Annotated in this window: 54 protein-coding genes, 1 tRNA gene and 1 pseudogene (1 of these 56 cut by a window edge); 10 read left to right on the top strand and 46 right to left on the bottom strand. The window is 66.6% G+C overall.

What is annotated here, in order from left to right; genetic code table 11:
- The 19 genes from NZL82_RS05200 to NZL82_RS05110 form a co-directional block, all read right to left on the bottom strand.
- A protein-coding gene (locus NZL82_RS05200) for a PilZ domain-containing protein (protein WP_261268716.1) crosses the window boundary here: on the bottom strand, positions 1-63 show its 5' portion. The gene continues 477 nt to the left of window position 1, outside the view; 63 of the gene's 540 nt are visible here — the first part of the coding sequence; the start codon lies at positions 61-63; its stop codon lies off the left edge, out of view.
- A gap of 356 nt (positions 64-419) precedes the next feature.
- Entirely contained in the window at positions 420-1,550 is a 1,131-nt protein-coding gene (locus NZL82_RS05195) for an OmpA family protein (RefSeq protein WP_261268715.1), read from the bottom strand.
- Positions 1,551-1,666: 116 nt separating this feature from the next.
- Positions 1,667-2,170 carry a DUF2793 domain-containing protein gene (locus NZL82_RS05190; protein WP_261268714.1) on the bottom strand — a complete coding sequence of 168 codons (504 nt, stop codon included), beginning with the start codon at positions 2,168-2,170 and terminating at the stop codon, positions 1,667-1,669.
- Position 2,171: 1 nt separating this feature from the next.
- Complete coding sequence (locus NZL82_RS05185; protein ID WP_261268713.1) at positions 2,172-4,301, bottom strand: phage tail protein; 2,130 nt, start codon at positions 4,299-4,301, stop codon at positions 2,172-2,174.
- Positions 4,301-4,669, bottom strand: a complete 369-nt coding sequence (locus tag NZL82_RS05180) for a peptidoglycan endopeptidase (protein WP_261268712.1) — start codon at positions 4,667-4,669, stop codon at positions 4,301-4,303. Before NZL82_RS05180 ends, NZL82_RS05185 begins: the two co-directional genes overlap by 1 nt.
- Complete coding sequence (locus tag NZL82_RS05175) at positions 4,666-5,472, bottom strand: DUF2163 domain-containing protein (protein ID WP_261268711.1); 807 nt, start codon at positions 5,470-5,472, stop codon at positions 4,666-4,668. Before NZL82_RS05175 ends, NZL82_RS05180 begins: the two co-directional genes overlap by 4 nt.
- Before the next feature lie 2 nt (positions 5,473-5,474).
- Entirely contained in the window at positions 5,475-7,739 is a 2,265-nt protein-coding gene (locus tag NZL82_RS05170; protein ID WP_261268710.1) for a DUF2460 domain-containing protein, read from the bottom strand.
- Between the two features lie 85 nt (positions 7,740-7,824).
- A complete protein-coding gene (locus tag NZL82_RS05165) occupies positions 7,825-8,364 on the bottom strand; it encodes a tail tape measure protein (protein WP_261268709.1) in 540 nt (179 codons plus the stop codon).
- Complete coding sequence (locus NZL82_RS05160; protein ID WP_261268708.1) at positions 8,357-8,557, bottom strand: phage tail assembly chaperone; 201 nt, start codon at positions 8,555-8,557, stop codon at positions 8,357-8,359. The genes NZL82_RS05165 and NZL82_RS05160 overlap by 8 nt, the downstream gene beginning before the upstream one ends.
- On the bottom strand, positions 8,554-8,847 hold the full coding sequence (locus tag NZL82_RS05155; RefSeq protein WP_261268707.1) for a gene transfer agent family protein: 294 nt from the start codon (positions 8,845-8,847) through the stop codon (positions 8,554-8,556). Before NZL82_RS05155 ends, NZL82_RS05160 begins: the two co-directional genes overlap by 4 nt.
- Before the next feature lie 17 nt (positions 8,848-8,864).
- Entirely contained in the window at positions 8,865-9,272 is a 408-nt protein-coding gene (locus tag NZL82_RS05150) for a phage major tail protein, TP901-1 family (RefSeq protein WP_261268706.1), read from the bottom strand.
- 12 nt (positions 9,273-9,284) lie between these two features.
- Entirely contained in the window at positions 9,285-9,674 is a 390-nt protein-coding gene (locus tag NZL82_RS05145; protein WP_261268705.1) for a DUF3168 domain-containing protein, read from the bottom strand.
- Positions 9,671-10,174: a hypothetical protein gene (locus tag NZL82_RS05140; protein WP_261268704.1), complete on the bottom strand. Its 504-nt coding sequence runs from the start codon at positions 10,172-10,174 to the stop codon at positions 9,671-9,673. Before NZL82_RS05140 ends, NZL82_RS05145 begins: the two co-directional genes overlap by 4 nt.
- A 201-nt stretch (positions 10,175-10,375) precedes the next feature.
- Positions 10,376-11,371, bottom strand: a complete 996-nt coding sequence (locus NZL82_RS05135) for a phage major capsid protein (RefSeq protein ID WP_261268703.1) — start codon at positions 11,369-11,371, stop codon at positions 10,376-10,378.
- 1 nt (position 11,372) lies between these two features.
- Positions 11,373-11,753, bottom strand: a complete 381-nt coding sequence (locus NZL82_RS05130; protein WP_261268702.1) for an HK97 family phage prohead protease — start codon at positions 11,751-11,753, stop codon at positions 11,373-11,375.
- Positions 11,750-12,055, bottom strand: coding sequence for a DUF6127 family protein (locus tag NZL82_RS05125; RefSeq protein WP_261268701.1), 306 nt, complete (start codon positions 12,053-12,055; stop codon positions 11,750-11,752). The genes NZL82_RS05130 and NZL82_RS05125 overlap by 4 nt, the downstream gene beginning before the upstream one ends.
- Positions 12,052-13,170, bottom strand: coding sequence for a phage portal protein (locus tag NZL82_RS05120; protein ID WP_261268700.1), 1,119 nt, complete (start codon positions 13,168-13,170; stop codon positions 12,052-12,054). The genes NZL82_RS05125 and NZL82_RS05120 overlap by 4 nt, the downstream gene beginning before the upstream one ends.
- Before the next feature lie 150 nt (positions 13,171-13,320).
- Entirely contained in the window at positions 13,321-14,631 is a 1,311-nt protein-coding gene (locus NZL82_RS05115; protein ID WP_261268699.1) for a DNA-packaging protein, read from the bottom strand.
- Positions 14,631-15,122, bottom strand: a complete 492-nt coding sequence (locus tag NZL82_RS05110; RefSeq protein ID WP_261268698.1) for a hypothetical protein — start codon at positions 15,120-15,122, stop codon at positions 14,631-14,633. The genes NZL82_RS05115 and NZL82_RS05110 overlap by 1 nt, the downstream gene beginning before the upstream one ends.
- 186 nt (positions 15,123-15,308) lie before the next feature.
- Here NZL82_RS05110 and NZL82_RS05105 point away from each other — a divergent pair.
- Positions 15,309-15,384, top strand: a tRNA-Val gene (locus NZL82_RS05105).
- Between the two features lie 324 nt (positions 15,385-15,708).
- Here the strand turns inward: NZL82_RS05105 and NZL82_RS05100 are convergent.
- Both NZL82_RS05100 and NZL82_RS05095 read right to left on the bottom strand, forming a co-directional pair.
- On the bottom strand, positions 15,709-17,490 hold the full coding sequence (locus NZL82_RS05100) for a glycoside hydrolase family 127 protein (protein ID WP_261269044.1): 1,782 nt from the start codon (positions 17,488-17,490) through the stop codon (positions 15,709-15,711).
- Between the two features lie 362 nt (positions 17,491-17,852).
- A complete protein-coding gene (locus tag NZL82_RS05095) occupies positions 17,853-18,899 on the bottom strand; it encodes a substrate-binding domain-containing protein (protein WP_261268697.1) in 1,047 nt (348 codons plus the stop codon).
- Between the two features lie 118 nt (positions 18,900-19,017).
- Between NZL82_RS05095 and NZL82_RS05090 the strand changes: the two genes are divergently transcribed.
- The 3 genes from NZL82_RS05090 (at position 19,018) to NZL82_RS05080 (ending at position 25,181) form a co-directional block, all read left to right on the top strand.
- The gene (locus NZL82_RS05090; protein ID WP_261268696.1) at positions 19,018-21,075 is read left to right on the top strand and encodes a glycoside hydrolase family 31 protein; all 2,058 of its coding nucleotides are present in this window, start codon (positions 19,018-19,020) and stop codon (positions 21,073-21,075) included.
- 63 nt (positions 21,076-21,138) lie between these two features.
- Positions 21,139-22,533, top strand: a complete 1,395-nt coding sequence (locus tag NZL82_RS05085; protein ID WP_261268695.1) for an MFS transporter — start codon at positions 21,139-21,141, stop codon at positions 22,531-22,533.
- Positions 22,530-25,181, top strand: coding sequence for a cellulosome protein (locus tag NZL82_RS05080; RefSeq protein WP_261268694.1), 2,652 nt, complete (start codon positions 22,530-22,532; stop codon positions 25,179-25,181). Before NZL82_RS05085 ends, NZL82_RS05080 begins: the two co-directional genes overlap by 4 nt.
- A gap of 39 nt (positions 25,182-25,220) precedes the next feature.
- Here the strand turns inward: NZL82_RS05080 and NZL82_RS05075 are convergent, their stop codons facing one another.
- The 12 genes from NZL82_RS05075 to NZL82_RS05020 form a co-directional block, all read right to left on the bottom strand.
- Positions 25,221-26,957, bottom strand: coding sequence for a hypothetical protein (locus NZL82_RS05075; protein WP_261268693.1), 1,737 nt, complete (start codon positions 26,955-26,957; stop codon positions 25,221-25,223).
- Positions 26,958-26,977: 20 nt separating this feature from the next.
- The gene (locus tag NZL82_RS05070) at positions 26,978-28,054 is read right to left on the bottom strand and encodes a chemotaxis response regulator protein-glutamate methylesterase (RefSeq protein WP_261268692.1); all 1,077 of its coding nucleotides are present in this window, start codon (positions 28,052-28,054) and stop codon (positions 26,978-26,980) included.
- A gap of 5 nt (positions 28,055-28,059) precedes the next feature.
- The gene (locus NZL82_RS05065) at positions 28,060-28,911 is read right to left on the bottom strand and encodes a protein-glutamate O-methyltransferase CheR (RefSeq protein WP_261268691.1); all 852 of its coding nucleotides are present in this window, start codon (positions 28,909-28,911) and stop codon (positions 28,060-28,062) included.
- 61 nt (positions 28,912-28,972) lie between these two features.
- Positions 28,973-29,461 (bottom strand): chemotaxis protein CheW, encoded by a 489-nt coding sequence (locus NZL82_RS05060; protein WP_261268690.1) that lies wholly within the window; start codon positions 29,459-29,461, stop codon positions 28,973-28,975.
- Positions 29,458-31,155 (bottom strand): methyl-accepting chemotaxis protein, encoded by a 1,698-nt coding sequence (locus NZL82_RS05055; protein ID WP_261268689.1) that lies wholly within the window; start codon positions 31,153-31,155, stop codon positions 29,458-29,460. Before NZL82_RS05055 ends, NZL82_RS05060 begins: the two co-directional genes overlap by 4 nt.
- Before the next feature lie 162 nt (positions 31,156-31,317).
- Entirely contained in the window at positions 31,318-31,803 is a 486-nt protein-coding gene (locus NZL82_RS05050; RefSeq protein WP_261268688.1) for a chemotaxis protein CheW, read from the bottom strand.
- The gene (locus NZL82_RS05045; protein WP_261268687.1) at positions 31,800-33,605 is read right to left on the bottom strand and encodes a methyl-accepting chemotaxis protein; all 1,806 of its coding nucleotides are present in this window, start codon (positions 33,603-33,605) and stop codon (positions 31,800-31,802) included. Before NZL82_RS05045 ends, NZL82_RS05050 begins: the two co-directional genes overlap by 4 nt.
- Positions 33,606-33,633: 28 nt before the next feature.
- A complete protein-coding gene (locus NZL82_RS05040) occupies positions 33,634-34,137 on the bottom strand; it encodes a chemotaxis protein CheW (RefSeq protein ID WP_261268686.1) in 504 nt (167 codons plus the stop codon).
- Positions 34,138-34,141: 4 nt separating this feature from the next.
- Positions 34,142-36,118, bottom strand: coding sequence for a chemotaxis protein CheA (locus NZL82_RS05035; protein WP_261268685.1), 1,977 nt, complete (start codon positions 36,116-36,118; stop codon positions 34,142-34,144).
- Positions 36,115-36,483: a response regulator gene (locus NZL82_RS05030; RefSeq protein ID WP_261268684.1), complete on the bottom strand. Its 369-nt coding sequence runs from the start codon at positions 36,481-36,483 to the stop codon at positions 36,115-36,117. The genes NZL82_RS05035 and NZL82_RS05030 overlap by 4 nt, the downstream gene beginning before the upstream one ends.
- Entirely contained in the window at positions 36,480-36,794 is a 315-nt protein-coding gene (locus tag NZL82_RS05025; RefSeq protein ID WP_261268683.1) for an STAS domain-containing protein, read from the bottom strand. Before NZL82_RS05025 ends, NZL82_RS05030 begins: the two co-directional genes overlap by 4 nt.
- Positions 36,795-37,280: 486 nt before the next feature.
- Positions 37,281-38,099: an arylamine N-acetyltransferase gene (locus tag NZL82_RS05020; protein ID WP_261268682.1), complete on the bottom strand. Its 819-nt coding sequence runs from the start codon at positions 38,097-38,099 to the stop codon at positions 37,281-37,283.
- A 96-nt stretch (positions 38,100-38,195) separates the two neighbouring features.
- On the opposite strand from NZL82_RS05020, the gene NZL82_RS05015 reads away from it, so the two are divergent.
- On the top strand, positions 38,196-39,131 hold the full coding sequence (locus NZL82_RS05015; RefSeq protein WP_261268681.1) for an L-threonylcarbamoyladenylate synthase: 936 nt from the start codon (positions 38,196-38,198) through the stop codon (positions 39,129-39,131).
- 128 nt (positions 39,132-39,259) lie between these two features.
- On the opposite strand, the gene msrA is transcribed toward NZL82_RS05015, so the two are convergent.
- Positions 39,260-39,799, bottom strand: a complete 540-nt coding sequence (msrA, locus tag NZL82_RS05010; protein ID WP_261268680.1) for a peptide-methionine (S)-S-oxide reductase MsrA — start codon at positions 39,797-39,799, stop codon at positions 39,260-39,262.
- Positions 39,800-39,877: 78 nt separating this feature from the next.
- Between msrA and galE the strand changes: the two genes are divergently transcribed.
- Entirely contained in the window at positions 39,878-40,882 is a 1,005-nt protein-coding gene (gene galE, locus NZL82_RS05005; protein WP_261268679.1) for a UDP-glucose 4-epimerase GalE, read from the top strand.
- Positions 40,883-40,887: 5 nt separating this feature from the next.
- The gene (locus NZL82_RS05000) at positions 40,888-41,727 is read left to right on the top strand and encodes a CoA ester lyase (protein ID WP_261268678.1); all 840 of its coding nucleotides are present in this window, start codon (positions 40,888-40,890) and stop codon (positions 41,725-41,727) included.
- Between the two features lie 4 nt (positions 41,728-41,731).
- Here NZL82_RS05000 and NZL82_RS04995 read toward each other — a convergent pair whose 3' ends face one another.
- Positions 41,732-42,406, bottom strand: coding sequence for a phosphatase PAP2 family protein (locus NZL82_RS04995; protein ID WP_261268677.1), 675 nt, complete (start codon positions 42,404-42,406; stop codon positions 41,732-41,734).
- Between the two features lie 260 nt (positions 42,407-42,666).
- Here NZL82_RS04995 and NZL82_RS04990 point away from each other — a divergent pair, with 260 nt between their 5' ends.
- Complete coding sequence (locus tag NZL82_RS04990) at positions 42,667-42,792, top strand: hypothetical protein (protein ID WP_261268676.1); 126 nt, start codon at positions 42,667-42,669, stop codon at positions 42,790-42,792.
- Positions 42,793-42,878: 86 nt separating this feature from the next.
- Here the strand turns inward: NZL82_RS04990 and NZL82_RS04985 are convergent, their stop codons facing one another.
- On the bottom strand, positions 42,879-43,961 hold the full coding sequence (locus NZL82_RS04985; RefSeq protein WP_261268675.1) for a glycosyltransferase family A protein: 1,083 nt from the start codon (positions 43,959-43,961) through the stop codon (positions 42,879-42,881).
- Positions 43,958-46,450 carry a DegT/DnrJ/EryC1/StrS family aminotransferase gene (locus NZL82_RS04980; protein WP_261268674.1) on the bottom strand — a complete coding sequence of 831 codons (2,493 nt, stop codon included), beginning with the start codon at positions 46,448-46,450 and terminating at the stop codon, positions 43,958-43,960. The genes NZL82_RS04985 and NZL82_RS04980 overlap by 4 nt, the downstream gene beginning before the upstream one ends.
- Positions 46,451-46,958: 508 nt before the next feature.
- Here NZL82_RS04980 and NZL82_RS04975 point away from each other — a divergent pair.
- Entirely contained in the window at positions 46,959-48,803 is a 1,845-nt protein-coding gene (locus NZL82_RS04975) for a methyl-accepting chemotaxis protein (RefSeq protein WP_261268673.1), read from the top strand.
- A gap of 591 nt (positions 48,804-49,394) precedes the next feature.
- Here the strand turns inward: NZL82_RS04975 and NZL82_RS04970 are convergent.
- The 9 genes from NZL82_RS04970 to NZL82_RS04930 form a co-directional block, all read right to left on the bottom strand.
- Complete coding sequence (locus NZL82_RS04970) at positions 49,395-49,562, bottom strand: hypothetical protein (protein ID WP_261268672.1); 168 nt, start codon at positions 49,560-49,562, stop codon at positions 49,395-49,397.
- Between the two features lie 722 nt (positions 49,563-50,284).
- Positions 50,285-50,572: a hypothetical protein gene (locus NZL82_RS04965; RefSeq protein ID WP_261268671.1), complete on the bottom strand. Its 288-nt coding sequence runs from the start codon at positions 50,570-50,572 to the stop codon at positions 50,285-50,287.
- A gap of 163 nt (positions 50,573-50,735) precedes the next feature.
- Positions 50,736-51,824: an acyltransferase gene (locus tag NZL82_RS04960; RefSeq protein WP_261268670.1), complete on the bottom strand. Its 1,089-nt coding sequence runs from the start codon at positions 51,822-51,824 to the stop codon at positions 50,736-50,738.
- Positions 51,825-51,960: 136 nt separating this feature from the next.
- Positions 51,961-52,248 (bottom strand): hypothetical protein, encoded by a 288-nt coding sequence (locus NZL82_RS04955; protein ID WP_261268669.1) that lies wholly within the window; start codon positions 52,246-52,248, stop codon positions 51,961-51,963.
- Positions 52,248-54,074: a hypothetical protein gene (locus tag NZL82_RS04950; RefSeq protein WP_261268668.1), complete on the bottom strand. Its 1,827-nt coding sequence runs from the start codon at positions 54,072-54,074 to the stop codon at positions 52,248-52,250. The genes NZL82_RS04955 and NZL82_RS04950 overlap by 1 nt, the downstream gene beginning before the upstream one ends.
- Positions 54,075-54,229: 155 nt before the next feature.
- Positions 54,230-54,667, bottom strand: coding sequence for a hypothetical protein (locus tag NZL82_RS04945; RefSeq protein WP_261268667.1), 438 nt, complete (start codon positions 54,665-54,667; stop codon positions 54,230-54,232).
- Positions 54,664-55,251 (bottom strand): glycoside hydrolase family 19 protein, encoded by a 588-nt coding sequence (locus NZL82_RS04940; RefSeq protein WP_261268666.1) that lies wholly within the window; start codon positions 55,249-55,251, stop codon positions 54,664-54,666. Before NZL82_RS04940 ends, NZL82_RS04945 begins: the two co-directional genes overlap by 4 nt.
- Positions 55,252-55,476: 225 nt before the next feature.
- Positions 55,477-55,881, bottom strand: coding sequence for a hypothetical protein (locus tag NZL82_RS04935; protein WP_261268665.1), 405 nt, complete (start codon positions 55,879-55,881; stop codon positions 55,477-55,479).
- Positions 55,878-56,303 carry a hypothetical protein gene (locus NZL82_RS04930; RefSeq protein WP_261268664.1) on the bottom strand — a complete coding sequence of 142 codons (426 nt, stop codon included), beginning with the start codon at positions 56,301-56,303 and terminating at the stop codon, positions 55,878-55,880. Before NZL82_RS04930 ends, NZL82_RS04935 begins: the two co-directional genes overlap by 4 nt.
- A gap of 289 nt (positions 56,304-56,592) precedes the next feature.
- Between NZL82_RS04930 and NZL82_RS04925 the strand changes: the two are divergent.
- A pseudogene (locus NZL82_RS04925) lies at positions 56,593-56,722 on the top strand (IS5/IS1182 family transposase); the annotation flags it as partial.

Below are 56,722 nucleotides of genomic sequence, written 5' to 3'. Positions count from 1 at the left end.
ACAGGGAATCAAAACCTGTCGGCGCGCCTCGCGGCTTTTGTAACTGGGGAGTCCCCGCGGCATGACGATCCTTTCGCGTCCAACGACTGTCCATATTGGTCAGACACGAAGAAAGTGTGAATCTGTTGCTGTCATAGGCGCAAATAATGGTCCGCGACAGACGCAAGCGCCTATCGGATCAGAGAACCTTTGGATCGAAACAGGGGAAACGCCTGTCCGGTCGCCCCCGCTGATCGATGACAAGCGGATGCCGAGGCCATTAATTAGGGACGAGGTGGAGGTTTGCCCCTCCGCCGGAAAAGCGGACCGGCCGGCTCACGCATGGCGCTGTCGGAACGGGGAGCGACTCACCCCATAAAAAAGGAGGCCGGCTTTCGCCGACCTCCCTCTTTTCGCAATCAGCCTTGGCTGAGCGTGGCTTATTGGCCAGCGCCCGGACCGTAGGTGATTTCGACGCGACGGTTCTGGACCTCGCGGACACCGTCCGCGGTCTGAACGCGCAGCTTGTCGCGCTGCTCGCCGAACGCTTCGGTGGTGATCGTGCCGTCCGGGATCGAACGCGACGTCATGTACGCCTTCACCGCGTCGGCACGACGCTGCGACAGGCCCATGTTGTAACGCGGCGTACCCGAGGTGTCGGTGTAACCCGCAACCATCACGCGCGCATTGCCGCAGCTCTGGTACTGCGTGATCGCGTTGTCGAGGATCGACGCTGCTTCCGGAGTGACGTCCGACTTGTCCCATTCGAAGAACACGATGAACGGACCCGGCGAGCAAGGCACGGCCTCGGGAGCCGGCGGCGGGGGCGGCGGGGGAGGAGGAGGCGGGGGCGGCGGGGGCGGCGGCGGAGGCGGCGGAGCTGCCGGTTCGCCGAAGTTGTACGCCACGCCACCCAGGATCGAGTGCGAACGGAAACGACCGTCGTGCGTGTTGTTGGCAACGTCGACCAGCTTGACGTTCTCGGCGTTGAAGAAGCGATACTTCAGCGTCGCGTCGATGTGGTCGGTCAGCGGAGCACGGATGCCCGCCAGAGCCTGCCAAGCGAACACGGTGTCCGAGTCGTTCAGGAAGTCGGCACGGTTGTTGAGGGCGTAGTTCGCCTTGACGCGAGCAACGCCGACACCGCCGCCGACGAAGCCCTGGATGCCGTCGTCGGCACCGAAGTCGAGCAAGCCGTTCAGCATGAAGCTGAGCGCCGAAGTCGAGCCGCCGGCATAGCTGTAGCTGCCAGCCGGAACGGTGCCAGCACCGATGCCGGTGTTGGTCAGCGTCGTCGAGCTGTAGCCGTCAACCGTCGCGCGACGATAGCCGACTTCGGTTTCCAGACGGAAACCACCGAAGTCGTAACCCATCACGCCGTCGACGTCATAACCATAGTCATGGTCGACGCTGGCAACGCCAGTACGCGAAGCGCCGGTGACATCATAATCGATGTCTTCGACGATCATCCCGCCGCCTTCGATGCCGACGTACCACGACTTGTCGCGGGCGAGGGCAGGCGAAGCCAGAGCGGTGGAGGCAAGTGCCAGAACAATGGCAAGCTTCCGCATCATAGTCCCCTTTCTTGGTTGTCACTACGGACAGCGCAAACCCACTATCGGAGCGTTGGTTTCCACGCAAGCCAACAAAAGCCCGCCACTGTGGCATTAAAAGCACAGGATTTTCGTCAGCCAGAGGCGATCAAACCATGACTCCGCAAAGCGAAAATTACCGCATTCAGGGCAGAACGCGCTTCTAAATCAACAACTTGCCCTCCGTCCGGCATGGCGATGGACGATTGTTGCGTGCCCAAAACTTTTTTTCCAGCCACTATCACCTCGCGCGCCGGGACACGTCCGGTCCGCCATGCCGTGCCATCCCATTCGGACCGGCATTGTTCGGCCCTGTTCCACACCGACAGACCTAGACGCGGCGACAGGAATCGCCAGCCGCCCTCGGTCCATCCCGCCAGCATGGCGGGGCGATTTTGCCACGCCGCCACCGGCTGGTCGCCAACGACCCACGCCTGTCCCGTCTCGACCGTATCGGGCGGAACATTGAGGCCCACGCTTTCGACACAGGGCTGCACCACCATGTCGAGCAGGGTCAGCGCCTCGTTATGGGTGATTTCCTTTTGCGCCTGGCCCGCCGCCAATAGCGGCAGCGTCCAGCGCGGCGTTTCTCCGCTCATCTCATCCCTCTCCCACGAATCCGACCAGCGGCGGCGACGCGCCCCAGGTCCCCAATTGCCGTATCGTCACCCGCTCGCCCACGCTGGCCGTGCCGGTCCAGCCGGGGGCGGTGACGATCGCCTCGCGCTCGCCGACGACGACGCGGTAACGCTCGGCCTCCTCGCCCAGCGGCACATCGACCCGGTCGAGCCAGCGCCAGCCGATCCGGCTGCGTCGCGTCCAGCCCAGGGTGACGCGGCCCTCCGCATCCCGGCGGCTTCGCAAACCGACCGGCGCGGGGGGCAGGATCGAACGACCGGCAATATCCGCCACGGCCTGCACCCCCTCGCTTCCATCGGCCACGCCATGCGCCAGGAAGCGGACGCGGGAACCAAGCGCCGTCATCGGCAGGTCGAGCGTCCGCACCGCCTCCGGCGCGATCAGGGCGAAGGGTGTTCCGGGCACGGCCTGCCCGATCCGATCCTCCGTTCCGCGCAGCCCGCGGCGCAGCTCGCTCAGCCGCCAGCGCCGGTCGCCCAAGGGCTCGGCACGCGCGAACTGAAGCAGCTCACCGCCGACCCAGGCCAGGTTGCGTCCCGCCTCGATCGCCGCCGCATCGGCGTCGGCCAAGTCTTCGGCCACGGTCACCACCAAGGCCCCGCGCCGGTCGATCAGCGTCCCGCCCCCGCTACCCGACGTCACCGCCGTCACGCTCCCGATCACGCCGGGCAGTGCGGTGGTGCCGATCGCGGTCCAGCTGGCCCCGTCGTCCAGGCTATAGGCGAGGTACGCCCCCCGCCATCCCGGCCCGCCCGCCGCGACGATGGTCAAACGCGGAGCCGACAGCAGGTCATCGGTCAGCGGCGGCGTCTCGAAGGCGAGCAGCCGGGTCGCCCCGACGCTCAGATCCGCCGGACGCGCGATCCGCCCCGGTGACGCCGACAGGACCGGCCCGGCATGGCCGACCGGCACGCAGGTCAGGCGTACCGCCATCGCTTCCCACGCCGCCTCGACCACGCGCCACCGCCCCGCCTCGCCCGCGATGGCGACGATCCCGCCGGGGGTGACGGCCAGGCCCTCCGGACCCAACATGACGATACGTCGCACCCGCTCGGCCTGTCGGCGCGCCAGTCGATCTTCCGCCAGCGTTCTGGCGGTGCCGGCGTCGAGCGCGGCGGCCAGGTCCAGCCGCTCGTCCCGCACCCCGCCGGACCGGCGGGCGCGCTGCATCCCGATCTGATAATCGCGCGCCGGATCGTAATAGGCGACGGTCACGCTGGCGGGGATCACCGCCTCCGCCGCCACGTCGCGCTGGCCGCTCCGCCCCGGCCCCTGCACCCCCATTGCCTCGTCCCGGATGACGGTCGCGGTCGCGGCGGCGTCCGGGACGGCGAGCCTTACACCCGCCCCCTCCGCCACCCACTGGCCGCCGCTCATATCGGCGAGCATGTCCAGCACGGCGCGCACGCTGCCGCCGCTGGCCGCAAATCCCGCCACCATCGGCCCGGCGTCGCTCGCATACACCAGCGGCGAGAGACCCTGCGCGATCCTGCCGCAGGATATGGCCGCCGCATCCGCCTCCACCTCGAAGGTGAGTTGGGGAATCCGGTTGCCGAACTCGGCCAGCGCCAGCCCCTCGAACACCCCATAGGCAATCCCGCGAAAGGCCGAGCTGCGGGCACCTTCGATCGAGGCGATCAGCGGATCGACCGGCTGGGTCTCGGTACCCGTGTAGAGGCGAAAGCCGGTCGCGACCTTGAAATCGCCCGCTTCCCCGCGCAACAGGCGTCCATCGGCCCAGATGCGTCCGACGCGCCGGATCGTGCGCCCCGACAAAGCGACCGCGAAATTGGCGGAATAGCTGTAGCTTTCCGTACCAGACCGGCCCCTGCCCCCGCCGGAAACGCCGCGTGTCTCGACCAGATCGGTCGCCCAGATCACGGGTCCCGCCACGCGCATCGTGCCGAAGATCGCGGGCATCTGCGTACCATAGCTGGAAGTCTGCACCGACAATTCGGTCAGGCGCGGCCCCTGCCGCCGGGGCGATCCCAGCACGGCATGATCCACCCGGTTGCCGATCAGCGCGCCGATCGCCCCACCCACGGGCCCCAGCAGCGCTCGGCCCACCGTGCCCAAGACCAAGGTCGCCATTATCCCTCCCCCTTCCAATATCCCAGGACCGGCCAGGGCGGCACGCCCGGCCGCCAGGCGACACGGGCCAGACCCGCATCGGCATGGACGATCCCATCGCTCACCCGGATCGCCAGATGCAGCTGCCCCGGCCCCGCGCGCAGCAGCATCACCGCGCCCGGCGCATCGTCCCCGCGCGCGAATTGCGCATCGAGCAGCCCGACCACCCGAGCTTCATCCCCGCTCCGCCAGCCATAGCCGGTGGGCGCCACCCGCCCCGTCGCCACCGCGACCAGGCCGACACAGTCGAGGCCATGTGCAGGCTCGCGCCCGTGCAGCCGGAACCGCGTGCCGACCAGCGCGCGCGCCGCCGCTTCCACTCGGCTCATGTACCGGGATAGCGGGTGAGAAGGTCGATGCCCGGCAGGAACGGCTCGCCGCGAAAGTTCACGACATTGTCGAAACGCGACAGGCAAGTCTCCAGCCGCTTGTCGCAGCCCTCGACCAGTTCGATCAGCGGATGGCCCGCCACCGCGAAGGCGGGCGGGGCGGAAAGCCGGAGCGCAGCGCCATCCGACCGGACGATCGCACTTTCCAGCCCGCCATTCTCCCCACCGAACCAGATCAGCCGCCCCTGGCCATAGGCATTGGCGACCGGCTCGGTGCGATCCAGCGTCAGCATCACCGCGCCGTCCCACGCCGTCACCCGCGCGAAACGCCGCCGCCCCGCCATCGCCACGCGGCACCGCCGATCGCCCAGCGTCGCGCGGCAATCGGGCGAGGTCTCCTCCGCCACCGGCCGGTCGAACAGCGCACCCACCCCGCGCAGTTCGGCGGTGAAGCCGCCCTCACCCAATTGCACCGACCCGATCCTGCCCTGCCCGAGCGGCACGGCGGCCTCCTCGCCGGTCCAGTCGACCGCGATCGCCGCCACGCTCGCCCCGTCCCAGCGTCCCGCCAGCAGATCGCGCTCGTCGATCGCCACACTGGTCAGCGCGCCCGAAGCATCCATCAGATCCGGGTCCAACCCGTCGCCGCGCAGAATCGCACTCGGCGTCAGGCCGGGCGCGGCGCGGTAGCAAAGCCCTTCGATCCACAGATCGCGGTCATGGCCAGTCAGCCCGATCGTCACCCCGTCGCGCCGCTCGATCCGCCAGCACAGGACCCGCCCGGTCAGCGTATCGCCGCTCATGCCTAGCGCACCTCGACCAGCGGGACCGAAGGGGCCGCGCCCGCCCGGAACCCGGCCAGCGTCGCGCTCAGCCGATCCTCGGCGAAGCGGACGGGCACGTCGAAGGTGAAGTCGGCGGTGATCGCGTCCCCGACGGCGGGAGCGGTATCGAACAACAGCCAGCCTCCCGGTTCCATCACGAAGCCCGTCACGGCCCTGCCCGCCACCGTCACCGAGACGCTGCCGGCGACCGGCCGGGTGATGCGGCGCGACTGATCGCCATAATGACGGACCAGCGCGAAGCGGCGCGTCGTACCGTCGCCGGTCCCGATGCTCTCTTCCATCCCTAGGCTGTCGAAGGGATCGCGCAGGCGAAAGCCGCGTGCCGGGCCCATCCGCGCCCGGAAAAACGCCAGCAGCGCCGCGATGTCGTCCGCCGATCGGATGCCGGGGCCGACGTCATAGGTCGTCCGCGCCTCCGCCCAGCTCGCATTGCGTGCCTCGCGCCCGCCCGCGCTCGTCAGGATCGCGGTGGAAAAGCCAGGCGTCACCTCCGCCTCGCGCCCAAGCGCCAGGGGAAAAAGCACATCGTCGAAAGCCTGCATGTCATCCTCCCCCTCCCAACAGACGAAGCCGTCGCGCATCACCTGCGGCATCGCCCAGAGATATGTCGCGGCCACGCCCCGCTCTCGCGCCACATGCGCGGCGTCGGCGATCCATCCCCATTGCGCCCGCTGCTCGGCGCGCAGCACGAAGCCCGACAGATAATGTTGTCGCTCCGGCGGATAGCCGAGCCGCACCTCGGCCAGCGCGACGCCCTTGCGGGTGGAGGCGGTATCGCCCGCCGTCACCCAATCATAATCCTCCAGTTGCAGCACATCGAAGGCCGGGCTCGCCCAGCCGACCGGCATGTTGGCGCGTTTGGCCTCGGGGGCCTGCGGATCGAGCACGGTCGGCAGATAGGTAAGCAGATGCGTGACGCATCCGGGGGCCGCCGCCTTCGCCGCCGCACAGAGCGCCGCAGTCGACGCCGCCAGACACGCCCCCGCCCGGTCGAGCGTGTCACGCTGCGCCTGCGTCTCCGCACCGCCGATGCTCGCCATCGCCACCGGCGCGAATGCCGCCACCGCCGCCGCGTCATAAAGGCAAGGCGCGCCGTCCGAGGGACGGACCCACCACCAGGGCTCGCCGACCTGGAATCGCGGCGCCAAGCCCACTGTCTCGCCGATCGCTAGAAACGCCCCCGCGACCGCCTGCAGATAGGCCATCGCGCCGCCATGCGCCGGGCTGAGCAGGGTCGAGGGCGGCGACCAGCCGGTCAGGGCGGGCGCTCCGTCCGCCGAGCGCTGTTTCCAATCGCCCCAGCAATGCGCGTCGAACAATTCGTAGGACAGCGACCAGATCAGCTCGTAACCCAGCACCCGGGCCCCATCCGCGAAGCCACGATGCCATGCTGCGCACGCCGCATTGAGCGCTCCGCCGACAAGGCTGGCATAAAGTCCCTCGCTATGGCGCTCGAGCCGGAAATAATGGCTCATCCCGACATAATGGACGATGCTGCCGCGATAGCCGAGGTGCAGCATGTTGCGCAGCAAACGCTGCGGGGTCAGATGGTAGCTGTCGTCATAGCCGCTCGCGATCCGAAAGCCATGTTCGGGCAATACCGCCGCGCCGATGCCGATCACCGCACCGGGACCTTCGCACGCCATGTCGGTCAGTTCGACCCAGCCCTGTTGTGGCTGTTCCAGCAACCGTGCGCTCGCGTCATAGCCCGGCGCGACCAGCGAGACGAACATCCGGTCGACATCCCCCGCCCAGACGGGATCGCGATCCTCGGGAAATTGAAATCCGCCATCGAGGTCGGCAAAGTCGAGGATGATCTCGGCATCGTCCGCCGTGCCGGCCGCGTAATTCCACAGCCGGACATACCAGGCGCGAGCCTGCCCCTGCGCGTCGCGACCCTCGATGGTCAATGTGGGCCCGTGAACGGCATCGAGCGGCTTGATCCCGCCCGAACGCCAGCGGAACCGCAACCGGCATTCCCGGTAGTCGCGCACCGTATCATAGCGCAGCAGCGGGTGATCGTGCCGATCCGCCGACTCCCAGATCAGCCCCGCCAGATCGTCGGCGCGGTAGAAGACCGTATCGACACGAAGCGAGTCCGCCCCGCCCGCCACCACCGAGGCCATCATCGGGCGCGGGAAATCGACCGTCCAATATCGGGGATCGAAGCGGGAAAGCATATCGCTCCGCTGGTCCCGCCGCTCCTCATGCAGACACCATTGCATCGTCCGTCTCCCAAATCCGGCCTGCGCCACTATCGGGCTTCTCCCTCCGCCGGGCCGACGCCGGCGATGGAGGGAGGGGGCAGCCTCAGTCCTCGGCCAGCGCCGCCCGTACAGCCCGCGCAACCTGTCGGCCGGAGCGTTGCAGCGCTCCGCTCGCCTCGCCTGCGCCGGCATGGATCGTGATCGCCACCCGAACGTCGCGCGGTGCGCCACCGGCGCGCAGCGTCTCAATCCGCCCACTGCTGGTCGGTACGAAGACCTCCGGCCCCCGCTCGCCGATCAGATAGGGACGATCGGGCGACACCGGCCCGCCGGTCGCCCGGCCGGGCAGCCCCGAGACCAGCCCCCCCAGCAGGTCGAGCAGACCCGCGCCGCCGCCCATCGACGCTACGCCCTGCCGCAGGGCGGCCCGCGCGATCGCATCCAGCGCCGACAGGGCCGTCGCCTTCAATTCCTCGAAACCGAACTTGCCGGTCCGTGCCGCACGAAGCAGCGCGCCCTCGACGCTTCGCGCGCCCAACTCGGCGGCATCGCCCAGCCCGCGCGACAATTCGCCGCGCATCGCCGCCATGTCGGCAGCGAAGCCGCGCATGTCGATGCGCGGTGCGATGTCCTGCTCATCCATCCGGATACATCTCCTGCAAGCGGGCGAGCGTGGCGGGGGAAGGCGGCGCGTCCCCTGCCCGCCCCGCGCCCGTCATCGCCGCCGCAACGCCGTGAAGCTCGGCCGGAGTGGCACGCCAGAAGCGGTCGGGCGACCAGCCCAGCACCGCCCCGGCCATCCCCGCCAGCCGCCCCGCCTCCTCGGCGAACGTCACCGCCCCCCCAGTATCTGGCGCAGCAATTGCCGCAGCACGGGGGCCAGCGCCGCCAGCCCCAGATCGACCAGCGCCTCGCCCAGCGTCTCGCGATTCAGCCCCTCGGGCACCTCGCGCAGGCAGTGCCAGATCAGCGCCGCCGCCTCGCCCAGGGAAAGTTTACCCTCGCCCGCACGCTCGACCAGTTCGAACAGCGGGCCCAGTTCGCCCTCCGCCGCGACCAGCGCCTGAAAACTCGGTCGCACAACCAGTTCCGCACCACCGATACGCAACGGAGCTTCACCCCGCATGGGATTCGCGCGCCCGCTCATGCCGCCACCACCGGGCCGGAGCTTTCCAGCGCGAGCGTGTAAGTCCGCTCACCCCCGAAATCGCCGCTGTAATCGAGTCGCGACACCAGGAACCGTCCGGTCATCGAACCGCCGCTTTCGAAGCTCAGCCGATAGGTCTCGATCGTCCCCGCCAGCGCATGGCCGCGCATCCGCGATTCCGCCGCCGATCCGGTGAACACGCCCGCCCCCGCGACACTGACATGCCGGACGCCCGCGCCGGACAGCAATTCGCGCCAGCCGCCCGAATCCTTGCTGGTCACCACCACCGTCTCGCCATTGATCGACAGCTGCGTGGTGCGCAGCCCCGCCATCGTCGCAAAGGCGGGCGGCTCCGCCCCGTCGCCGATCTTGAGCAGAAAGGCGCTTCCCTTTTCGATTGCCATATCCGTTCCCCCTTATTGATCCACCCGCCACAACCGGGCGCGCCAGTCGACGTTCGCGGTCCAGCGCACGCCGTTCCTCGCCGTTCGTGTCGCCATCACGCTCAGCCCCGCGACCCGCCATCCGCCCGCCAGCGTCTCGGGCAATGCGATCGCCTCGACCGTCTGCATCGCAGCGCGCAGCCGCAGGGGACGCTCGCCCTCGTCGGTGAGGGTCAGGGTGACGCGCAGTTCGCGCCCCTCGATCCCGGCCGCGCCCCAATCGCCATCGCTCGGCTCACCCAGCACCGCCTGCGGCACGCTCGCCCGCACCGGCGCGGCGTCGAACAGGCTGACCGCCAGCGGCTGCAAGGCGGCGCGCAAGACGTCGATCAGCCCGGCCCGCAACGCCTCGCGCGCGGTCATGCCCGCCGCCTCGGGCTATCGAGCCGCATCCGCCGCCAGGGGCGCCACAGCGCCGCGACGGCGGCGGGCGGCACGGCGGCGGCATCGCGATTGTCGAACAGATGCGCGCTCATGATCGCCACGCCATGCGCGATCTCCGGGGGCAGGCTGGCCCAGCCATCGGCGAGCCCGGCGCGATACCGCACCGTCACCGGCCCGCTCGACCGGACCCAGCCGCGTCCGTCGTGGTCGATCTCGCCCACGCCGTCGCCGACCGACAGGATCGCCGCGATCGGAGTCGTGCCCAGCGCCTGCCAGTCCGCCGCACCCGCCAGTCGTTCCTCGCCCAGGCGCTGGATCAGCACCTGTCCGCAGAAGGATTCGGCCAGCCCCAGCGCGACGCCCGCGACCCGCTCGACCAGGGGGGCCTCATTCCCCTCTTCCAGTCGCAACAGGGCGCGCACCGCGCCCGCCGCCGCCGTGACGGTCGCGGCGGGCATGGGCTCCATCGTCCCGCTCATCATGAATTCTCCTTCACCGATACAAGTTGCGACATGTCCGACACATGGGCGTCACACTTGGGGAGCAGAGACTCGTCCAGCCGCTGCCCGCCTCCCCCTTGGGCACCGGCCATGCCGACCCGGCCCCTCCCCCGGCCGTGTCCGGCATCCTCCCTGAACTACGGGGCAGCCCCCTGCCGGCTGCCCCGATTTTTCGGAGGCTTAGTTGGCCGAGAACTTCATCAGCTTGATCGCCTCCGAGTCGCTGACGCAGCCGCCGACCCGCCGCGTGGCGTAGAAGGTGACGAACGGCTTGTTGCTGTACGGATCGCGCAGGATCGCGGTTTCAGGCCGCTCGGTGATGAGATAGCCCGCCTGGAAATTGCCGAACGCGATGGCGCAGGCGTCGGCCGCGACGTCGGGCATATCCTCCGCCTCGACCACCGGATAGCCGAGCAGCGTCGCGGGCTGCCCCGCCGCCAGCCCCGGTGCCCAGAGGAACTGGCCGTCGGTCGTCTTCAGCTTGCGGATGCGCGCCGAAGTGGCGGCGTTCATCACGAAACACGCCCCCTGGCGGTATGGCGCGCGCAAGCTCTGAACCAGCTCGATCAGCCGTTCGTCGGGGGCGGGCCCGAACGAGGCCGATGCGCCGGTCGCCAGATATTGCAACGTGCCGAAGGGGCGCGCGCCGTCCCTGGCGGCCGAGCTCAGGTTGGTCAGAAAGCCCTTGGGCCGGTTGACGCCCGATCCGGTGACGAACGCCTGCCCCTCGGCCCGCGCGAATTCGGTCGCGATCTCCCCCGCGAGCCAGCCCTCCACATCGAAGGCCGCATCGTCTAGCATCGCCTGGCTGGCCGAGGGGTTGGCGTAAAGCTCGCCCATCGGCGGCGCGAGTTCGACGAAGCTGGGCGTCGCCGTCTCGGGCCGCGCCGCCGTCTCGCTCGCCCAGCCCGAAGGCGTGCCGCCGGTCGTCACCAGCTTGCGATAGCCCGCCGACCCCACGCTCACGACGTTGGCGATGCCGCGGATCGGCGAGATGCTCTTCAACACCGAGGCGATCGCCGCATCGATCTCACGCGGGACGGCAAAGCCGCCGCTGTCCCCGGTCGTGCCGGTAAAGGCCTTCAGCTCGACGGTGGTACCGCTGCGCACGTAGCCGTCAAAGGCACCGCCGCTCTTGCGCGCACCATCCAGCACGGGTCGTTCGATCACGTCCATATCAATCCCCCTTGGTCAAAATGTGATTCACGCGGGCAAGCGGCTGCATCGGCACCGTCACCAGGCTGATTTCGAGCAACTCGGCCGACAGGATCGCGCGGGCGGCGCCCTGATGGACGACGCGCGGCCGGTATCCGACCGACAGCCCCGCCACCGCCCCCGAGCGGACCAGCGCCACCAGTGCCGGGTCGTCGACCACCCCGTCGACCGACAGGCCGATATCGTCCTCCGCCAGCGCGACGATGCGCCCCATCGGCTCCCCCCGATGCTGCCAGAGCAGCGGCACAGGCTCCGCGCCCGCAAAGGCGCCCCGCCGCATCACGTCGCCCGCTCGGTCCATCCGATCCCAGATCGCGGCATAGCCGGTGAAGGTCAGGCTCATTTCAGCCAGTCCTCCATCCCCAGCCGCATCGCGATCCCCGCCAGCAGCAGCGCGCCCAGCAGCCGGGTCAGCCAACCGACCGCGCTTTTCCACACCGACGACTTGGCCTCCCGCCACGCCGACAGCAGTTCGCGCAGCTCGGCGACATCCTCCGCCGCATCGGCATCGGCAAGGCCCAGCCGGGTCAGTGCCCGCGTCGCGCCGAGTTCGCCCGCTTCCTCCGCCACCGCGCGCAGGGTGACGAGGTCCGCCCCGCTATCCGCCGCCTGCGCCAGCAGCCGCGCCAGAACATCGCCGCTCATGACAGGCCGCCCCCGGACAGACCTACCATGGCGCGCTTTTCCGCCGGATCGAGGAAGTCCGCTCCCGCCGCCATCTGCCACAGCATCTGGCGCTCCTCGGCCAGCGCGGTGACGCGGTTCACATCGACCGAGAGGCTCGCCCCCTCGAACCAGCCCGCCAGCCCCTGCGACAGCCCGCTCAGGATCGCACCCGCCAGCGGCAGAATCGCCTGGCGCCACAACGCACGGTTCGCCTCGCGATAATTGGCATAGGTGTTGTCGCCGGGCAGCCCGAGCAGCATCGGCGGCACCCCGAAGGCCAGCGCGATCTCGCGCGCCGCCGACGACTTGGCGGCGATGAAATCCAGCTCCGCCGGGGTCAGGCTCATCGCCTGCCATTTCAGCCCGCCTTCGAGCAGCAGCGGCCGCCCCGCATTGCCGCTGCCCGCAAAGCCCTCCATCTCGGCGCGTAGCCGCTCGAACTGATCGGGCGTCAGCGTCGAGCCATCGCCCGGATCATAGACTAGTGCCCCCGACGACCGCGCCGCATTGTCGAGCAGCGCGCGATTCCACGCCGCCGCCGCATTGTGGATCGCGATCGCCCCCGCCGCCGCGCCCAGGCAGCCAAGCCCATAATGATCGTCGAGCGGGTGGCAGCTTTTCAGATGCACCACGGACGGACGGACCGGATCGACCGGCAGCGTCGTCACCCGCCCCCCGGCACGGTAGAGATAGGCGGCGGGCCAGCCGCTCGCGTCCAGCTCCATCGTCACCCGCTCGGGGCGCAGTGCGAACAGCTCGGCGACCTCCCCCTCAGCGTCGCGCAGCACTTGCACATAGGCATTGCCGTGCAGCAGCATATGCGTCGCCACCGTCTCCAGCAGCGCCTGCCCCTCGCTGCGCGCCGCGACCAAGCCGACCAGTTCGGGATGCGAGGCGGTCAGCGGCGCATCGGCCAGCCCGCCCGCAACCATCCGCACCGCGCGCTGCGCCACCGGATTACGCAGATAGCCCTCGCGCACCTGCGTTTCATAGGATGGCACCGCCCCCGTCAGCGGCACCCCCGACCGGGCCAAGCCCAGCCCGAGCAAAGGACGCGCGGCCCCCCGCCCGGTCTTGCGACCGAACATCCTCATCGTCGAATCTCCTTTGGCTCCTCCCCGGCACGGGGAGGTGGCAGCGCGCAGCGCTGACGGAGGGGGACTTCCCCACGGGACGCCCCCGAGTGGCGATCCCCCTCCACCAGCTTCGCTGGTCCCCCTCCCCGTACCGGGGAGGATCTAGAGCTATAAATTCCGTATCCCGGGCGCGCCCCGCCCCGACAGCATCAGCTCGGTCAGCGCCCAGACCAGCGCATCCGCGCGATCCGGCGAGCGGCCTGGCCCGTCATAGGCCCCCGCCACGCCCAGCCCGCACAACTCGTCCTCCAGCGCGGGGAAGCCTCGCGAATGCCAGACCCGCCCCTGCGCATAGAGGAACGACACCGGCTCCGCCCGCGCGGCCTTCCCGATCGAGGCATAGACCAGATGCACCGGCAGGGTCGGATCGGCGAGCCGCAGCACGCTCTCCACCATGTCGCCGCCCTGGTTGCGCTCGGCCACCACCCGGTCCGCGCGGTTCCGCCGGGCGCAGCCCGCGACCCGCGCCGCCCAGCCCTCCGGCGACAGCCCCGCCTCGCTCGCATCCTCCAGCACATAGCCATGCCCGTCGCGCCCCAGCCCGACCGCGACGATCCCGCAGGCATCGCCGCTGCTGGTCGCGGGCGGATCGACGCCGACCACGACCCGATCGAGCGCGGGCATCGTCTTCGCCCTCTGCCGGTCGAGCAGCGCGCGGGTCCACAGGGCCCCCTCGCGGTCGTCGACCATCTCGCCGTCCAGTTCCTGCCGCCCCAGCCGCGTGTCGCCATATTGCGCCAGCATCGCGTCCTGGAAGCTGTCGGGCAGATGCGCATTGTCGCTGGTCCGCCCGATCGTCTCCACGCAATCGGGCAGCGCCATGACCTTGCGCATCAGCGGCGTCGCGCGCGGCGTGGTCGTGACCAGCACGCGGGGGCGCTCCCCCAGCCGGAGCGTCATCATCAGATTGTCCCATCCGGCCTCCCCCTTCCATTTGCCCAGTTCGTCGCACCACGCCGCATGATGCTGCGGCCCGCGCAGAGCCTCGGGCGCCGCCGCCGAATAGGCGAAGCCGATCGCGCCGGATGCGAAATGCACCTGCCCCAGGCTGCCGATCCAGCGTGGCGTCTCGCCCTTGCGCGCCACCGCCAGCAGGCCGCTTTCGCCGCGCACCATCACCCGCTCGACATCGCGAAGGGTCGCCCCCATCAGTGCGATCCGCGCACCCGGATTGTCACGGGCGAGCGCACTCACCCACTCCGCCCCCGCCCGCGTCTTGCCGAAGCCGCGCCCCGCCCGGATCAGCCAGACCCGCCAGTCGCCCGGCGGCGCGATCTGTCCGTCATGCGCCCATAATTCCCATCGCTCGACCAGCTCGCGCTTCTGCGCCGGGGTCAGCGCCGCCAGCGCCTGCCCCCGCGCCTCCGGTTCCAGCATCGCCAGCGTGGCGAGCCGCGTCGTCGCATCCTCTCTCGCCATCACGCCATCCCCTTCAACCGCCGCCGCGCCAGCCCGTCGAGCGCGCGTTCCAGCGCCGCATCGGTTTCCGCCGCGCTTGCCCGTGCCGCCTCGCTTGCCCCGTCACCGGCATCGGCCAGCGCATCACGGCGCGCGAGCAGCTTCAGATAAAGTTGCACCTCGGTCGCCAGGAGCGGCGGCGTGATGGAGAGGCCGGCGATCCCCACACCGGCCTCTCCACCCCCCTCGCCATCCCCATCCTCGGCCCCGACCGCCAACAGGGCGAGCATCCGGCGCAGCAGTCCTTCCTCGACCAGCGCATGTGCCGCACCGATCGCCGCGTCCCAAGCCTCGCCAAAGGCCCGGTCACGCCGCCGGAGCGAACGTGCCGCCGCGAGCGTCTCTCCCACCGCCCGCGCCGCCACGCCCGCATCAGCACTGACCGCCAACGCCTCCAGGAATTGCCGTCGCCGCGCCTGCGTCCACCGCGCGCCCTCCCCCGTTCCGGCCATCCCCGCTCCCCCGTAACACCAAGCGCGAACCCGACCGCTCCCTCGGTCGTATCCGCCCTCGATGTTCCCGTTATGTACCGTTTGCAGCGGGGTTTGTATCCAACAAACGAACCAGATGGGTTGGAGGCATAAAAGCGACTTGCCAGACGCGGAACGCATCGGCATTAGGCGTGGCTTCCCGAGAGGGGGCGATTAGCTCAGTTGGTAGAGCGTCTCGTTTACACCGAGAATGTCGGCGGTTCGAGCCCGTCATCGCCCACCATTCCAAACATCATCGAATAGCCTCACCCCCGCGAAGGCCGGGGTCTAGATGCTATGCGTTCGGCGGAGCGCCGATGCGTCGAAAGAGACTTTGTTCGCGCGGAGGCGCGGAGAACGCGGAGGTGTCTCGCTTGTGGCATCTTCATGCCTCCCTCCGCTTGGTGATGAAGCCGGGCCGCAGCCAATCGGACGACCCCTCTGCGTCCTCCGCGCCTCCGCGCCTCCGCGCCTCCGCGCGAACAAATTGTCTGGGATGAAGCGCTGTAAAAAGCGAACTGGACCCCGGCCTTCGCCGGGGTAGTTCCCGTCCGCAAAGGGCCCGCGATCAGGCTAGCTTCCAGTAGGTCGCGTAGCGCTCATGCGCGATGCGGTGATAGGGAATCAGCCGCACCGGCTGGCCGTCCGCCGCCGGGATGGTGAACTCCAACGGCTTGCCCGTGGCGCTGATCTTCTTCGCCAATGCATCAGGCTCGCCCGACAGCGTCGGTGCCTGGAAGGGCGTGGCGTTATAATCACCGTATTTGCGTTCGTTGACGATAATGTCCGCGCCCGGTGCCAGTCCCTCGCGGCCCAACGCGCCGGCGAGCACCAGCGGACCATAGGTGAAGGCGACGATCTCTGGCGCGGCGGGGGCGCTTTCGACGGCGGGCTCCATGACCAGCCGCCATTCGACCGTGTCGCCGGTCTTCCACGTCCGCGTCAGTTCGGCATAGCGGCCCGGCTTGTCCGAACGCGACACCTCCGCTCCGTTGACCAGCAGGGTCGCGGTGCGGCTCCATTTCGGGTGGCGCAGCTTGAGCGTCAGTTCAGTCGGCCGGCGCAATTTCCAGCGGAACTGGCTATTCGCCGCCTCGGGGAAGCGGGTGGACTGGGTCAGTTCCGCCCCCTTGTCGGCCCAGCGCACCGTCGAGGGAATGAACAGGTTCACGTACAGCGCGCGATCGTCATGGAAGTAGATCGAGTCGCGATACTTCACATGGTTTTCCATCCCCGTGCCGGTGCAGCACCAGAAGCTGTCCTCCGGGGTATGATAGAGCTTCATGTAACCAGGCCGCGCGCCCTGGAAATAGGTCGCCATGCCCGAATCTGGATCCTGCGAGGCGAGGATGCCATTGTAGAGCGTGCGCTCATAATAATCGGCATATTCGGCGCGCGGGTCGTGCAGGAACAGCGCGCGGGTCAGCTTGAGCATATTATGCTGGCAACAGGTCTCCGACCCCTTGGCCGAGAAAACATGCTTGTCGAAATCGGCCATGGCGAAGAAATGCTCGCCATCGCCATGCCCGCCGGTCGCAAAGGCACGGGTATGCGCGACCGTCCGCCAGAAAAAGGCGGCGGCGTCACGATATTTGCCGTCGCCGGTTGCCTCGAACACGCGCTGGAACCCGATGATCTTGGGAATCTGCGTATTGGCATGCATCCCGTCGAGATGATCCTGCCCCTTGACCAGCGGATTTATCACCGCCTTTTGCGAGAAGCGCTGGGACAGCGACCGATAATCCTCGTTGCCGGTCATGAAATACAGGTCGGCATAGACCTCGTTCATGCCGCCATATTCGGTCTGCAGCATCGTCTCGAACTGCGCGTCGGACAGCGGCTTGGTCGCCACGACACCCCAGTCGGCCAGCCGGATGAGCACCGCCCGCGCCGGCTCGCTACCCGCGAGCAGCGCCGCATCGCGCAGCCCCGCATAGACCTTGTGCAGCGTGTACCAGGGCACGCCCGTAATCGGCTCGCCACGCAAATGGGCCGCGACCAGCGCAGGACCCTTGGGGAAGGCGCAGACCAAGCCGGTCCCCGCCGCCTGCTGGCACGCGGCCAGTTCGCCCGCGATATAGTCGATCCGCTGGCGATACCTCTTGTCCTTGGTCGCACGGTACGCCAGCGCGCAGGCGGAGAGATAATGGCCCAGCGTATGGCCGTGGCAGTTGATCTCCTCCCACATCGGCTCCGATTCCCAACCGCCATAGACCGGCGCCTTGGGCTTGAGCCCCGCATTGGTGCGAAAATTGGCGAGCATCCGATCGGGCTGCAGCCGCATCAGATACGCCTCGGTCATCTTCTGCGCATGGAGGAAGGGCCCGTCATCCAGCGAGACGTCGGCCATGTCGAAGGGCTGGACGAGGGTGGCGGGGACGGGACCGCGGCTCTTGGCCTGCGCCCAGGCGGTTGCGGGGATCACTGCCCCCCATCCGGTCGCCAGCGCCCCGATGCTGGCAGTGGACAGAACGTCGCGACGCGACGGGGCATGGCAGCATGGGCGCAACGATCTTCTCCGACTATTTATGTTTTCCCTATGGGTAGACAGGCTGCCCCCGACAGCGCAACCGCTTTTTCCAAACGCCTGGAAGAGGTTTTAATACGAAAGACATATGGCTAATGCCGGAGCCGCAAGACCGCGAACGGCCACGCGGCGACCTGTCAGCGCGCATTGTAGCCGCAAATATTTGTCCGACAGAATAGGACCGGTCAGGCGACTGGCCTGATCACCTCGCCCCGAATGCGGTGGCTCTCCCCCAGCCGAAGCGTCATGGTCCACAGCCGCTGGACCAAGGGGCTGTCCGCGCGTTGATGGCCCGGCAACATCGCGACCAATGCCTGCGCCAGGGCCAGCCCCAGATCGTCGAGCGCGAGCGAGAAAGAGGTCAGGTCAGGCGACAGCGCCCGGCAGGCGGGATTGTCGCGCAGCCCGATCACCGCCACGTCGCGCCCCGGCTCCAGCCCCAGCCGCCGCAGCGCGCGATACGCGCCCACCGGTGCCGTCTCGCCCATCAGCAGCAGCGCGGTCGGGCGGTCGGCCAACGCCATCAGCTCGCGCGCCGTCGTCTCGCCATCGCTCTCGTCGGTTTCGCCATGATGGACCAGCACGGGGTCGAAGGCGATCCCCGCCTGCTCCAGCGCGGCGCGATAACGTTGGACGACGATATGGCTGTTGTTGATCGTCGCCGGCGGCGCAACCAGCCCGATGCGGCGGTGCCCCGCCCCGATCAGCAGCGCCATCGCCTCCGCCACCACGCTTTCGAAATCCAGGTCGATCCATGCATAGTCGCGCGGCGTCTCGGTGCGCCCCAGCGCGACGAAGGGAATCGTCTGGTCGAGCAGGAAGGTGATGCGGGGATCGTCATGCTGCGTCCCGGACAGGACCCAGCCGTCGACGGTGCGCCGCGACACGTGCCGCCGCAAAAAGGTCAGCCCATCCTCCCCCTTGCGGGCCAGCAGCACGACGAGATCGAGGTCATGCTCGCCCAGTCCGTTCTGCAAACCCTCCAGCAAAGCCATGAAGAACGGATCGCCATGAATCGCGCTGTCATGCTCCAGCGTCAGCATGAAGCCGACCGTCCCCGTCCGCCCACTGCGCAGGGTCCGCCCCGACTGGTTGGGGATATAGCCGAAACGCTCGGCTGCCGTGACGACCCTCTGCCGCGTGACCGGACTGACATCCTTGCGGTCGTTCAGCGCGCGCGACACCGTGCCGATCGACAGGCCCAGATGATTGGCGAGCTCGCGTATATCCATTGGACTTTGATCGCGGCGCGGCGCGGTCCGCACAAGGGGCATTGACAGGGTGGCTTGTCGGCATGATGATCCGCAAACGTTTACGGCTGTCGAAGAATGGCGTTGGGAGGATTCGGGTTTGGACACGCTCGTCCTGGAAGCGCACGCCATCGGCTGGGCCTATGACGGCCATTGGTTGCGGATCGAGGCGCATGGCCCGGACGGCCTGCGGCTGCGGGCGTCCTGCTTTCCCGATCGCGGCGCACGGGCCGGGGCGTTGCGCGATGACGCATCGGAGGCAAGGCAGACGGAACCGGTCGTCACTCGCACCGGCGGCACCGCCCGGATCACCCATGGCCGCCTGACCGCCGAGGTCGATCTTCAGGGCCGGGTCCGTTTTCGGAATGCCCAGGGCGAGGTGCTGCTGGAGGAGAAATGGCGGCAGCGCGACACGATCAGCAAATATTGGACGGTCGGCACCGACGAAGTGCGCACGATCAGCGCGCTGGGCCTGTCGGGGCGCGAATTCAAGCCACTGACCGGCGACGTCGCGCGCCTCGCCATACGGTTCGAGGCCAAGCCGGGCGAGCGCCTTTATGGCATGGGCCAGTATCAGCAACCCAATCTAGATCTGGCGGGCTGCACGCTCGAACTGGCCCAGCGCAATTCGCAGGCGAGCGTTCCCTTCCTGGTGTCCAGCCACGGCTATGGCTTCCTCTGGAACATCCCGGCGGTGGGCGAGGTACATTTCGCCGCCAATGGCGCGACCTGGACCGCGTATGCCGCGCGCGAAGTGGATTACTGGATCACCGCGGCCGACAGCCCGGCGGAAATCCTGCGCAACTATGCGACCGTCACCGGCACCGTACCGATGATGCCCGATTATGCGCTGGGCCTGTGGCAGAGCAAGCTGCGCTATCGGACGCAAGAGGAACTGCTGGCGGTCGCGCGCGACTATCATGCGCGTGGCATTCCCTTGGCGGTGATCGTCGCCGACTTCTTCCACTGGCCGGTACAAGGCGACTGGCGCTTCGACCCGCGCGAATGGCCCGACCCCGCCGCGATGACTGCCGAGTTGAAGGCGATGGGCACCGAACTCCTCGTCTCGGTCTGGCCGACCGTCGACCACCGCTCGGAAAACTATGCCGAGATGGCCGAAAAAGGCTATCTGGTCCGCGCCACGCGCGGGCTGGACGTACAGCAGGAATTTCTGGGCAACACCCGCTTCATCGACGTCACCCATCCCGGCGCGCGGGAATTCCTGTGGAAGACGGCCAAGCGCCATTACCGGGACAAGGGCGTCGCGCTGTTCTGGCTGGACGAGGCCGAACCCGAATATAGCGCCTATGATTTCGACAATTACCGCTATCACGCCGGCAGCGTGCTGGAGGTCGGCAACGCCTATCCGCTCCATTATGCCCAGGCCTTTCATGACGGGCTCCGCGCGGAGGGCGAGACCGAGATCGTCAGCCTCGTCCGATGCGCCTGGGCGGGGAGCCAGCGCTATGGCGCGCTCGTCTGGTCGGGCGACATCCATTCCTCGTTCGAGGCAATGCGCAACCAGTTGAGCGCCGGGCTCAACATGGGCATGGCGGGCATTCCGTGGTGGACCACCGATATCGGCGGCTTTCATGGCGGGCATGTCGCGGACCCGGCCTTTCACGAGTTGATGATCCGCTGGTTCCAATGGGCGGTGTTCACCCCGATCCTGCGGATGCACGGCCACCGCGACCCGATCACCCCACCCGCCGAGCCGTTTCGCGACGGCATCGCACAATGCGATACGGGCGCGGGCAACGAACTCTGGAGCTTCGGCGAGCAGGTCTTCGCCATCTTGCGCGACTATGCCGCCTTGCGCGAGCGACTGCGCCCCTATGTCGCATCGCTGATGCGCGCCGCGCATGAAAGCGGCGATCCGCTGATGCGGCCGATGTTCTACGACTATCCCGACGATCCGCGCTGCTGGCAGCTGGATAGCCAGTACATGTTCGGCCCCGACATTCTGGTTGCGCCGGTGACGGCGGCGGGTGTGACTGATCGCTGCGTCTATCTGCCGGGCGGCATATGGCGCGATGCCTGGACCGGCGAATGGATCGAGGGCGGGGGCGATGTGTGCTGTAACGCCCCGATCGAACGGATTCCCATCTTCGTTCGCGATCACGCGGCGGTGGCCGAGGCTTTCGTTCGACGCGGTTGAGATCGAGACCGAATGGACAAGCGGGACCATCAAGAGGCGGACCGCAAGCAGGGAAGAGGCAGGATGGCAGCAACGATGGCCGAGGGGGCCACAGGGACGATCGAGCCGCCGCCGACCGATGGTCAGGCGACGCGCATCCCGTTCGTCGAAAAGCTCTGTTACGGGCTGGGCGATGCGGGCGGGACGATCGTGACCGGCCTGATCGCCAATTTCCTGACCTTCTATTACACCGACGTCTTTGGCCTGGCGCCGGGTATCGTCGGCATCCTGTTCCTGTCGCTGCGGATCTTCGACGCGGTGTCCGACCCGCTGATCGGCATCATGGCCGACCGCACCTCGACCCGCTGGGGCCGGTTCCGCCCCTATCTGCTGTGGACCGCGATTCCCGTGGGGCTGGCCTGTTTCCTGACCTTCCAGTCGCCCGACCTCGGCTATGACGGCAAGGTCGCCTATGCGGCGGTGACCTATTTCCTGCTCGCCTTCTCCTATTCGCTCAACAACGTGCCCTATTGCGCGCTCATCACCCGGATGACCGACAGCGCGCGCGAGGGGGTGTCGTGCCAGTCGGTGCGTTTCGCGCTGGTCGCCATCGCGTCCTTCTGCGTCTCGGTCGGCCTGCCGATCATGGTCCGCCATCTGGGCGGTACCGACATTGCGCGCGGCTACCGCGACGGGGTGGCGATCCTCAGCCTGGCCGCCGTGGTGATGTTTCTGATCTGCTTCCTGTTCGTGCGGGAGCGGGTGGTCGCCGTCGACAGCGCCGAGGTGCCGCTGAAGCTCGCCATCGCCACCACACTGAAGAACGACCAGTTGCGCCTGACCTTCGTCATGACGCTGCTGCTGATCGGCATCTTCAATACCAAGGGCGGCGCGGCGCTGTATTTCATCACCTATGTGCTGGGCGGCGACACCACCTATCAGGCGCTGTTCTTCGGCACCGCGACGGCGGGCGGGTTCCTGGGATCGGTGATCGTCCCCTTCTTCACCCGGCGGTTCGACGTAAAGACCGTCTATGTCGGGGTGAACCTGATCCTGGTCGGCGGACATTTCGCCGCCTTTTTCGTGCCGGGCGACTATCCGATGCTGTGGCTGGTGCTGGTCGGCCTGTGCTGCATCGTGCTGGGCTGCACTCTGCCGCTGCACTTCACCCTGATCCAGCTCGCCGACCAATATGGCGAGTGGAAGCTGGGGATGCGTTCGTCGGGCATGAGCTTCGCCTTCAACCAGTTCTTCGTGAAACTGGCCTGGGCGCTGGCGGGCGTGCTGATCAGCGGCGTGCTGGTGATCGTGTCGTACAAGGCGGGCGCGGGCAACCAGACGCCGCTGTCGCTGACCGGCATCCGCGCGCTGTCGACGATCATCCCCGGCCTGATGCATCTGGCACTCGCCGTCACGGCCGCCCGCCTGATCCTTAACCGCGCGACGATCGATCGCATGACCACCGAGCGTAGCGCATGACCTTCCTGACGCAAGCCCGCCTCATGCCCTCTCCTCTTCGCCTGTTGCTCGCCACGCTGCTCGGCTCCACCGCCATCGCCGCTTCTGCGCAGGAAAGGCTGACCGTCGACCTGTCGAGCGATACCGGGGCCTTTCATGGCGGCGCGTCGGGGACGCTCTACGGTCTGTACGATGCGCGCCTGCCGCATCCCAATCTGGTCGAGGGGATCGGGCTTCGTACCGTCTCCACCAAGGCGCAGGACGGGCCGCAGCATCCCGGCGCCGACGCGCTGGAGGTCTCGACGCTGCTGACCGATGCGTCGGGTGGCGACACCTATATCTACATGACCGACATCAACCGCGAGTTTCCGTACAATTGGAAGACCGGCGACTGTGCGCAGTCGGTCGCCAACTATATCGAAAAGCTGCGGGCACAGGTCCGCCAGGTCAAGGGCATGGAGAAGCGCTATCGCGACCGCATCGTCTTCGTCCCCTATAACGAACCCGACGGAAACATGTTCGCCGAAGGCCCCAAAAGCTGCAACGACGTGCGGTGGCAGAAGGACCCGACGGCCTTCAACGACGCCTGGGACCGTGCGGTGCGGATGATCCGCCAGGAACTACCCGGTGCACGGATCGCGGGGCCCAATACCAGCATCCTGTTCCCGGAGGTGGAGGGCTTCATGCGCCACGCCATCGCGGCGGACACGGTGCCCGATGTCGTGACCTGGCACGAACTCAGCAACCCAGCGGCGGTGCGCACCAGCGTGCGCCGATATCGCGAATGGGAGGACAGGCTGTTCGCCGGAACCAGGTGGCAAGGCCGCCATCTGCCCATCAACATCAACGAATATGCCTATAACTACCACACCTCGGTCCCCGGCCAGATGGTGCAGTGGGTCGCCGCGATCGAGGATTCCAAGGTCGATGCCGACATCGCCTATTGGAATATCGACGGCAATCTGAGCGATTCCGCCGTCCAGGCCAATCGCGGCAACGGGCAATGGTGGTTGCTCAACGCCTATGCCACGATGAGCGGCCATACCCTGGCCGTCACCCCGCCGCATCCCGACCAGAGCTATACGCTGCAGGGACTGGCGACGCTCGACCCCACGCGGCGGCAGGCGCGGCTGCTGTTCGGCGGCAAGAGCGGCGAGGCGGTGGTCGCGCTCGATCATATCCCCGCCGATTTCGGCCCCGAGCTGCGGGTTCGGGTCCGCGAGATCGGCTGGACCGGCCAGCTCGGCGACTCCGCCCCGCCCGTCACCATCGGGGAGCGGGTGATGCCCGTGAAGGACGGCCGCATCGCCCTGACCTTCGGCGAGGATGGCTGGCCCGGCTTGCGCGAGGAAGCCGCCTATGAATTGCTGCTGACACCGGCGCAGAACACGCGCGCCGCCGCCGTCACCCTGCCCTGGCGACAGGATTATGAGGCGGAGAAGGCGACACGGCGCGGACAAGGCCTGGCGGTGCGCGGACCGGAAGGATCGCCCGATCATGTCGACCGCTTCCACACCTCGGGCGGCTATTCGGTGGAGGGGTTCAGGACCGGGGCCGACGCCGCGCTGGACTTCGCCGTGGAGGTGCCGCGCACCGGCCGCTACGACCTGCGCGTGCTCGCCAGCACGTTCAACAAGGATCCGCTCGTCACGGCGCAGGGGGCGACCAACGTCTATCTGAGGATCGACGGACGGAAGGCGGGCGAGACCGAGCTGTTCCTGCCACTGGGCTATAAGCCGTCGGTGCTGGACCATGTCGATACAGTCGTGAATCTGACGCGCGGCAAGCATGTGCTGACGCTCGCGACACGCAGCCTGGACGGCACGCGGCGGACCCAGGGCCATGCGCTGGTCGACCGGATCACCCTGACCGCCGCCGATCCGGCCTCCACCACCGTCACCTATGACGTGCGCGACGCGATGGTGACGGGACGCGCCGCGACGAAGGGCGACGCCGTCGATCTGGCGACGGGCGCCAGCTCCACCTTCTGGGTGTACGCCGTGCAGGACGAACCGGCGGCACTCTCCGCGGAGGCGAGCGGGCCGGTGCGGATCGACGTCAACGGCCGGCCGCTGACCGGCGGCAAGGCGTTTCTGCTGGGCGGAATCAACAAGGTGGCGGTGACGGGTGCGACGCGTCTGCGCGGCCTGCGCGTCACCGGCGTGACCACACCCGGCGCCCCACGCCGTTACGAAGCCGAGGCCGCGCAGGTCGCCGGCACAGCCCGGACCGGCGCGGCGTCGCGGGCGAGCGGCGGGCGCGCGGTATTCGACATCGGCGGCGCGCCGGGCAATGGCAATACCCTGACCTTCCCCAACGTCATCGCCGACAAGGCGGGCACCTATGCGCTGACCGTCCGCTTCTCCAACGACGAACAGTCCAAGGCGACGCATTACAATCCCGACCCGCTCGCCCGGATCGCGCGCATCTCGGTCAACGGGGCCAAGCCGATCCTGGCGACCTTCCCCAACAGCTTCCACGCCAACAACTGGTGGGAGATGACGGTGCCCGTCACCTTGCGCGCCGGGACTAACGCCATCCGCATCGCGGGCGAGGAACAGCCCGACTGGGACGGGCGGACCTATGCGTCCCAGACGTGGCCGGGCGTCCTGCTGCGATCGCGCTACGCCCCCAATATCGATCGGATCACCGTTACGCCCATGCCCTGAACGACCGAATGCGGGCCGCTCGCCCGGCCCGCCCCCGGATCAGAAGAGCCCGTCGTCGTCGTCGTCGAACGTCACCGCGATCACCGGCGGCGCGGCGGCGGCCATGCCGGGCAGCAAATAGGCCGCATGGATCGTGCGTTCCGCCGCCATGGTATAGAGCCCCGCCGCCCAGGGAAGCAGTTCGGCGAGCGCGGCATGATCGGCCTCGTTCAGTTCGCTGCTATCCGCCTGTTCGGGTGCGGCCTGAGCGGCGTAGAGCGACAGCCTTTCCGCCGCCACGTTCAGCGTTTCGGCAAAGCCCAATTCCCTATTCAGGTCCGCCGCGCTCGACTCCAGCGAGGATACGACGCGCAGGGCATCGCCACCGCCCTTGGTCATCGCGGCGGCGGAGCCTTCACAGGCACGGCGGACCACCGCCAGCGCCTCGGTCAACGCACCGCGCGTATCGTCGGGGCCCTCCTTTCCGCCATCCTGCACCAGATCGATCGCCCCCAGCACGGCGATGAGACGTCCGACCGACAGGCTGAGCTGGTCGAGGCGGCTGGCGCAGGGCGCGACCTCCTTGGCGATCACCGCGACCGCGCGACCCAGCGTGCCATGGCGGCGGCACAGAAGCTGGGTGTTGGTCGAGATGTCCTGCACATTGACCGCGATATTGCGGATGCGACCCAGCCCCTCGGTCAGGTCGCTCAGCGTGCGGCCGACAAAGCCGGTCAGCTCGGCCAGATGCCCGTCGGCATCGCAAAGCTGGTCGGTCACATTGCCCAACGACGCGATCCCATGTTCCAGACGGAACAGCAGCTGCCCGTCATCGCCGCCCTGCGATCCCAGCAATTCGCGCAGGTGATCGGCCAGCGGGCCCAGCCGTTCGAGCGCGGCGACGATGGCCGCCACCTCGCGACCGAAATCATCGGCCATGGCATCCATCTGTGCCGCCACCAGCCGCGCCATATGCGCGGATGCGCCGATGGGCAGCGGAGCCCCCTGCCCTTCGTTCGCATCGGGGACGAGCCGCCGCAGCATGGCGATGCAATGTTCGGCGCGCTGGCGGACGCTGTCGCCGATCTGGATCGCGCCCAGGATACGCGCGACCTCACCCTGCACGGTGCGCATGATGCCGCCGACCTCGTCGGTCATGCGCATCACCGCCTCGATATGATCCTGAAGCGCGTTGGCATTGGCGGTCAATTCGGCGGGCACGCCGGCCCCGGCGCGCGAACATTCGGTAGCCAGCAGGCGATCGGCCTGCTGCACATCGCCGACCACCCGGCCGAACTGTTCGAGTTGCCGTTCGATATGGTGCAGTTCCCGGCGACCGCTGGATAGCTTCTCGTCCATGCCGACCACGAAGTTGAAGAACGCCGCCTCCCCCGACGAAGCGATCTTGATGTTCATCCCATAGATGCCGAGCAGCTTCAGGATGGTACCGACCTCGTTCAGCAGCCCGCGCAGTTCGCGGGTACGCCCGGTCAGCGTCTCCACCTCGATCGCGCGGCGGCGCTGGATCACCGGCAGGGTGATCAGGCGATAGGCGACGTCGCGAAGCTTGGCGACCGCGACGCCCGCGCTGTTGGGCGACAGCGTCTGGCGGATCGCGGCCAGCCCCTCGGCCATGCCGTCGATCGTGCCGATCGCCGTGGCCAGCGTCTCGCCCGTGTCGCGAAACGCGTCCTCCAGCCCGCCCATCCGGGCCTGCAACCGGTCGGCCAGCGCCGCGAAGGGAATGCCGCCCTCATCGTCCAGCGGTTGGGAGGCGCCCGTGTCAATCTTCGTCATCAACATTGCGATTGTCCTTCTCAACGGGCCGTGGCTTGCAGCAGTTCGCGCGCGACGCTGCTGAGCGGGATGATCTTGTCATGCGCACCGCGCGCAATCGCTTCCTTGGGCATGCCGAACACGACCGAGCTCGCCTCGTCCTGGGCGAAGGTGCGGGCGCCCGCCTGCTTCATCTCCAGTAGGCCGCGCGCGCCGTCATCGCCCATGCCGGTCAGGATGATGCCGACCGCATTGGCCCCGGCATTGCGCGCCGCCGAGCGGAACAGCACATCGACCGAGGGGCGGTGACGCGAGACCAGCGGCCCTTCGCGAACCGACACGACATAGCGCGCGCCCTGGCGCTCCAGCATGGTGTGGCGCAGGCCGCCCGGCGCGATCAGCACCCGGCCGCGCATCACCGTGTCGCCATCCTCGGCTTCCTTGACGTCGACCTGGCACAGCCCGTCGAGCCGCTTGGCGAAGGCGCGGGTGAAGCTTTCGGGCATATGCTGGACGATGACGATGCCGGGCGAATTGGCGGGCAGCGCCTCCAGCACCTCGCGCAGCGCCTCGGTCCCGCCGGTCGAGGCGCCGATGCACACCACCATCTCGGTCGTGCGGCTCATCGCGCGGCCCGTGGGCGGCGGCAGGACAGCGTCGGCGGTCAGCTTCTTGGCGGGCGCCGTGCTTCGCGGCGCAGGACGGCGCGCCCCGATCCGCGCATTGGCCGCACCCTTCACCGTCTCGCGGATCATCGCATGCGCCTCGACCAGATGATCGGCAACGCCGACACGCGGCTTCAGGATGACATCCACCGCCCCGGCCTCCAGCGCCTGGAGCAGCGTCTCCGACCCCTCCTCGACCAGCGAGGAGCACATGACGACCGGAATTGGATGCTGCGACATCAGCTTGCGGAGGAAGGTGATACCGTCCATCCGCGGCATTTCGACGTCCAGCGTGATGACGTCGGGCACCTCCTCCTGGATGTGACGCGCGGCGGCGAAGGGATCGGCGGCGGCGGCGATCACCTCGATCTGGGGGTCGGCGGACAGGATGGCGGTCATCGCCTGGCGGACGCTGGCACTGTCGTCGATCACCAGGACGCGGGTTTTCTTCATGAGGCTCAGATCCGCTGGAACACGGTGTTGGACACCGTGGTGAGGGGGAGGTCGAAACCGGTGATCGATTCCGAATGGCCCAGGAACAGTAGGCCGCCAGGGGCCAGGCATTCGGTCAGGCGGCGCACGACCTTCTCCTGCGTCGGCTTGTCGAAATAGATCAGCACGTTGCGGCAGAAGATGATGTCCATCGGATCGCCCACCGGATAGCGCGCGTCCATCAGGTTCATCTGCGCAAAGCCGATCGCCGAACGCAGCGCGGGCACGATGCGCATCTCGTCGCGCTTGGGATCGCTCGCCTTCATGGCATAACGGCCGCGCAGATTCGCCGGAACCGGGTCGAGCATCGCCGCCGGATAGATGCCGCGCCGGGCGGTGCGCAGCACTTCGCTATCCAGATCGGTGGCGAGAATGCCGAAATCGGGCCCGCCCTGGTCCTGTGCGAAGGCGTCGAGCAGCATGGCCAGGGTATAGGGTTCCGCGCCGGTCGAACAGGCCGCGCTCCAGACGCGTAGGCGCCGCTTCCCCATGTCGCGCAGGCGCGGCATCACCTTGCCCATCAGATAGTCGAAATGCTTGGGCTCGCGGGAAAAGTCGGTCTTGTTGGTGGTGACCGCGTTCAACAGATGCTCACGCTCGCCCTCCAGGTGATCACCCTCGAACAGCCAGCTGCAATAGCCGCTGAGGCTGGACAGACCGGTCGCGCGCACCCGGCGCCGCAACCGCCCCTCGATCATGGTCAGCTTGGCAGGCGGCAGGCGGATGCCGCACTCCTTGTAGACATAGGTGGAGATGCGATCGAAATCGCGCGGTTGCAGCGCATCGGTGGAAACCGCCGCGCGGGCCAGACTGCTCAAGGGACGGCTCCTGCGAAAAATAGATGGGAGAAGGGCGGCCGCCGCTGCGGGCGGCCGAAATTCACGCGGCGAGGCCGAGGCCGGCCAGCGCCATGGCGTCGCCATCGACGCCGAACAGGCGCGCGGGATCGAGCAGCGCCACGAAGCCCGATCCCCGCCGGAGGATCGCCCCGATCTGCTCCGACCGCCAGCGCCCGCCCAGATCGGGCGACGCCTCGACCGCATCCGCCGCAAAGGTGCTGACATCGAGCACCCGGTCGACCACCAGCCCCAGTGACAGCGGCTGCCCTTCCGTGCCGGAGACGTCGACGACCAGAATGCGCGTGGTCAAGGTCGCCTCGACCGGCTCAAGGCCAAGGCGGATACGCAAGTCCACCATCGGTACCGAGGCCCCGCGCACATCGGTCAGCCCCAGGAACCATTCGGGCGCGCCGGGCACCCGGTAAGCGGTCCGATGGTCCAGGATCTCGCGCACCGTGGTCACGGGGAGGGCGAATTCCTCCGCCCCCAGCCCGAAGACCACGACCTGCATGTCGCCGTCCGCGCTCATGCGGCGCGTCCGAATTCGGCGTCCTCGCGGTCCGGGCCGCCATTGGTCAGGTCGAGTGCGAAGCCGCGCACGCGGGCCTGCTGGTCCGCGACCGAACCGGCGCGCGACTTGGGGGTGGTGGCACCCTTCGCCCTGTTCCCCACGGGATTCCGGGCGGGCGCCGGGCGGCGCACGGCGGCGCGGACCGGGGCGCCATGCCCCTGATCGGTGATCCTGAAATAGGCAATGCTTTCCTGCAATTCCTCGGCCTGGCTGGCCAGCTCTTCCGAGGTGGACGAAATCTGCTCGGAGGCCGAAGCGTTCTGCTGGGTCACCTTGTCGAGCTGCTGGATCGCCTCGTTGATCTGGACCGCGCCGATGTCCTGTTCGCGGCAGGCCGCGCTGATCTCGGCGACCAGTTCGGCGGTGCGACGGATGTCGGGCACCAGTTTGGTCAGCATCTCGCCCGCCTGGGTGGCGGCGGTGACGGTATCGGACGACATGCCGCTGATTTCGGCCGCTGCCGACTGGCTGCGCTCGGCCAGCTTGCGGACCTCGGCGGCGACCACCGCGAAGCCGCGACCATGTTCGCCCGCACGCGCTGCTTCCACCGCTGCGTTGAGCGCCAGCAGATCGGTCTGGCGGGCGATCTCCTGCACGATGCCGATCTTCTCGGCGATGGTGCGCATCGCGACGACCGCCTTGTCGACCGCCTGGCCGCTGATCTCGGCATCCTGCGACGACTGACGTGCGATCTTCTCGGTCTGGCTTGCGTTGTCGGCATTCTGTTTGATGTTGGCGGCCATCTGCTCCATCGACGCCGAAGCTTCTTCCGCCGCAGCGGCCTGCTCGGTGGCGCCCTGGCTCACCTGCTCCGACGAAGACGATAGCTGCTGGCTGCCCGCCGCGACATTCTGCGCCGCCTGGGTGGTCTGGCCGATGGTTTCGCGCAGGCGTACGGTCATGCGGTTGACGGTGTCGACCAGATCCTTGATCTCGTCGTTGGACGCGACCGTCACCTCGGTGGTCAGGTCGCCATCGGCGACGGCGGACACCGCTTCATCGATCTTGCGCAACCCCCTGGACACGATCATCGCGATCCACAGCCCGCCGCCGATCGCGATCAGCAGGGCGAAGACGGCCGTGATTGTCAGCGTGGTGCGCGCCGAGGCATAAAGGGCGGCGGAGTCGGCTTTCGCCTTGACCATCTGCCCCTGGGTGATTTCGGCCAGCTTGCCCAGCGTATCACTAAGCCGCATCGCAACCGCGCGTCCCTCGTTCATCGAGATTTCGGCACCCTCGGCGTTGCGATTCTGCATGGCCAGGCCGCGCGCGCGATTGCTCAATTCCTTATAGCTGCGCCATTCCTCCAGCGCCTTGATCCAGACCGGCCGCCCCTGTTCGGTGGCGATCTTCAGGCCGCTGTTCAGGCTGTCCTGAACCTTGGCGTCATATTGGGCAAAGCTGCCATCCAAGATACGCTTTTGCGCCGGATCCTGGGACATCAGCATGTTCTTTTCGGCGCGGATCGCCCGGCCGACATCGCCATCGGCGATCAGCGAAAGCTTGATGCGCTGCGCCGGTCCGTCGATGATCTGTCCGATCATCACGTTCAGCGAATTGATCTTGGAAACCCCCACCCCGACCACGACGGCCAACAAAAACAAGACTATAGCGAACGTACTCGCCAATTTGACCTTGATCGTCGCACGCATCACACACCCCCGCTTGAATTCAATTCTTGGAAATTATGGAATTCGCTCTTCGAATTTCACCGAGAGCATAGTTTGAATTACTGAATTATTGGTTCAGGGCGACCGCGACGCCGCGCGTCCGCGCCTGCCGATCGGCGATTGATCCGGACCGCGCCGGAGGAGTTACGCCGCCGCCGCGATGGACAGGCCAGCGTCCAGGTCATCGGCGGCGAACAGCAGCGCCGGATCGAGCAGCGCGACGAATCCTGCGCCGCGCCGAAGGATCGCGACGATCTGGTCCGACCGCCAGCGCCCGCCAAGATCGGGCGCCCCTTCGACCGCGTCGGCGCCAAAGGTGCTGACATCGAGCACCCGGTCGACCATCAACCCCAGCGAAAGCGGCTGCCCATCGGTACCGGCCATGTCGACCACCAGAACCCGGGTGGTCAGCGTCGCCTCGACCGGCGGGAGGCCCAGCCGGACGCGCAGGTCGACCATCGGGACCGAGCTTCCGCGCACATCGGTCAGCCCTAGGAACCAGTCGGGCGCATGCGGCACCCGGTACGCCGTCCGGTGATCCAGGATCTCGCGCACCGTGGTCACGGGGAGGGCGAATTCCTCCGCCCCCAGTCCGAAGACCACGACCTGCATGTCGCCCCCCGCGCTCACGCGGCGCGTCCGAACTCGGCATCCTCGCCGTCCGGGCCACCATTGGTCAGGTCGAGTGCGAAACCGCGCACCCGGGCCTGCTGGTCGGCGACCGAACCGGCACCTGGCGCAGCCTTGACCTTGGCCTTGGCAACCACCGGACGAGCGGCGGGCTTCCGTGCCGCCGCCGAACGTGCCGGAGCCGCATGCCGAGCCTTCTCGACCCGGAAATAGGCGATGCTCTCCTGCAATTCCTCGGCCTGGCTGGCCAGCTCTTCCGAGGTGGACGAGATCTGCTCGGAGGCCGAGGCGTTCTGCTGGGTCACCTTGTCGAGCTGCTGGATCGCTTCGTTGATCTGGACCGCCCCGATGTCCTGTTCGCGGCAGGCCGCGCTGATCTCGGCAACCAGTTCCGCGGTGCGACGGATGTCGGGCACCAGCCTGGTCAGCATCTCGCCCGCCTGGGTCGCGGCGGTGACGGTATCGGACGACATGCCGCTGATCTCGGCCGCCGCCGACTGGCTGCGCTCGGCCAGCTTGCGGACCTCGGCGGCGACGACCGCGAAACCGCGACCATGTTCGCCAGCGCGGGCCGCCTCGACGGCCGCGTTCAGCGCCAGCAGATCGGTCTGGCGGGCGATCTCCTGCACGATGCCGATCTTCTCGGCGATGGTGCGCATCGCGATGACCGCCTTGTCGACCGCCTGGCCGCTGATCTCGGCGTCCTGCGACGACTGACGCGCGATCTTCTCGGTCTGAGTCGCGTTGTCGGCGTTCTGCTTGATGTTGGCGGCCATCTGTTCCATCGAGGCAGAGGCTTCCTCGGCGGCGGCGGCCTGTTCGGTCGCGCCCTGGCTCACCTGCTCCGACGAAGACGATAGCTGCTGGCTGCCCGCCGCGACATTCTGCGCCGCCTGGGTGGCATCGCCGACGACGCCGCGCAGACGCTCGACCATGGCGACCAGCGCATGGCCCAGCGTATCCTTGTCCGACAGCGGCGTGTGGTTGACGGTCAGGTCACCGCTGGCGATCGTATCGGCCAACTGCGCGCTTTCCCGCAGTGCCCCGGTCATCCGGTTCACCGTATCGACCAGATCCTTGATCTCGTCGTTCGAGGTGACGGCGACGTCCTGGCTGAGGTCACCAATGGCCACTGCGTCCAGCGCAATGGATACCTTGTTGAGGCCCTGCGAAATCAGCCGCGAAATCCAGAACGCTCCCCCGAGGGCGACGAGCAGCGCCACGACAGCCGTGCTGATCAGGACGTTGCGTGCCTGGGCATATTCGGCATTCGTCTCGGCATCGGCCTGCTTCATGCCGTCCTGCGCAACGCCGACGAGCTGGTCGAGCTGATCGGACATGGCCCCTGCGATCTCGCGCGACTTGGTGATCGAAATCTGCCCGGCTTCCGCATTCTTGTTGAGCAGGGCGAGACGACGGACCTCGTCGTTGATAGGCACATATTGGTCGAACAGCGCCTGAACCTGCATCCAGCGCGGCTTGCCTTCGGTCGTCGCGATGCTGATGCCCTGCGCGATCAGCGCACGGGTCTCGTTACGGACCTTCAGGTCCTCGCTGTCGAACTTCTGGGTCAGCGCGATGTCTTCGGTCAGCGCCATGTTCTTTTCGACGCGCAGTGTCCTGTTCATCCGCTCATTGACGTTGAGCGCGATTTCGAGACGCTTTGCCGGACCGGCGATGACCTCGCTGATCGCCGTGTTGAGCGCACTGAGCTTGACTACTCCGACGCCGACCACAGCCAGCATCAGCGCGATGATGACGGCATAGCTCACCGCCAATTTTACTTTGATCGTTGCTCGCATGTCTGGGTTCCCCCCGAAAAGTTGAAGATCAGTGGACGCTAACTGCTTCGGTTGCGTGCGCGGTGAGCCGCGCGAAAAGTGCTGGCAGGTCGGGCAGGACGACGACGTCGCCTTCTCGCCGCACCAGGCAGCGGACATGGTCCCGCGGCCAGCGCATGCCGATGACGGGTGCCTCCTCGGCATCGCCAGCGTGCAGAACCGTGACCTCGTTGACGCGGTCGGCAGCCAGCCCGATCAGGATCGGGTTGCCGTCCATGTCCAGTTCGATCACGATGATCCGGCTGTCGGCGGTGGTGGCGTGCGCCTCCATCCCGAACGAACCGCGCAGATCGGCCAGCGGTACGATGCGGCCGCGAAAGTTGATGACGGCGGCGGCCAGCGCATCGGCGCCGGGCACCTTGGTCACGGGCATCATGTCCAGGATTTCGCGGACGATGCCCGCTTCCAGCGCGAAGGTTTCGCCGCCCAGACCGAAGGTCAGGACCTCCAGGCCGTTCCCGGGCGTCCAATTGGGTACTTTGTGATAGGGCATGGGCTTATCCAGCGGCGAGACGCCGCTCCTCCCGGGGCTGGCTCAGCGCGATGAGCTGGGCGATGTCGAGGATCAGGGCGACCGAACCGTCGCCCAGGATGGTCGCGCCGGCAAAGGCGGCGACGTTGCGGTGAAGCGGCGACATCGCCTTGATCACCGTCTGGTGGTTGCCGATGATCTGGTCGACGACCAGACCGACCCGCTCCGCCCCGGTGCCGACCACGACGATCTTCTGATAGGTGTCGGGCCTGGTCCCGGTGTCGAACAGGTCGCGCAGCCGCAGGAAGGGCACGAGGCGTTCGCGCAGCGTGATGATGCTGCGCCCGCGCGAGCGCAGATCTTCCTCCAGCGACAGCTCCAGGCATTCCTCGACCGCCGCGAGCGGGATGACGTAGCGCCCCTCGCCCACCCGGACGAGCAGCCCCTCGATGATCGCCAGCGTCAGCGGGATGCGCAGCGTGATGGTCGAACCCTGGCCGGGCACGCTCTTCACGTCGATCGAGCCGCGCAGGCTTTCGATCGTACGCTTGACCACGTCCATGCCGACGCCGCGCCCAGACAGGTTGGTCACCTGCGCCGCCGTCGAAAAGCCGGGATGGAAGATCAGGCCGAGCAGTTCGTCCTCGCTGACCACCTGCCCCGGCTGGATCAGGCCATTGGCCTCTGCCTTGGCGCGGACCCGATCGCGGTCGATGCCGCGCCCGTCGTCGGTGATGGTGATGAGGACCTCGCCGCCCGCCTGATGCGCGCTGAGGCGGATGAGGCCGCTGGCCGGCTTGCCCGCCGCGACACGATCCTCGGCCTTTTCCAGGCCATGGTCGCAACTGTTGCGGATGATATGGACAAGCGGGTCGAACAGCCGCTCGATGACGGTCTTGTCAACTTCGGTCGCCTCGCCCTCGGTAACCAGCTCGATCGCCTTGCCGGTCTCGTTCGCCAGATCGTGGATCAGGCGACGGAAACGGCCGAACAGCGTCGAGACCGGCACCATGCGCAGGATCATCATCGTGTCGCGCATCTCGCCCGCCAGCCGTTCGATCTCTTCCGAGACAGAGCGCAGGCTGAGGTCCTGGCCATGCCCGGCAAGCTGCGACAACCGGCTCTGCGCGATGACGAGTTCGCCGACCCGGTCCATCAGCTCGTCCAGCCGTTCGGCGGGGACGCGGACATGTTCGCCCTGCCCGCGGTTCGCGGCGGTGGTCCGGGCCGGGGCGTCATTGGCGGCGACGGGCGGCGTCGGAACGGCGCTTTCCGCAACGGGTGCGACCTCTACGATCGCCTCCGGCTCGGGCTGTTCGACCGCGAGCGGGGTGATGGTGATCTCCATATCGTCCATGACGAACAGGAAGACGTCCTCGATCGCCTCGCGCGAAATGTCGCCGATCAGCGTGCAGTCCCAACCGATGACGCAATGCGCCGGGTCGAGGTCGTCGAGCGCGGGAATGTCGTCGATCCGCGCGACGATCTCTGCCTCGCCCAGATCGCGCAGCTCGTCCAGCAGCGCCAGTGGATTGGTGCCATTGGCCATTGCATCGGGCGGCAGGCGGAAGGACAGGGTCCAGCCCTGTTTCGCCGGGGCCGCCGCGACCGAGGCAGGTGCTCCGCCTCCCGCCGCCGCATCGACCGCCGCCGACAGCCGGGCCAGGATCGCCTGCCCCTCGTCTTCGGGCGCATCGCCCTCGACCAGCGCGCGCATATGATCGCCCGCCGACAGGATGACCGAGACCAAGTCCTGCGTTGCACGGACATCGCCCTTGCGCACCCGGTCGAACGCGGTTTCGCAATGATGGGTGAAGGCCGCCAGCTTGTCGAAGCCGAACATCGCGCCCGAACCCTTCAGGGTGTGGAGCCCCCGGAACACGGCGTTGACCAGACCCATATCGTCCAGCCGATGCCCCAGATCGAGCAGACCCTGTTCGACCTGCTCCAGAAGCTCGCCCGCCTCGATCCGGAAGGCGGCCGTCGGATCCTCGCCGCTCACCGGGCCAGGACCTTCTGCGCGACGCGGATCAGCTGTTCGGGCTGGAACGGCTTGACCAGCCAGCCGGTCGCGCCCGCCGCCTTGGCCTGCGCCTTCATCGCGTCATCCGACTCGGTGGTCAGGAAGATGATCGGCACGCCCGCCTGCGACGGCTGCTGGCGCAGCGCGCGGATCATCTCCAATCCGTCCATATTGGGCATGTTGAGATCGGTGACGATCAGGTCGAAGCGGGTGGCGCTCGCCTTGGCCAGCCCCTCGGCGCCGTCGGCGGCCTCGGTCACGGCATAACCCGCGCCGGTCAGGGCGATGCGGATCGCCATGCGCAGGCTGGCGCTGTCGTCGACGGTAAGGATGGAAGCGCTCATTGAACGGTGTCTCCGTGGAACCAGAAAGGAAGGTGATCGGGGGTGGTGCCGGGCAAGAATCCCGCCCGGTCGAGAAGCGCACGAAAGGTCTCGCCCACCGGGGCGGCCAGCGCGAAGTCGCAATCCGCCCGCGCCGCGCTGACCCGCGCGGCCTGCACCAGCTGGATCACGCTCAGATCGGGGGCGGTAACGGCGGACAGGTCCAGTCGGACCGTCGCAGCCGGCGCGATCGCAGTGCGCAGCTCTTCGGCAAGCGTGCCGATATTCGGCAGGCACAAATTCTCGCTTGCCATCACCACAGTGATCGACATGATGTTTTTTCCTCGCAAAAGGTCTGGCACCGCAGGACATGCCTGTGGCGGGGATCAGATACTTAAAAAGACAGGGTGTTACCCAATGGAGATCTTGTCGCCCCGCAGCTTAGCATCGGCACCGCGCCGTAATCCGCCGCTTGATCTAAAATTCCCCAAGCCCATTCAGGGGTATAGGGAAGGAAGGTAAATTCCGGCTTAAATGTAACCGTTTTGGTGGCAAAAATGGACAGACGGCCCATTCGACAGGGCACCACCCGGACATATTCTCGATATTTGAAAGGCTTACACCGATTCGAGACAGGGTCGCCCGCAACCCGGCTTCGGCGATTCCGCCGAAGAACCATGGCAATAGGATACAACCGGTCGATAAATCATCGCAGATTCTGCAAAGGATTTAGTGCCGCTCAGAGGTTTCGGGCGCCGATCCGACTCGCCATCATTTGGAAATAGCGAGTCGGGCCAGGGCATCACCAGCCGATTCAATCAGTTGGCGAACAGGCTCGCCGTCTCGTCGGCGGTAAGGTCGATGCCGAACATCAGGCTCATCCGCATCCGATAGACCCGCGGATCGCTCAGCGTCGCGCTCGTCTCGTCCTGGCCGACGCGGCGGCGATAATGGCGGTCGGTCAGCGAGGCGAAGCCGTGCGGCAGGATGATGCTGACGATATTGGCCTGCCGAAACCGGCTGTCCTCGGCAGTCGAGGTCCAGTGATTGCCCATCGACAGGTCGGCATCCCAGACATGATCGGTGGTGAAGCTATATTGCGGCTCCCACCCCTCACCCGTCGAACGGCCATCGGTGTGCCCCGGATGACCGGCGCGCAGCAGCATCCAGCCATGCTGGGGATCGCCGACCAAGCGAAAGCGCGCGCCGTCCGGGGCGGTGGCCTCGGCCCCTTCGATCAGGGGCATGGGCGGCGAATAGCTGCCCCCGAAACCCGCATCGGCGATCCAGTCCTGTCCGTCGATATGCACCAGGCTGAATGTATGGGTGGTCGGCGGCACGTCGCTCGCGCGCAGCCAGACGCGCGCGAGCAGCGGTCGCGCGGCAAAGCCATGCGCGGCCAGCGCGTCGAGGAACAATCGGTTCTGCTCGAAGCAATATCCGCCACGCTTGGCCGTCACCAGCTTGGCGAAGACGCTGTCGCTGTCGATCGCGATCGCGCGGCCCAGACGCACATCGAGATTCTCGAACGGAATGGCCAGACGGTGCGCCCATTGCAACCGGGCCAGCCCCTCGGCATCGACAGTGACACGCGACGGAAGGGCGATACGGGCGAGATAGGAATCGAGATCGAACATGATCCGCCAGATAGGATGCCGGATGCCGATTGTCGAAGGGGGAGGCTCCGTACCCCTTATCGTGTAGCCTTCGAACGGGTATAGCGCCGCGCGACCATGCGCTTTCCCGACCACGACCCGACCCTGGCCTTCTCTCCTCCTGCGATCCGCGCCGCCGCCGATGCGATCGCGGCGGGGGGCATCGTCGCGGTTCCGACCGAGACGGTCTATGGCTTGGCCGCCGACGCCACCGATGCGGCGGCGGTCGCGCGCATCTATGCGGCGAAGGGGCGGCCCTCGTTCAATCCCCTGATCGTCCATGTGCCCGATCTGGCGGCGGCGCGGGCGCTGGCCGAATTCGATGCCGATGCGCTGGCGCTGGCCGAGGCATTCTGGCCCGGTCCGCTGACGCTGGTGCGCCCGCTGCGAAAAGACGCGGGCATCGCCTCGCTGGTGACGGCGGGGCTGGATACGGTGGCGATCCGCCTGCCGCGCCACCGCGCGATGCAGGCCCTGCTGGCGGCCAGCGGCCGACCGCTTGCCGCGCCCTCCGCCAATGCCAGCGGCGGGATCAGCCCGACCCGCGCCGCGCATGTCCGCGCTAGCCTGGGCCCCGCCGTTCCGATCCTCGACGATGGCGCGACCGAAGCCGGACTGGAATCGACCATCGTGGCGGGTCGTACCATCCTGCGCCCCGGCCCCGTCACGGCGGCGATGCTGACCCAGGTGCTGGGCGATGTCGAGCAGGGTCCGCAGGCCCCCGCCATCGTGACCGCGCCGGGGCAACTCGCCAGCCATTATGCTCCCCGCAAACCCCTAAGGCTGAATGCGACGCAGGCGGCGGCGGACGAATGGCTGATCGGATTTGGCGCGGTGAAGGGTCAGGACAGCCTGTCCGCCAGCGGCGATCCGGTGGAGGCGGCAGCGCGGCTGTTCGACGCCCTCCACCGCGCCGATGCCAGCGACCGGCCTAGGCTCGCCATCGCGCCGATCCCAATCGAGGGGATCGGGCACGCGATCAACGATCGTCTGCGGCGCGCGGCGACGCGGTAGGGGCTTTGGCTCGGCTATTCCCTTGGCCTTCGACTTCGCTCAGACCGAACGGAGGCCGGCTCTAGGCCAAAGCTCCGTTCGGCCTAAGCGAAGTCGAAGCGCACGCTCCGACCTCGACCCAGGCGGGATCAGGCGGTCACCGCCTTGGACCGCGCGGCGAAGCTCTTGCGCAGCTTTTGCAGCTTGGGCGGGATCACCGCCATGCAATAGGGGTTCGACCGCCCCGAGGTTTCCCAATAATCCTGATGGTAATCCTCCGCGGGATACCACTCAGCCATCGGCTCCAGGGTGGTGACGATTGGCTTGTCCGAGCCCGCCTGGGCCCGCTCCAGAGCGGCCTTCATCGCCGTCTCCTGCGCCTCGTCCGCCGGGAACATGGCCGAGCGATATTGCGTGCCAACATCGTTGCCCTGGCGATTGAGCTGTGTCGGATCATGCGTCGCGAAGAAGATGTCCAGCAGATCGCCCAGGTCGAGCCTTTCGGGATCGTAACCGATACGGATCGCCTCGGCATGGCCGGTATCGCCGCCGCATACCTGCTTATAGGTCGGGTTGGGGACCGTACCGCCGATATAGCCGCTTTCGACCGATTCGACGCCGATCACATCCTTGAACACCGCCTCGGTGCACCAGAAGCAACCGCCCGCCAGTGTCACATATTCCGTCACGCGAAATCTCCTCGTCGTCTTGTATGCTTAGATAGGAAGGCGCTAGGCCACGGCAATCCAAGGGTTGAGGACAAAGTGATGGCGGCGATCGACGGCAAGGTGATGGTGACGGGCGGGGCGGGCTATATCGGCAGCCATGCCGTGCTCGCGCTGCTCGACGCAGGATATGAGGTCGTCGTGCTCGACAACCTGGTCACCGGGTTCGACTGGGCGGTCGATCCGCGCGCGTCGCTGGTCGTGGCGAACGTCGCCGATGACGACAAGGTGCGCGCCGCCATCCGCGACCACCGCGTCCGCGCGATCATGCATTTCGCCGGATCGGTGGTGGTGCCCGAGTCGGTCAGCGATCCGCTCAAATATTATCGCAACAACACCGCCGCCAGCCGATCGCTGGTCGAAAGCGCGGTGGCGGAGGGGGTGCCCCATTTCATCTTCTCCTCGACCGCCGCAACCTATGGCACGCCCGAAAAGGTGCCGGTGGCGGAGGGCGATCCCAAGGCGCCGATCAACCCCTATGGCATGTCCAAGCTGATGACCGAGATCATGCTGAAGGACGTGGCCGCCGCGCATCCGATCAACTATTGCGCGCTGCGTTACTTCAACGTCGCGGGGGCGGACCCGCAGGGGCGCTCGGGCCAGTCGACGGTGGGGGCGACGCACCTCATCAAGATCGCGGTCGAAGCGGCGATCGGCAAGCGCGAGGCGGTGGGCGTCTATGGCACCGACTTTCCGACGCGCGACGGAACCGGCGTGCGCGATTACATCCATGTCTCCGATCTGGCCGCCGCGCATGTCGCCGCGCTGGAACTGCTGATCGCGCAGCCGGGCGAAAGCCACACGCTCAATTGCGGCTATGGCCGGGGCTTCTCGGTCCTCGAAGTGCTCGACGCCGTCGATCGCGTCACCAACCACAGCATCGAGCGCCGGCTGGAGGGTCGCCGTGCGGGCGATCCGGCGGAGCTGGTCGCGGACAATAGCGCGATCCTGTCCACTCTGCCCTGGCGTCCCGAGCGCGACGATCTGGACGGCATCGTCCGCGATGCGCTGGCCTGGGAGCGCAAGCTGGCCGAGATGGGGCGCTAACGCCCATGCGGCTGCGCTCGCTGCTGTTCGTGCCCGGCGATCGGCCGGACAGGATGGCGAAGGCGATGGGGCTGGGCGCGGATGCGCTGATCCTCGACCTGGAGGATGCGGTCGCCCCCGACGCCAAGCCCCGAGCGCGCGAGGCAATCGCAGCATTCCTGGCGCAACCCCGCGAGGACGGCGTCCGGCTATTCGTGCGGATTAACCCGATCGACGGGCCGCTGGCGGCGGACGATCTGGCGGCGATCCTGCCCGCCCGCCCCGACGGCCTCGTCCTGCCCAAGGCCGAAGGACTCGTCAGCCTTCATGCGCTGGCGGCGCGGGGGGTGGAGCATATCCCCATCCTGCCGATCGCGACCGAAACACCGACCGCCCTGTTCCGGCTTAACGAATATGCCGGATCGAGCCTTCCGCTGGCGGGGCTGACCTGGGGCGCGGAGGATCTTCCTGCCGCGATCGGTGCCTCGACCGCGCGCGAGGCCGATGGCGGCTATACTGCGCCCTACCAACTGGCGCGCTCGCTGACCCTGTTCGGGGCGCATGCCGCCGGGGTCGCCGCGATCGAGACGGTCTATCCCGATTTTCGCGATTTGGAAGGGCTAGCCGCCTATGCCGCGCGGGGACGGCGGGACGGCTTTACCGGCATGATGGCGATCCACCCCGCCCAGGTTCCGGTCATCAACGCCGCCTTCACCCCCTCGCCCGAGGAACTCGCGCGCGCCCAGGCAATCGTCGACCTGTTCGCGGCCAACCCCGGCGCAGGGGCGCTGCAACTCGACGGGCGGATGGTCGATGCGCCGCATCTGAAGGCCGCACAGGCGCTGTTGGCGCGCGCGCAAAGCTGAGTCGCTACTCGCGCATTTGCGGCCATGAGGCGCGGATCGCCGCTGTCGCCCACCACCAGCCCAGCGCCCAGAGCGTTCCGAAACACCAGCCCGCCGCCACGTCGGACGGCCAATGGACACCCAGATAGACGCGGCTGACCCCGATCGCTCCGACCAGCAGCACCGCCATCGCCACGATCGCATGCCGCACCCGGCGATGCCGCGTCACCTGCGTCGCCAGCGCGGCCAGCGTCAGATAGACCATCGCACTGCCCGCCGCATGACCGCTGGGAAAGCTGGCATTGGAGACATCGACCCAGTGCGGCACCAGATCGGGCCGGGCGCGCGCCACGCTCTGTTTGACCAGCGTGACGACCATACCCCCGGTGATCCCCGATGCCACCGTCACGCCCGCCATCAGCCACCATCCTCGCGCCGCCAGCAGGATGGCGGCCACGGCGACCATCAGCACCAGGACGGGCACGCTGCCCAGGGCGGTGATGTCCACCGCCGCCCGCATCAGCGCATGCGACTGCCCATGCGCCCGGAGCCCCATGAGAATCGCCCGGTCCCAATCAAACGGCCAATGATCGATCAGAAGCCCCGCGAGCAGCAGAATCGCCAGGGCCGCAGCCCCCGCCGCCGCGCCGCGTAAAGCCAGGGGCATGGCGGAAAGGCGATCGGGGGGCCGATGGGTCAAAAAAATGTCATCCGTCTTGCGTGCGCCTTATCGAGGATCCCGCACGGATCATCGTCATCTCAAGCTTTTGGCAAAGCACGAGGATTTGGGCAACCGATAGCCGCAAACCATGGCCGGACAGGCCCATTCGCACGGCAAATATCGCTCCGGCGAACATTATCGATCACCGTTATTCGAAAAACGGGTTTGCGTCTCGACGCATTTTATCGCAGATTTGCCCCATACCGGCACACAGACCGGTTGGAGAGGACTGCACGACCATGGACCAACACGTCATTTCGCCGCTTGATCGCATGCTCATCCTGACCTTCGGGGCGATGGCGAGCTGGGTCGCCGTGGGTGGTGTGGCCGTGGGCGCTTCCAAGCTGCTCCAGCACCTTCTCTGACATGCAAGCGGCGGCCTGTGGTGACGCAGGCCGATCGCCCAGGCGGGCCGACGGATCGGGCCGCCCGTAAGATCGCCGTTCGAAGATCAGGTTTGGTCCGATGGACGGCTCCCCGCCCCACGCCGCTTGCGCCCGAATTGTCGCGCCAGCCCGATCGCTCTCCATCCCAGCAGGTCTTCGACCCCGGCATAGCCTAGTCCCATATGAGGGGGCCGCGATGCTAGGACATCGCCCAGCGTCACGCAGCCGGATCGAAGCGCCGCCCGCGCCAATTGCCGCCATCGTCGTGCGGTTTCCCAGCGGATCAGCTTCAGGCTTTCGGTGTCGGGTTCCACCTTCGCCAGATACGCATGCTGCAAGGTCGCGATCGCCTGTCCCAGACGTCGAAGCGTGGCACCGTCGGGAACCGGCACGCCTCCCATATTATGCCGGACCAGAAGGCCCGCGATCTCGCCCGCGCCCTCGCCCAATAGCGGTGCATGCGCCTCCGCCAGCACGCGCGTCGCGCTGGCGCGCATCCGGTCGATGAATCGTTTGGACACGCCGCCCGCATGTTGGCGATAGATCAGCAGCGGCTCGTCCAGCCGGGCAATCCGGCCAAAGGCGATGATGCGGTGATAAAGGTCGAAGTCCTCCGCATAGACAATTTCGGGCCGCGTGAACGGTTCGAGCCGCCTCGCCACATCGGCGCGTACCATCACGGTCGACCATGCCAGCGGATTCTCGATCCAGCTCAGCCAGTGGATCAGATGGGGCGTGCTGTGCGGCGCATAGTCCATGCGCAGCACCTTCCCCTCGACCAGTTGCTCGGTCTGCGTGCCCGCCAGGACGATCGCCGGATTCGCCTCCAGATAGGCGACCTGTCGGGCTAGCCGTTCGGGCCGGCACAGATCATCTTGGTCGAGCCCCGCCAGATAGCGCCCGCGCGCCGCTGCGACGCCGCGATTGCGCGTCGTCACCGGGCCGCCATTGACGGCATTCTCGATCAGGCGGACGCGCGGATCGGGCCAGCTTCGCACCAGTTCGCGGGTATGATCGGACGAGCAATCGTCGACGACCAGCGCCTCCCAATCGGTCAGCGTCTGCGCCCCCAGGCTGGCCAATGTCTCGCCGATCAGCGTGGCGCCGTTATAAGCCGGAATGACGATGCTGACGACGGGATCGCTCATGCGGCGGCATGGTCCCGTTCGGGCAGAGCCCCTTCCAGCACCTGATCGACGATCATCTGGCCGACATGATTCTGCCAGAGCCACAAGCCATTGGCCTGTCCGCGAAAGCTCTTTTCCCCGCCCAACGGCCCCCAGGGCACAAAACCGGCGGACAGGCCGATGCCATAGGCGCCCGGCACCGGGCGATCCTGGGCATCGAGGATTCGGCAATGGCGGTCGACCATGGGCCGCCCCGCCATATGCGCCAGCGCGATCGGCGCTCCCTCCGCATCGAACAGCGGCAAGGAGCGGAGGCGATAGCCGAGCGCGCCCACCACCAGATCGGCCGTGCCGATGATCGCCCGCGCCTGCGGATCGTCATCGCCCGCGATCCGATAAATCGTCAGGCGCGGATCGGGCGTACGCCCCCCCAGCGACAGCATCCGCATCACCAGTTCGCGCGACTCGAGTCGCAGCCCCGCCAGCCGCAGGACGAACCCGCTGACCGGGCAGACATCATCGGCCGTGAAGTCTGTGAACCCCTCTTGCTCCGCAGCGGCGATGGTCGGGAAGAACGGCTTTGGTGGGGTGCGGACGATCAGCGTCATGGCCCCCGCCCCGAGCGGCAGGTCATGGCATTTGAGCAATCGCACCGCCGATGCCAAGGCGCTGGTCGATGCACCGACGATGACGATACGCGGCGCCCGCACGGTGGCCAGCCGCTCGGCGACCAGGCGCGTCCCCCCATGGCGGAGCAGGACATCGGACCGGATCAACCGATCCCCCGCCATGGCGCCCAGCGGTGCGCCCGCCACCGGTTCGGCCGCGATCTGATCATCGCTCTGATAGCCGCCCGTTGCGACGACGATGCTGCGCGAGGTCAGGACGCGCTGCCCCTCGGCGCCGGTCAGCGTCGTGTGCCAATAACCATCCGCGCTGCGCCGGGCCTGCACCGCTTCGGCGCCGGTCAGGACATGGCCGCCATGATCGGTAACGATGGTGCGCAGGCGCTGGGCGGTCACCGCGAGCAACGGGGCGGTATCATGCAATGGCGCGCCCAGCGCCCCGCAATGCCGCGCCATCTGCCTCCCTGCGGGATGCGACTCCAACGCGGCGAGTTCGGGATGCGGATTGTCCTTCACCGCCGACAAAAACGTCTCGGCCGTGGTATCGGAGCGAATGGCATAGTCACCCAGCGCCCCCGGGCCGATCGAGGCCGATCGCTCCACCAGGGTCAAGCCTCCCTGCGCCAGCGGCACCAATGACCCGTTCTTGCTGGCGGCGATCAGCACGGCGGTGCCGGCGGGCCCTCCCCCGATCACGACGCAGTTCGCCGGGCCGGCGGCTGGCGGCTTTCCGGGCACCGGATGCACCGGCACGGACACTCGTTCGATGGCCCGCCTCAACCGCGCGGCGACGATCGCGGCGTCGCCCGGCTTCATCGCGTCGGTGATCGGCAGGCTGAGCATGCGCGCCGAAACACGATCGGCAATCGGAGTCGGCTCGACCAGGGCGGTTTCGCGGAACAGCGGCTGCTCGCCGAGATGCGGGCTGAAATACTGGCCCGCCCCCACGCCGTCATCGGCCAGCGCCGCGATGATCTCGCCGCGGCGGGACGCCAATGGAGTCGGGAGCAGGAGCGGCATGAACTGGGTGGCCTGCCGCATCGTCGCTTCCCGCTGAAACGACCATTCGGGCAGGGCGTCGCGATATTCGCGGTCGAGTGCGGCCCGCGCATCGCAGATCGTGTCGATCTCCGCCAATTTGCATCGCGCCATCAGCGCCAGCACCTCGGGCATCTTGGCATTGATGCCGGGAAGCGTCGCGCTCCGCCCACTCTCGAAGCCGAAATTCACCATCGCACGCAACTGATCAATGCGGTCGCGGTCGCCGCTATAGATCAGCCCGCCCTCCCCCACCGAGAAGGTCTTGGTCGCGTGCATCGAATAGACCAGGACGAACGGCGCCCCCGTGCCGAACCCGCGCCCCGATCTGTCCAGCGTCCCCAGCGAGGCGGCCGCATCCACGACGATCCCCACCCCATAACGCTCGGCCAGCCAGGCATAGCGTTCCAGATCGATGGCCGTGCCGAAGGTCGCATAGGGCACGATCACCCTGATCCGATCGCCATGCCGCGCGAGCATTCGCTCTTCCTGGTCCGGGTCGGCGGTCCAACTCTCCGGATCGACATCGACGATCAGCGGGGTCAGCCCGGCCCAGAGCGCCGCCTGCCCCGTCGCCGCAAAGGTCATGGCGGGCATCATCGCCAGATCGCCCGGCCGGGGATTCAGTCCCGCCGCCTGCCGAATCGCGATCATCAGGCCCAGCGTGGCATTGCCGACCGCCAGCGCCGCCCCGCTACCCCCGAAGAGCCGCACGAGCATCTCGTCTTCCAGTGCGCGCACCTCGGGCCCGCCATTGCTGAACTGGCCGGACTGCTCGATCCGCCTCAGCCCTTCGATCTGTTCGGAAAGCCTGGGCGGTCGGGGCGCGATGAGCGGAAAATCCATGGCGCGCTTTCCTTGGGACACATGCGTGCGTGTCCCATATTCTTCCCTAACAAGGGGTTAGCGCAAGGGGGGCAGCGTGGATGGACCGGGAAAACGGGCACCGCTCATGATCGCCAACAGGCGCGCGCCCTGAAAAAACCCCGTGGTAGGGCCGCCGCCCACCATGATGAGGCGAAAAATGACGGATCCTCGTTCGCCTTCTTCCCTTGGTGTCAGGCCCCTTTGATAGGAGCCTCGTGACCTGATTCAGGGTTCGTGAGAAGACCGGAACAAGCTCGCCTTGTCCCCCGGATCCAAGGATCGGGCGGGTATGATCGCCATTCCGCTCCACCCGGCAAGACAGGCTGGAAAATCCGCATTTGGGGGCGGACCCTTCGTCCTACGGCACCGCGACCGCCAAAAAACTCCCCCTGCAAAGCATTTCATTAATCCATATCAGATAAGGGCTTCGTCTTTGTACGGGCGTTGAGCCCGCCCGCGATCAGGCACGAAGCGTCAGGAGAATAATGTGAGAAACCTGCGGATCAGTTCGAAGCTGATAGCATGCTTTGCGATCTTGCTGATGGCCCTGCTGATTGTCGGTGGGCTTTCCATTCGCAATCAGAATGCACTGAGCGCGAACACCTCAGACATCGCTTCGCGCTTGGCCCGCTTGCAGAAGCTAACCCACAGCATCGATACCCAGACCTCGAACGCCCGCGCCGAGGAGATGACCCATATCGTCAGTACGTCGCCCGAGACCATGGCGGCGCACTACAGGGCGCTGGAGGCGTCCTTGGCCTCGATCAACCAGTCGCTTTCCAAAGTCAAAGCGATGGAGCAGGATCCCGTCGCCAAGGCCGCGATGGACGAATTCGAGCCGATCTGGCAGCGCTTTACCGACCATTTGCCGCAGACCATCGCCCTGTCGAACCGCAACGAGACCGATGCGGCGCAGGCGAGCGCCTTGCAGGAGGTCAAGGACTATGACGCCCAGAATGCGGCGTTGGGCCGGGCGGAAGAGGCCTATACGGCCGCCATGGACAAAGCCCGCGCGGAGGCCAAGGAAACGGCCGCTACGGGACGCCTGATCACCATAGGGATGATCCTGGCGGCGATCGCGCTGACCATCGCGCTTTTGACGCTGCTGATCCGCCAGATTGCCAAGCCCCTGAACATCATGACCGGCGCGATGGGCGAACTGGCCGCCGGCAATATGGATGTCCGCGTGCCAGAAGCCGATCGCCGCGACGAAGTCGGAGATCTGGCCAACGCCATGACCCAGTTCCGCGATCAGCTTGCCGCGGCCGAACGGGCGAAGGCGGAACAGACCACCATGATCGTCGACAGCGTCGGACAAGCTCTCTCAAATCTCGCGACGGGCGATCTGCTGACCCGCATCGACACCGAGCTAACCGGCCCGTTTGCCAAGCTCAAAACCGATTTCAACAAGGCGGCCGAAGCATTGCAGGATGCGCTGTCGCAGGTATCGACGGCGGTCGCCGGCATCAACGGTGGCGCGGGCGAAATCCGCACCGCCTCCGACGATCTTTCGATGCGCACCGAGCAGCAGGCGGCCAGCCTTGAGGAAACCGCCTCCGCGATGGAGGAGATCACCTCCACCATGCGCTCCGCCGCACAACGGACCGCGAGCGCCAACGAGGCAGCGCGAGACGCGCGCGCTTTGGCCGAACAGTCGGGCGACATCGTCCAGAAGGCCGTCGTAGCAATGGACGGCATCGAGCGCCGGTCGAACGAAATATCCGACATCATCGCCGTCATCGACGGCATCGCGTTCCAGACCAACCTGCTCGCTCTGAACGCCGGGGTCGAAGCCGCCCGCGCCGGCGATGCTGGCAAGGGCTTTGCCGTCGTCGCCTCCGAAGTCCGTGCGCTGGCGTTGCGTTCGGCGGATGCCGCCAAGGACGTCAAGAACCTGGTCACCGCGTCGTCCGAACAAGTGGCCGAAGGTGTGCGCCTCGTCGGTGAAACGGGACAGGCCCTGAACGGCATTATCGGGCGAATCGTCGAAGTCAGCGGACTGGTCGACGAGATTTCCAATGCGGCCCAGCAACAGGCTACCGGGCTGCAGGAAGTCAACACGGCCGTAGGCGAAATGGACGTGGTCACCCAACAAAATGCCGCGATGGTCGAGGAAGCGACGGCTGCGGCTCGCGGGCTCGCCACCGAAGCCGATAGCCTTGCGCGTCAGCTTTCGCGTTTCCAGATCGGGCAACCAGCCAGTGCGATGTCGACGAACGTCCACAAGCTCGAAACCCGCCCTGCCAAAGCCGCTCCGCGTCCGCGCGCTAAGCCGATTCCCATGACGCAGGGCAATGCCGTACCCGCCGAAGACGATTGGTCGTCATTCTAACCTGAGGGAAATGGCCTGTTCGGGGTGTCGGCAAATGCTTTGTCGACACCCCGAACAGGGCCAGCCTGCAATCGGCCTCCCGTTCGACCTGTCACCCATTCGGCGCGACCATATGCCAGTCGCTCCGTTGGAGCAGCGACACCGCAGCCTCCGACTCGCCAAGCAGGCAGGGCCATCGCTGCATCGAACCAACCGCGCGGTCGAAAGCAGACGCCGCACCGCCCAGCTGACTGCCGTCTTCGACCCCGCGTTCACCGCGAGCATGACCTCGCGAGGGCTGCCGCCCCGATCGAATAGGAAGTAATCGGGGCCGTCTTGCCCATGCCTGGCCGTCTACCGACCACCGCCACCATCTTCGTAGGGCGCAGCACCTCAATGATTCCAGAGCGAACACCGACGATCGGCTTGCCGAGCGGTCGATGACGCCCTGCGCATAGGTCCCGACCGGCGCCTGACGGGTCGTCGTGTCATCCACCATCGATCCGCCCGCCTCGTCGGCATTGGCGACCAGTTCCTCGTGCGGGACACCGACATTGGGGGCGGACACTACAACGTCCTGCAACCCTGTAACGCTTGATATTGCGGACGAAACTACCCGGCGATCGCTCGTCGTTCCCCGCCCTCGAAATCGGCGGCGTGGTCGACGAACGGCGCGTCGCTCGTGCCATGATCCCCGCGGCGGATGACTTGGCCGATCATCGCCCCGACGACCGCCGAACTGGCGAACCACGCCACACCAAGTGCGATAAAAAGCCCCATCAACCCCTCCGCTTATTATTGGGGCATGATTATCGCGACAGTGAATATCGCGCAAATGAAATTGATGCCGCTCGTGGAGGTGTTTTTTCGTTCACGGACCGGTGGTCGCTCGATCACCGGCCCCGCATCTCGTGCGGGCCCTATATTCAGGGCGTGGCGCGATGGTGAACCCCTGCGAACGAGGCTGCGCGAGCTGCCGCTGGCGACAGCGCATGGATGGTGGTCACGAACAGATAGAGCCCGACCGAATCGGCGAACCTGTGACCCTGCTTCGCCCTTTGCCCTTTCGGCGCGGCGTATCGGTCGGCGGCACGATGCCCCCACTTTGAATTTCGGTGCCCCCACAGGGCATGACATACGGGGGCACAGGGTGAGACACCTCGCGACGCTTTCGCACCTGAATTTCTGTGGTTTAGCAAGGGCGTGAGACACGCTGCGACGCCCTGAAACAACCCCGTGGTGGGTCCGCCGCCTACCATGACAAGGCGAAAAAATGGCGGATTTGCGCTGGTTTTCGCTCACAATTAGCCAGAGATGCCCCTGCCCGTGCCCCCAAAAAATTCTCTTCGTTTGTCTGGCGTCTGCGTATCTGCTCTGCCGTCAATCCGCCTATGAGGTGGTCCGCCCAGCCGATGGCAGCGGGTCGAGATTTGGCTCGAATTCGGTGGCTTCGCCGTCCTGTCCGCCTCCGGCCTGATCGCCAGCGCCTGGGGTGCGATACGCTATGTCGCCGGGTGGTCTTGATCGCGCCACACGCCTGATTGGCGCAGCTGGCGCACGATCCCATTGAACGCCGCCGTCACGCCTTGGGCGCGGCCTATCTCATTCGACTGCCCGGCCGATTCCCAGAACGTCGTCAGCGGCCAGCGCTCGGGGCAGTGAGGTAGGAGGCATCGCAGCGCCAGGCGGACCGGGATCGTGTCACACCGGCGCTCACCGCTCTCGATCATGGCTTGGCGGAGGACCTGGACAGAAAGCTCGACGATGATTCGATGATGGCGGCGCATCATGCTATGGAACGTAACAGGAACAAAGGATCAAGGGACCTGCCATGGCAGGCTGCCGCCTCTGCACCCGCTGTCAATTGCCACCCCGGCGTCCTGGCCAAAAGCCGAGATAGTCTTCGAGTATGTCGCGAACGCGACTCTCGTTTGAAGAGATCAGGATTTGGTTTCAGCCAATTCGGGTTACACCCTGGCTGCGTGCTTTAAGCCAGGTCCTCAATGGCAGGTCGTAGAACCGCTCAAAGACTGCGGCCGCTGCAATTGCGGTGATCACCGGCAAAGACCACACCAACCATCCATATCGTGTCGAATGATCGAATAAGCCGGTCGATTGCCATAGGTGGATGATGGGCATGTGGGTGATGTAAAGCGGAAACGAAATCCCTCCCAACCACTTCATAGCGCTTTGCCAGCGTGCGGGGCATGGATTGTTGATGCCGAGCAACATTGCCGCAGGAAAAACGCAGCCAAGGGCGAGTACTGCCACGATCCTTTCAGATAGTATCTTGGGGACAAGGAGCGGGACGAGGATCAGCAATAACGGCAAATAGAATGGGGCTTTAATCTTCGGAAGCTGTCCGCCTTGATATAGTCGGAACATCAGCATGCCCATTACGTAGCCGGTGAGTATACGCGCTACTGCGTAAGGAGCCTGCGCAATGGTAAATCCGGCCGCCCAGAAATGATGCAATGCCAGGATTGCAAAGTCGATCGCCACTAAAGCCAAAAATAGTGCAGTAAGTTGACGGAGCGATAAGCGCGCTAAAAGCAGAGCGTGTACGCCATTAGCAGCGATTTCGTAAAGCAGAGACCAAAGCGGAGGATTCGCAGGAAACAATAAGCCTCCCGTGACGATGGGGATTAGCGCGAATTGAAACGCTAATGCCCAGCCGCTAACATCTGGCTGTGGATTTGTGGCATACGCTGCAATCGCAAGAATCCCGCCCAAGACAACCATGGGCCAAAGCCGCGCTATCCGAAGCTTCATGAAGCCGTTGAACGATAAATCGCCACGGAGCTTCCGATCGTAAGAGAGAGCGATGACGAACCCGCTCAAGATCAAAAAGAAATCGACGGCGAAAAATCCACGACGAAGGATGTTACTGCCGTTTTCAAGCCCGATGTGATGTATCATCACGGCTATTGCGGCAATGCCACGGGCGGCATCCAGCGTGACAAAGTGAGGTTTGCGGATAGGCGGCCTGACACTATCGAATGCGATCGAATCCCCGCTACTAAACACCAGTTCCGAACTCATGTGCCCCCTGTCATGCTTCCCCCGAAACGACATAAGGTTAGTTCTTAGCTGTTGCCTCAGCAATAACACACATGGCCCGAATGATCCCATATGGGACAATAGTAAACTACCAGCAGCGATGGCGAGCATTCGCTTTTCAATGAGGCCCGGCTGACCATGCGGGCACCGTGGCATTGCCGTATCTGGCGGCGAGCGTCACCGTAATCACAAATTCGACCGACCCGGCGTCGACTTGCGTCCTGAGCCACTTCATCGCGGTGTTGAAATCCTCGCGCGGCCAGTTGTTCGACACACCGGAGGCGGCCAGCCGATGGTGACCGACACCCTTCCAATAGACCGCCCCCGGGGCACGTTGAACGGCCAGGCCGAACCGCTCCACGCGGTCCGGCCGATCGGCCCCACAATGGGGGCAAGTTTGCTTCATCAACTGGCGCTCCATCTCGGCTTCGGGTCGCCGATGTTCAGAACGCCGACGCTCTTGACCTTGCACTTTGCACCGGAAGGAAGCAGCGCTGGATTATACTGGACGTTGATGGTGAACTTGATGCCGGTGCTGGATGCGTCGAGCCCCACGGCGTTGACGAATATCCACCACGTCCGCCCCACGCCATCGCTCTTTCCATAGGCCTTCACGGTATACCCAAGGCCAGTCGAATAATGAGCGGGGACGGTCAGGTCGGCCAGCGAGGCGGACGGCGCCAGCCAGCCCGGATTGTTGTCGACCTCGACCTCTACGATCGCGCTCAGGAACTGGCCGCCGACACCCGACAGCGTGACGTCGCCCGTCGTGCTGTTTGCGGTCGGGCTGATCTGGAACTGCTCACGGTGACGCGTCGCGGTCAGGTTGCTTTCACTGGCCACAGTCAAGGCCGGGCCGGAAACCTGCCAGTTGGTACCGGACCCGGAGGCGAGATAGGCGTTATCGCCGATACCCGGACCAGACAGTTTCTGACCGATGGCGAGTGTTCCGCTCGTGACACTCGACACCGTAAGCGTATTGCCGCTGATACCCCCGACAAATTGAACGGTCGTCACGACCGGTGTGACAGTCAGCGTCAGGCTCTGGCCGCCCGTATCCGCGTTGCTCTCCAGCGACGTGACCACAGACGACGCGTTCTGGCCGGACTGCTGGACACGCCATGCGGCCGGGACTGGCCCCGAAACACCGAAAGCCGCAGTGCCGCCCGTTCCCGAGAGATTGCCGTTGGGTAGCAGGTTCGGGCCAGCGGAAAGCATCGCCTTCAAGCGGTTGCCGCCCGCCGCGAAATTCTTGGAAAAGACGTTCGCGGCCAGATAGGCCCCCTCCAGCATGGCCCCCTTGCCGTTCCAGTGGATGCCGTCTTCATACAGATCAGCGGGGCCGTAGCCGGTTTTGGTCGGATCGGCATAAGCGTCGTGATCGACCCAGATTCCGATCGTCGGGCCTTGGGCCTCGATCCACGACTTGATCGTGCCGTTGATGGTGGCCCGGTTGGCCCTGTACCCGCTATCATCGAACTGTGCCCCTTGGGCGACAGGGCGGATACCGCCGACCCACAGATAGAGTCCGGCGTCTCGCGCGGGCACGAGGATATTGTTGATGATGTATTGGCCGTTATCGGCCAGCCCACGGGAATTGATCGTGGCAGAGTAATAGAGGATCTTCGCGCCCATGGCGATAACGCCAGCCAGGCGACCGGCATGAACCGTCGATGGCGAACCGGACAGAGCACGGTTCGCCCCCGTGGTCCATTTCACGATGTACCCATTGTCTTCGGTCTGCGTATTCGCCGGCCACTGCTCCATCAGCAGCACCGGGAATATCGCGTTGGCGATCTCGAGGCCGCCCAGCACCGTCTGAGTGGCGAAGTTCGTACCGGGCGATGCGCCTTCGAAGCCGCGCGCGCTGAGGCTGTCGCCCAGCACCGCCGCTTTCGTGCCAACGGGGAATTGCGGGTATAGCGAGGGGGCCGAGCCAGCAATCGAACGACCAACCGCAGCAACAACGCCCAGAGACACGCCGACCCGGGCAACGCTCAACGGGACGAAGACCCTTGCCAAGGCGTTATTGGCGACGCCGTGCTGCATGACGACTTCGGTCATATCTGCCTGGCTGAGAGGCGTGCCGGCGGCCAGCGCTCCGGCTTCGCTCGGATTCGCGGCAGCGGCAACGCCAGCCCTCACCGCTGCGGAGGCAAGATCATCGGCGACGGTCAGGCGCCGCGGATTGTTGAGCGGGAAGCGCGGGTCGAACAGCAGAATGGTCTTCATTGACTATCCTTCGAGAGATCGGGGGCGGAATGGCGGACGCGCGCCGCGCGGATCAGCGCGGCCAGGCGTCCCAGAGAAGCCGGCGCTTGGTCTCGCAGTCGGCCAGGTCGAACCGTCCGTCGCGGATGGTTGCGTCGTCGTCGGCCGCCGTGGCGCTACCGTCCGGCTGGCGGTGCTGTGCCGTCGTTCGGCACGGCTCCCCCGCTGCGGCTGGCGGTGGCGGAATCTCGGGCGAGTGCGGCATCGAGCGCGTCGATGTCGCGCACCCGGTCAGCGTCGCGGCACAGAGCGCGACCAGCATCAGTTTGCGCATAGCGGGTTACCGTGTCTTTCGAGTGGATGATGAGGGGCTGGCGGAAGGCTAGGGAGGCCGCATAGGTCTGGGCCGCCGTCGCCTGTTGCCGGGCGAACCGGGCTTCATCGGCGAGGCGCGCCTTATCCGCGTCCGCGATCGCCGCAGACCAGGCTGCCCGTTCGTTGGTCAGCGTCTGGCGATAGTCGGCGCGGAGGCGATCGAGCCGCGCGACCCACAGGCCCATGGCCAGCACGATCAGCGCGGGCCAGAACCGGCGCAGGAGTACCCGCGCGGTCACAGCAGGATGGCCTTCGCGCGCTCCAGCCGCTGGCGCCGATCGTCGATGCCGTTGAGCCCGCCGTTGATCAGCTTCGTCACGGCCTCGACGTCGTCGCGATCAGCCGGCGCATTGATCCGGCGCGACGTCCAGTATGCGCAGGCAAGGACCATCGCGATCGCGGGCTCTGCCGCCCGGTCCGGCTGGCTCTCGATGTCGACGCCGATCAGCTTGCCGAACCGGCGATAGTTGTCGCGGCCCGTGATCTGCAGAATGCCGCGCCCGCGGTACCGAAAGCCGTCGCCCGCCTTGACGTTACCCAGGTCGTCCCGGCCTTCATATCGGCGCTGCGCCGGCGTCGGGCCCCAGATCTCGTACATCCGGGTAAAGCCAGACGACTCATGGCCCGCCTGGGCAAGGAAGTGAGTAAGCCGCAAGGGCACGTCGAGGATGATCGCCCCCTCCAGGGCTACGACGCCAGCCCCAAGCCCTGCGGCGGTCGCGGCCGGCGCGCCAAGCTTCCGTAGCAGCGCGGTCAACGTCACCGGGCCGAAGGCGCCGTCGGCGCGCACGCCGAGACGGCGCTGCACAAGTGCAACGTCCATATGTATGTCCTTTGTTGGAGACGTCAGATCGTCAGGTCGCTATCAAAGCGGGGTGCCGGACCTATCCCCCGATGGTCACCGGCCGTGGGGGCCGCCCAATCTCCCTCGTGGCGGCCCCTGCATCACAATTCGGTCACCATTGATCTCTATCAACCCCCGGCCCGGCATGTGCTGGGCGGACAGCAGGTTGCCCCGCCCATTCAGCAACGGGGCGGGGCAACTTGTTCAGGGCTGCGCTTGATCAGCGCCCGGCAGCTTTGATCGAACAAAATTCAGCGCGATCGCGATGATGCCCGCGCCTAGTGCTCCGAGGCCGGTGCCATAGATCAGCGCCAGCGCAGGATCGGGCCGCAGCCGCATTACCGCACCGGCGGTGAAGAGCAGCGCCAGCACTGTCACTGGCGCATCGACGGTCCAGCGATGCTGCTGCCGATCGGTCTGAACGACGTAGAACCGCACCGCGAGACACGCGCAAATCGCTGCGATCATGCTGCCGAGCTCGAAAGGGTAGCCCGCAAAGTGCCAGATGATGGGCGAACTCGTCGCGACAGTCGCCCCCGTGTCCCGCATGACGGCGGCAGCCGCTACGGGAATGAATGCCCCCATGGTTGCCCCCATTTTCCAGATCATCGCGTGGACACCACGCCAACCGCTGCGATCAGGCTCAGCAGCGCGATGTATGCCGGTCGCTTGAGCATCGGCAGGCTCGACCACATGTCGATCGGAAAAGGCCGGCGCCGCAGCTGAACCACCATACCCCGCGCCGATAGGTAAAGCAGAGCCAAGCCGGTCAATCCGAAGCCCATTGCCAGCGGATCGACGAACCGCTGGAATGTCAGCCACCATCCCGTTCCGGCCGGATCACGCGTGTCCCAGTTCCACAGGACGATCGCATCGGACGCCCGCGTCAGGAAAATGCCCATGGCGAAGCAAAAGCCCGTCCACCGCCAGATCGAGACAGGATGGGACGGTCGGTCCCGATCCCGGTTGCGGTACCAGCCACGGATCGCGTCGACCGCGAACATCAGCGCCACCACCGTTGCAAAGGTCATCACTGCCAGGTTGAGGACTACCAGCCACCCATGCCCGTCGAATGACGGGGGCGCGACCGTAGCCGGCCCTCCCGCGACCGCGCGGGCCGCGAAGCTTCCATTGTCCATTGATGTGACTCCGACAGCGCCGCAGCGCATGTGATAGAAGGTGATGCCTACGTGCTATTCGCAGCAGGATGAGGGATTGATCGCCTTCCGACTGGTAGTGAACGCCTCATGGTGTAGGCTAGGGTCAGGACCTATTGATGTGAGCATCGCGATCTGATTCAGGCTCCGCAAGGAGACTGGAATGAGCGACCTGTTTTGGCTGACGGATGAGCAGATGGAGCGGCTGCGACCGTTCTTTCCCAAGAGCCATGGTAAGCCGCGCGTGGATGACCAGCGGGTGCTGAGCGGCATCGTGTTCGTCAACAAGAATG

The organism is Sphingomonas sp. LC-1, assembly GCF_025371035.1.
Taxonomy (GTDB): domain Bacteria; phylum Pseudomonadota; class Alphaproteobacteria; order Sphingomonadales; family Sphingomonadaceae; genus Sphingomonas; species Sphingomonas sanguinis_E.
The sequence above is the reverse complement of the archived record's forward strand: the minus strand, read 5'-3'. Positions and strand labels throughout refer to the sequence as shown.

Bases quoted from the DNA above. Each gene is read 5' to 3' on its own strand.
- NZL82_RS05180 (WP_261268712.1), bottom strand. From the start codon at position 4,669: ATGAGCCGAGTGGAAGCGGCGGCGCGCGCGCTGGTCGGCACGCGGTTC.
- NZL82_RS05145 (WP_261268705.1), bottom strand. From the start codon at position 9,674: ATGACCGCGCGCGAGGCGTTGCGGGCCGGGCTGATCGACGTCTTGCGC.
- NZL82_RS04930 (WP_261268664.1), bottom strand. From the start codon at position 56,303: ATGACCTTTGCAACGGTGGTGGCGCTGATGTTCGCGGTCGACGCGATC.
- NZL82_RS05115 (WP_261268699.1), bottom strand. From the start codon at position 14,631: ATGGCGAGAGAGGATGCGACGACGCGGCTCGCCACGCTGGCGATGCTG.
- NZL82_RS04940 (WP_261268666.1), bottom strand. From the start codon at position 55,251: ATGGACGTTGCACTTGTGCAGCGCCGTCTCGGCGTGCGCGCCGACGGC.
- NZL82_RS05095 (WP_261268697.1), bottom strand. From the start codon at position 18,899: ATGGATATACGCGAGCTCGCCAATCATCTGGGCCTGTCGATCGGCACG.
- NZL82_RS05055 (WP_261268689.1), bottom strand. From the start codon at position 31,155: ATGCGTGCGACGATCAAGGTCAAATTGGCGAGTACGTTCGCTATAGTC.
- NZL82_RS04960 (WP_261268670.1), bottom strand. From the start codon at position 51,824: ATGAGTTCGGAACTGGTGTTTAGTAGCGGGGATTCGATCGCATTCGAT.
- NZL82_RS05165 (WP_261268709.1), bottom strand. From the start codon at position 8,364: ATGGATGAGCAGGACATCGCACCGCGCATCGACATGCGCGGCTTCGCT.
- NZL82_RS04970 (WP_261268672.1), bottom strand. From the start codon at position 49,562: ATGGGGCTTTTTATCGCACTTGGTGTGGCGTGGTTCGCCAGTTCGGCG.
- NZL82_RS05150 (WP_261268706.1), bottom strand. From the start codon at position 9,272: ATGGCAATCGAAAAGGGAAGCGCCTTTCTGCTCAAGATCGGCGACGGG.
- NZL82_RS04950 (WP_261268668.1), bottom strand. From the start codon at position 54,074: ATGAAGACCATTCTGCTGTTCGACCCGCGCTTCCCGCTCAACAATCCG.
- NZL82_RS05085 (WP_261268695.1), top strand. From the start codon at position 21,139: ATGGCAGCAACGATGGCCGAGGGGGCCACAGGGACGATCGAGCCGCCG.
- NZL82_RS05155 (WP_261268707.1), bottom strand. From the start codon at position 8,847: ATGCGGGGTGAAGCTCCGTTGCGTATCGGTGGTGCGGAACTGGTTGTG.
- NZL82_RS05015 (WP_261268681.1), top strand. From the start codon at position 38,196: ATGCGCTTTCCCGACCACGACCCGACCCTGGCCTTCTCTCCTCCTGCG.
- NZL82_RS05185 (WP_261268713.1), bottom strand. From the start codon at position 4,301: ATGGCGACCTTGGTCTTGGGCACGGTGGGCCGAGCGCTGCTGGGGCCC.
- NZL82_RS05000 (WP_261268678.1), top strand. From the start codon at position 40,888: ATGCGGCTGCGCTCGCTGCTGTTCGTGCCCGGCGATCGGCCGGACAGG.
- NZL82_RS05080 (WP_261268694.1), top strand. From the start codon at position 22,530: ATGACCTTCCTGACGCAAGCCCGCCTCATGCCCTCTCCTCTTCGCCTG.
- NZL82_RS04990 (WP_261268676.1), top strand. From the start codon at position 42,667: ATGGACCAACACGTCATTTCGCCGCTTGATCGCATGCTCATCCTGACC.
- NZL82_RS05100 (WP_261269044.1), bottom strand. From the start codon at position 17,490: ATGGCCGACGTCTCGCTGGATGACGGGCCCTTCCTCCATGCGCAGAAG.
- NZL82_RS05170 (WP_261268710.1), bottom strand. From the start codon at position 7,739: ATGCAATGGTGTCTGCATGAGGAGCGGCGGGACCAGCGGAGCGATATG.
- NZL82_RS05030 (WP_261268684.1), bottom strand. From the start codon at position 36,483: ATGAGCGCTTCCATCCTTACCGTCGACGACAGCGCCAGCCTGCGCATG.
- NZL82_RS05140 (WP_261268704.1), bottom strand. From the start codon at position 10,174: ATGAGCGGGACGATGGAGCCCATGCCCGCCGCGACCGTCACGGCGGCG.
- NZL82_RS05130 (WP_261268702.1), bottom strand. From the start codon at position 11,753: ATGAGCCTGACCTTCACCGGCTATGCCGCGATCTGGGATCGGATGGAC.
- NZL82_RS05060 (WP_261268690.1), bottom strand. From the start codon at position 29,461: ATGAGCGCGGACGGCGACATGCAGGTCGTGGTCTTCGGGCTGGGGGCG.
- NZL82_RS05175 (WP_261268711.1), bottom strand. From the start codon at position 5,472: ATGAGCGGCGATACGCTGACCGGGCGGGTCCTGTGCTGGCGGATCGAG.
- NZL82_RS05110 (WP_261268698.1), bottom strand. From the start codon at position 15,122: ATGGCCGGAACGGGGGAGGGCGCGCGGTGGACGCAGGCGCGGCGACGG.
- NZL82_RS05195 (WP_261268715.1), bottom strand. From the start codon at position 1,550: ATGCGGAAGCTTGCCATTGTTCTGGCACTTGCCTCCACCGCTCTGGCT.
- NZL82_RS05120 (WP_261268700.1), bottom strand. From the start codon at position 13,170: ATGAGGATGTTCGGTCGCAAGACCGGGCGGGGGGCCGCGCGTCCTTTG.
- NZL82_RS05125 (WP_261268701.1), bottom strand. From the start codon at position 12,055: ATGAGCGGCGATGTTCTGGCGCGGCTGCTGGCGCAGGCGGCGGATAGC.
- NZL82_RS05135 (WP_261268703.1), bottom strand. From the start codon at position 11,371: ATGGACGTGATCGAACGACCCGTGCTGGATGGTGCGCGCAAGAGCGGC.
- NZL82_RS05070 (WP_261268692.1), bottom strand. From the start codon at position 28,054: ATGAAGAAAACCCGCGTCCTGGTGATCGACGACAGTGCCAGCGTCCGC.
- NZL82_RS05040 (WP_261268686.1), bottom strand. From the start codon at position 34,137: ATGCCCTATCACAAAGTACCCAATTGGACGCCCGGGAACGGCCTGGAG.
- NZL82_RS05045 (WP_261268687.1), bottom strand. From the start codon at position 33,605: ATGCGAGCAACGATCAAAGTAAAATTGGCGGTGAGCTATGCCGTCATC.
- NZL82_RS05190 (WP_261268714.1), bottom strand. From the start codon at position 2,170: ATGAGCGGAGAAACGCCGCGCTGGACGCTGCCGCTATTGGCGGCGGGC.
- NZL82_RS05075 (WP_261268693.1), bottom strand. From the start codon at position 26,957: ATGACGAAGATTGACACGGGCGCCTCCCAACCGCTGGACGATGAGGGC.
- NZL82_RS04935 (WP_261268665.1), bottom strand. From the start codon at position 55,881: ATGATCTGGAAAATGGGGGCAACCATGGGGGCATTCATTCCCGTAGCG.
- galE (WP_261268679.1), top strand. From the start codon at position 39,878: ATGGCGGCGATCGACGGCAAGGTGATGGTGACGGGCGGGGCGGGCTAT.
- NZL82_RS04985 (WP_261268675.1), bottom strand. From the start codon at position 43,961: ATGAGCGATCCCGTCGTCAGCATCGTCATTCCGGCTTATAACGGCGCC.
- NZL82_RS04965 (WP_261268671.1), bottom strand. From the start codon at position 50,572: ATGATGCGCCGCCATCATCGAATCATCGTCGAGCTTTCTGTCCAGGTC.
- NZL82_RS04955 (WP_261268669.1), bottom strand. From the start codon at position 52,248: ATGAAGCAAACTTGCCCCCATTGTGGGGCCGATCGGCCGGACCGCGTG.
- NZL82_RS05020 (WP_261268682.1), bottom strand. From the start codon at position 38,099: ATGTTCGATCTCGATTCCTATCTCGCCCGTATCGCCCTTCCGTCGCGT.
- NZL82_RS05025 (WP_261268683.1), bottom strand. From the start codon at position 36,794: ATGTCGATCACTGTGGTGATGGCAAGCGAGAATTTGTGCCTGCCGAAT.
- NZL82_RS04980 (WP_261268674.1), bottom strand. From the start codon at position 46,450: ATGGATTTTCCGCTCATCGCGCCCCGACCGCCCAGGCTTTCCGAACAG.